The sequence below is a fragment of the Bacteroides intestinalis genome (assembly GCF_003464595.1).
GTDB classification, from domain to species: domain Bacteria; phylum Bacteroidota; class Bacteroidia; order Bacteroidales; family Bacteroidaceae; genus Bacteroides; species Bacteroides intestinalis_A.
Window position 1 is genome coordinate 1 of record NZ_QRZF01000028.1, and the last position, 57,671, is coordinate 57,671.

General features: G+C 39.7%; 55 protein-coding genes and 2 pseudogenes (1 of these 57 running past the window's edge). 41 read left to right on the forward strand and 16 right to left on the reverse strand.

Translation table 11 applies throughout. The annotated features are described in order from the left end of the window. Together DWW10_RS23585 and DWW10_RS23590 are read right to left on the reverse strand one after the other, a co-directional pair. The coding region (locus DWW10_RS23585; protein ID WP_310592504.1) for a BT4734/BF3469 family protein at positions 1-1,056 on the reverse strand (1,056 nt) is incomplete at its 3' end. A gap of 115 nt (positions 1,057-1,171) precedes the next feature. Further along, complete coding sequence (locus DWW10_RS23590; RefSeq protein WP_118487382.1) at positions 1,172-1,531, reverse strand: hypothetical protein; 360 nt, start codon at positions 1,529-1,531, stop codon at positions 1,172-1,174. A gap of 814 nt (positions 1,532-2,345) precedes the next feature. Between DWW10_RS23590 and DWW10_RS23595 the strand changes: the two genes are divergently transcribed. The 26 genes and pseudogenes from DWW10_RS23595 (at position 2,346) to proS (ending at position 26,375) form a co-directional block, all read left to right on the forward strand. Then, entirely contained in the window at positions 2,346-2,882 is a 537-nt protein-coding gene (locus tag DWW10_RS23595) for a UpxY family transcription antiterminator (protein WP_118422334.1), read from the forward strand. Positions 2,883-2,916: 34 nt separating this feature from the next. Further along, positions 2,917-3,405: a UpxZ family transcription anti-terminator antagonist gene (locus DWW10_RS23600; protein ID WP_118422333.1), complete on the forward strand. Its 489-nt coding sequence runs from the start codon at positions 2,917-2,919 to the stop codon at positions 3,403-3,405. A 103-nt stretch (positions 3,406-3,508) separates the two neighbouring features. After that, positions 3,509-3,726 (forward strand): annotated as a pseudogene (locus DWW10_RS26725) (hypothetical protein); the annotation flags it as partial. 211 nt (positions 3,727-3,937) lie between these two features. Further along, complete coding sequence (gene gmd / locus DWW10_RS23605) at positions 3,938-5,026, forward strand: GDP-mannose 4,6-dehydratase (RefSeq protein WP_118422332.1); 1,089 nt, start codon at positions 3,938-3,940, stop codon at positions 5,024-5,026. Between the two features lie 16 nt (positions 5,027-5,042). Continuing rightward, a complete protein-coding gene (locus DWW10_RS23610) occupies positions 5,043-5,984 on the forward strand; it encodes a GDP-L-fucose synthase family protein (RefSeq protein ID WP_118422331.1) in 942 nt (313 codons plus the stop codon). Positions 5,985-6,101: 117 nt separating this feature from the next. Next, positions 6,102-6,641: a dTDP-4-dehydrorhamnose 3,5-epimerase gene (gene rfbC / locus DWW10_RS23615; RefSeq protein ID WP_118422330.1), complete on the forward strand. Its 540-nt coding sequence runs from the start codon at positions 6,102-6,104 to the stop codon at positions 6,639-6,641. 37 nt (positions 6,642-6,678) lie between these two features. Further along, complete coding sequence (locus DWW10_RS23620; RefSeq protein ID WP_118422329.1) at positions 6,679-7,407, forward strand: 3-deoxy-manno-octulosonate cytidylyltransferase; 729 nt, start codon at positions 6,679-6,681, stop codon at positions 7,405-7,407. A 5-nt stretch (positions 7,408-7,412) separates the two neighbouring features. Further along, positions 7,413-9,017: an aldolase catalytic domain-containing protein gene (locus tag DWW10_RS23625; protein ID WP_259320530.1), complete on the forward strand. Its 1,605-nt coding sequence runs from the start codon at positions 7,413-7,415 to the stop codon at positions 9,015-9,017. Then, complete coding sequence (locus DWW10_RS23630) at positions 9,004-9,660, forward strand: HAD hydrolase-like protein (protein WP_118422328.1); 657 nt, start codon at positions 9,004-9,006, stop codon at positions 9,658-9,660. Before DWW10_RS23625 ends, DWW10_RS23630 begins: the two co-directional genes overlap by 14 nt. After that, the gene (locus DWW10_RS23635; RefSeq protein ID WP_118422327.1) at positions 9,661-10,974 is read left to right on the forward strand and encodes a lipopolysaccharide biosynthesis protein; all 1,314 of its coding nucleotides are present in this window, start codon (positions 9,661-9,663) and stop codon (positions 10,972-10,974) included. 2 nt (positions 10,975-10,976) lie between these two features. Further along, positions 10,977-12,224: a hypothetical protein gene (locus tag DWW10_RS23640; RefSeq protein ID WP_118422326.1), complete on the forward strand. Its 1,248-nt coding sequence runs from the start codon at positions 10,977-10,979 to the stop codon at positions 12,222-12,224. Positions 12,225-12,340: 116 nt separating this feature from the next. Continuing rightward, positions 12,341-12,820 carry an acyltransferase gene (locus tag DWW10_RS23645; RefSeq protein WP_259320531.1) on the forward strand — a complete coding sequence of 160 codons (480 nt, stop codon included), beginning with the start codon at positions 12,341-12,343 and terminating at the stop codon, positions 12,818-12,820. Next, positions 12,795-13,439 (forward strand): acyltransferase, encoded by a 645-nt coding sequence (locus DWW10_RS23650; protein WP_118422324.1) that lies wholly within the window; start codon positions 12,795-12,797, stop codon positions 13,437-13,439. Before DWW10_RS23645 ends, DWW10_RS23650 begins: the two co-directional genes overlap by 26 nt. Before the next feature lie 18 nt (positions 13,440-13,457). Further along, a complete protein-coding gene (locus DWW10_RS23655; RefSeq protein WP_118422323.1) occupies positions 13,458-14,312 on the forward strand; it encodes an NAD-dependent epimerase/dehydratase family protein in 855 nt (284 codons plus the stop codon). After that, positions 14,309-15,448 (forward strand): NAD-dependent epimerase/dehydratase family protein, encoded by a 1,140-nt coding sequence (locus DWW10_RS23660; RefSeq protein WP_118422322.1) that lies wholly within the window; start codon positions 14,309-14,311, stop codon positions 15,446-15,448. Before DWW10_RS23655 ends, DWW10_RS23660 begins: the two co-directional genes overlap by 4 nt. Beyond that, complete coding sequence (locus DWW10_RS23665; protein WP_118487384.1) at positions 15,445-16,491, forward strand: WaaS/CpsH family glycosyltransferase; 1,047 nt, start codon at positions 15,445-15,447, stop codon at positions 16,489-16,491. The genes DWW10_RS23660 and DWW10_RS23665 overlap by 4 nt, the downstream gene beginning before the upstream one ends. Continuing rightward, complete coding sequence (locus DWW10_RS23670) at positions 16,472-17,680, forward strand: hypothetical protein (RefSeq protein WP_118422319.1); 1,209 nt, start codon at positions 16,472-16,474, stop codon at positions 17,678-17,680. The genes DWW10_RS23665 and DWW10_RS23670 overlap by 20 nt, the downstream gene beginning before the upstream one ends. Next, complete coding sequence (locus tag DWW10_RS23675) at positions 17,667-18,527, forward strand: glycosyltransferase family 2 protein (protein WP_118422318.1); 861 nt, start codon at positions 17,667-17,669, stop codon at positions 18,525-18,527. Before DWW10_RS23670 ends, DWW10_RS23675 begins: the two co-directional genes overlap by 14 nt. Positions 18,528-18,851: 324 nt before the next feature. Next, complete coding sequence (locus DWW10_RS23680) at positions 18,852-19,118, forward strand: acyltransferase (protein WP_118422317.1); 267 nt, start codon at positions 18,852-18,854, stop codon at positions 19,116-19,118. Continuing rightward, positions 19,115-19,990 (forward strand): alpha-1,2-fucosyltransferase, encoded by an 876-nt coding sequence (locus DWW10_RS23685; protein ID WP_118422316.1) that lies wholly within the window; start codon positions 19,115-19,117, stop codon positions 19,988-19,990. The genes DWW10_RS23680 and DWW10_RS23685 overlap by 4 nt, the downstream gene beginning before the upstream one ends. A gap of 7 nt (positions 19,991-19,997) precedes the next feature. Further along, the gene (locus tag DWW10_RS23690) at positions 19,998-21,005 is read left to right on the forward strand and encodes a glycosyltransferase family 2 protein (protein WP_118422337.1); all 1,008 of its coding nucleotides are present in this window, start codon (positions 19,998-20,000) and stop codon (positions 21,003-21,005) included. A 62-nt stretch (positions 21,006-21,067) separates the two neighbouring features. Then, on the forward strand, positions 21,068-22,198 hold the full coding sequence (locus DWW10_RS23695) for a glycosyltransferase family 4 protein (protein WP_118422315.1): 1,131 nt from the start codon (positions 21,068-21,070) through the stop codon (positions 22,196-22,198). Positions 22,199-22,203: 5 nt separating this feature from the next. After that, positions 22,204-22,477, forward strand: a pseudogene (locus tag DWW10_RS23700) (GDP-mannose 4,6-dehydratase); the annotation flags it as partial. Positions 22,478-22,721: 244 nt separating this feature from the next. Continuing rightward, the gene (locus DWW10_RS23705; protein WP_118422314.1) at positions 22,722-23,741 is read left to right on the forward strand and encodes an NAD-dependent epimerase/dehydratase family protein; all 1,020 of its coding nucleotides are present in this window, start codon (positions 22,722-22,724) and stop codon (positions 23,739-23,741) included. A gap of 35 nt (positions 23,742-23,776) precedes the next feature. After that, positions 23,777-24,727: an MraY family glycosyltransferase gene (locus DWW10_RS23710; RefSeq protein WP_118422313.1), complete on the forward strand. Its 951-nt coding sequence runs from the start codon at positions 23,777-23,779 to the stop codon at positions 24,725-24,727. A gap of 154 nt (positions 24,728-24,881) precedes the next feature. Next, positions 24,882-26,375: a proline--tRNA ligase gene (proS, locus tag DWW10_RS23715; protein WP_022391338.1), complete on the forward strand. Its 1,494-nt coding sequence runs from the start codon at positions 24,882-24,884 to the stop codon at positions 26,373-26,375. Between the two features lie 252 nt (positions 26,376-26,627). Here the strand turns inward: proS and DWW10_RS23720 are convergent, their stop codons facing one another. Both DWW10_RS23720 and DWW10_RS23725 read right to left on the reverse strand, forming a co-directional pair. Next, positions 26,628-27,398 (reverse strand): hypothetical protein, encoded by a 771-nt coding sequence (locus tag DWW10_RS23720; protein ID WP_118422312.1) that lies wholly within the window; start codon positions 27,396-27,398, stop codon positions 26,628-26,630. Continuing rightward, positions 27,373-28,179, reverse strand: coding sequence for a metallophosphoesterase family protein (locus tag DWW10_RS23725; RefSeq protein ID WP_118422336.1), 807 nt, complete (start codon positions 28,177-28,179; stop codon positions 27,373-27,375). Before DWW10_RS23725 ends, DWW10_RS23720 begins: the two co-directional genes overlap by 26 nt. Positions 28,180-28,512: 333 nt before the next feature. Here DWW10_RS23725 and DWW10_RS23730 point away from each other — a divergent pair, with 333 nt between their 5' ends. Genes DWW10_RS23730 through DWW10_RS23740 form a run of 3 tightly spaced genes read left to right on the forward strand, consistent with a single transcriptional unit; the run spans position 28,513 to position 33,860 of the window. Further along, positions 28,513-29,196, forward strand: a complete 684-nt coding sequence (locus DWW10_RS23730; protein WP_118222145.1) for an ABC transporter ATP-binding protein — start codon at positions 28,513-28,515, stop codon at positions 29,194-29,196. A gap of 25 nt (positions 29,197-29,221) precedes the next feature. Beyond that, positions 29,222-31,531, forward strand: coding sequence for an ABC transporter permease (locus DWW10_RS23735; protein WP_118422311.1), 2,310 nt, complete (start codon positions 29,222-29,224; stop codon positions 31,529-31,531). A 28-nt stretch (positions 31,532-31,559) separates the two neighbouring features. Continuing rightward, complete coding sequence (locus DWW10_RS23740; RefSeq protein ID WP_022391562.1) at positions 31,560-33,860, forward strand: ABC transporter permease; 2,301 nt, start codon at positions 31,560-31,562, stop codon at positions 33,858-33,860. Here the strand turns inward: DWW10_RS23740 and DWW10_RS23745 are convergent. Continuing rightward, entirely contained in the window at positions 33,847-35,208 is a 1,362-nt protein-coding gene (locus DWW10_RS23745; protein WP_118422310.1) for an MATE family efflux transporter, read from the reverse strand. The two genes, DWW10_RS23740 and DWW10_RS23745, sit on opposite strands and share 14 nt — an antisense overlap. 174 nt (positions 35,209-35,382) lie before the next feature. Between DWW10_RS23745 and DWW10_RS23750 the strand changes: the two genes are divergently transcribed. The 3 genes from DWW10_RS23750 to DWW10_RS23760 all read left to right on the forward strand — a co-directional run bounded on the left by DWW10_RS23750 (position 35,383) and on the right by DWW10_RS23760 (position 38,005). Beyond that, on the forward strand, positions 35,383-36,030 hold the full coding sequence (locus tag DWW10_RS23750; protein ID WP_022391564.1) for an HAD family hydrolase: 648 nt from the start codon (positions 35,383-35,385) through the stop codon (positions 36,028-36,030). A gap of 129 nt (positions 36,031-36,159) precedes the next feature. Further along, the gene (gene panB, locus DWW10_RS23755; RefSeq protein WP_007662906.1) at positions 36,160-36,981 is read left to right on the forward strand and encodes a 3-methyl-2-oxobutanoate hydroxymethyltransferase; all 822 of its coding nucleotides are present in this window, start codon (positions 36,160-36,162) and stop codon (positions 36,979-36,981) included. Continuing rightward, complete coding sequence (locus tag DWW10_RS23760) at positions 36,962-38,005, forward strand: MFS transporter (RefSeq protein WP_022391565.1); 1,044 nt, start codon at positions 36,962-36,964, stop codon at positions 38,003-38,005. Before panB ends, DWW10_RS23760 begins: the two co-directional genes overlap by 20 nt. Positions 38,006-38,012: 7 nt before the next feature. Here DWW10_RS23760 and DWW10_RS23765 read toward each other — a convergent pair whose 3' ends face one another. Both DWW10_RS23765 and DWW10_RS23770 read right to left on the reverse strand, forming a co-directional pair. Continuing rightward, positions 38,013-38,372: a diacylglycerol kinase family protein gene (locus tag DWW10_RS23765; protein WP_022391566.1), complete on the reverse strand. Its 360-nt coding sequence runs from the start codon at positions 38,370-38,372 to the stop codon at positions 38,013-38,015. Between the two features lie 2 nt (positions 38,373-38,374). Then, positions 38,375-40,597 carry a RelA/SpoT family protein gene (locus tag DWW10_RS23770; RefSeq protein WP_118222151.1) on the reverse strand — a complete coding sequence of 741 codons (2,223 nt, stop codon included), beginning with the start codon at positions 40,595-40,597 and terminating at the stop codon, positions 38,375-38,377. A 104-nt stretch (positions 40,598-40,701) separates the two neighbouring features. On the opposite strand from DWW10_RS23770, the gene DWW10_RS23775 reads away from it, so the two are divergent. Continuing rightward, the gene (locus DWW10_RS23775) at positions 40,702-42,219 is read left to right on the forward strand and encodes a DUF4301 family protein (protein WP_118422309.1); all 1,518 of its coding nucleotides are present in this window, start codon (positions 40,702-40,704) and stop codon (positions 42,217-42,219) included. Between the two features lie 90 nt (positions 42,220-42,309). Here DWW10_RS23775 and DWW10_RS23780 read toward each other — a convergent pair whose 3' ends face one another. The 3 genes from DWW10_RS23780 to DWW10_RS23790 form a co-directional block, all read right to left on the reverse strand. Beyond that, positions 42,310-44,670 (reverse strand): TonB-dependent receptor, encoded by a 2,361-nt coding sequence (locus DWW10_RS23780; protein ID WP_259320532.1) that lies wholly within the window; start codon positions 44,668-44,670, stop codon positions 42,310-42,312. Between the two features lie 107 nt (positions 44,671-44,777). Next, positions 44,778-45,164 carry an RNA recognition motif domain-containing protein gene (locus DWW10_RS23785; protein ID WP_022391641.1) on the reverse strand — a complete coding sequence of 129 codons (387 nt, stop codon included), beginning with the start codon at positions 45,162-45,164 and terminating at the stop codon, positions 44,778-44,780. 22 nt (positions 45,165-45,186) lie between these two features. Beyond that, positions 45,187-45,636 carry a cold-shock protein gene (locus tag DWW10_RS23790; protein WP_007662897.1) on the reverse strand — a complete coding sequence of 150 codons (450 nt, stop codon included), beginning with the start codon at positions 45,634-45,636 and terminating at the stop codon, positions 45,187-45,189. Between the two features lie 332 nt (positions 45,637-45,968). On the opposite strand from DWW10_RS23790, the gene purT reads away from it, so the two are divergent. Then, the gene (gene purT / locus DWW10_RS23795; RefSeq protein ID WP_118222153.1) at positions 45,969-47,135 is read left to right on the forward strand and encodes a formate-dependent phosphoribosylglycinamide formyltransferase; all 1,167 of its coding nucleotides are present in this window, start codon (positions 45,969-45,971) and stop codon (positions 47,133-47,135) included. 65 nt (positions 47,136-47,200) lie between these two features. On the opposite strand, the gene DWW10_RS23800 is transcribed toward purT, so the two are convergent. From DWW10_RS23800 to ddlA, 5 genes are all read right to left on the reverse strand, one after another. Then, positions 47,201-47,701 carry a hypothetical protein gene (locus DWW10_RS23800; protein ID WP_118422308.1) on the reverse strand — a complete coding sequence of 167 codons (501 nt, stop codon included), beginning with the start codon at positions 47,699-47,701 and terminating at the stop codon, positions 47,201-47,203. A gap of 78 nt (positions 47,702-47,779) precedes the next feature. Beyond that, positions 47,780-48,481, reverse strand: a complete 702-nt coding sequence (rpiA, locus tag DWW10_RS23805) for a ribose 5-phosphate isomerase A (protein ID WP_118422307.1) — start codon at positions 48,479-48,481, stop codon at positions 47,780-47,782. Between the two features lie 12 nt (positions 48,482-48,493). Then, positions 48,494-48,664, reverse strand: a complete 171-nt coding sequence (locus DWW10_RS26165) for a hypothetical protein (RefSeq protein ID WP_007213977.1) — start codon at positions 48,662-48,664, stop codon at positions 48,494-48,496. Positions 48,665-48,744: 80 nt separating this feature from the next. Further along, complete coding sequence (locus DWW10_RS23810) at positions 48,745-49,230, reverse strand: PepSY-like domain-containing protein (protein WP_118422306.1); 486 nt, start codon at positions 49,228-49,230, stop codon at positions 48,745-48,747. An 80-nt stretch (positions 49,231-49,310) separates the two neighbouring features. Further along, a complete protein-coding gene (ddlA, locus tag DWW10_RS23815) occupies positions 49,311-50,396 on the reverse strand; it encodes a D-alanine--D-alanine ligase (protein WP_118422305.1) in 1,086 nt (361 codons plus the stop codon). Positions 50,397-50,579: 183 nt separating this feature from the next. Here ddlA and DWW10_RS23820 point away from each other — a divergent pair, with 183 nt between their 5' ends. Next, entirely contained in the window at positions 50,580-52,046 is a 1,467-nt protein-coding gene (locus DWW10_RS23820) for a RimK family protein (protein WP_118422304.1), read from the forward strand. 5 nt (positions 52,047-52,051) lie between these two features. Beyond that, entirely contained in the window at positions 52,052-52,513 is a 462-nt protein-coding gene (gene rimI / locus DWW10_RS23825) for a ribosomal protein S18-alanine N-acetyltransferase (protein ID WP_007213980.1), read from the forward strand. Positions 52,514-52,840: 327 nt separating this feature from the next. On the opposite strand, the gene DWW10_RS23830 is transcribed toward rimI, so the two are convergent. After that, positions 52,841-53,785, reverse strand: coding sequence for a Dyp-type peroxidase (locus DWW10_RS23830; RefSeq protein WP_118422303.1), 945 nt, complete (start codon positions 53,783-53,785; stop codon positions 52,841-52,843). 379 nt (positions 53,786-54,164) lie between these two features. Here DWW10_RS23830 and atpD point away from each other — a divergent pair, with 379 nt between their 5' ends. The 5 genes in view from atpD to atpE are tightly spaced (at most 50 nt apart) and all read left to right on the forward strand, a layout consistent with a single transcriptional unit that may run on beyond the window. Then, positions 54,165-55,685, forward strand: a complete 1,521-nt coding sequence (gene atpD, locus DWW10_RS23835; protein WP_118422302.1) for a F0F1 ATP synthase subunit beta — start codon at positions 54,165-54,167, stop codon at positions 55,683-55,685. A gap of 23 nt (positions 55,686-55,708) precedes the next feature. Continuing rightward, a complete protein-coding gene (gene atpC, locus DWW10_RS23840) occupies positions 55,709-55,954 on the forward strand; it encodes an ATP synthase F1 subunit epsilon (protein WP_007213983.1) in 246 nt (81 codons plus the stop codon). 50 nt (positions 55,955-56,004) lie between these two features. Then, positions 56,005-56,430, forward strand: coding sequence for a hypothetical protein (locus tag DWW10_RS23845; RefSeq protein WP_007218358.1), 426 nt, complete (start codon positions 56,005-56,007; stop codon positions 56,428-56,430). Continuing rightward, positions 56,414-57,565 carry a F0F1 ATP synthase subunit A gene (gene atpB, locus DWW10_RS23850; RefSeq protein WP_118422301.1) on the forward strand — a complete coding sequence of 384 codons (1,152 nt, stop codon included), beginning with the start codon at positions 56,414-56,416 and terminating at the stop codon, positions 57,563-57,565. Before DWW10_RS23845 ends, atpB begins: the two co-directional genes overlap by 17 nt. A gap of 27 nt (positions 57,566-57,592) precedes the next feature. Further along, positions 57,593-57,671, forward strand: partial view of an ATP synthase F0 subunit C gene (atpE, locus tag DWW10_RS23855; protein ID WP_007213986.1) — the 5' portion only. Its footprint extends 179 nt past the window's final position; only the first 79 of its 258 coding nucleotides appear in the window; it begins with the start codon at positions 57,593-57,595; its stop codon lies off the right edge, out of view.

Sequence of the window (57,671 nt, forward strand, 5' to 3'; positions counted from 1 at the left end):
GTATTCCAGCCTGTCCAGTATTACATTCCTTCGGATATCATAATGTGTCTTCAGGAAGTTGAGTACTTGGTTGATGATATCCGGCTTCTCTTCCTTGTGGCTGGCTGCTTCCTCCGTCTTGTCGGTATAGACGTACGCGTTGTGTATGGGCACAGCCACATCGAACCCTTCACCGCCGAAATTTTCCTGAGCCAACCGTATTGCCACGCCTTCTTCCAATGCCTTTGCATAACACTTGTTTCCCAGAGCGAATATGAAGCTGTCCCTGCTTCCCGGTTCGAATTTAGCAATCCTCTTTACTGCGAGCACCGCCTTGTTGAATTCCATCCTTTCCCACGGCTCGGCTTCCGCCTTATCACTTACCACCTTATCACTCTCACTCATCGCCTTCCCGCTCATCTTTCTCCCCGTCTGCGGTCTTTCAGGTGGCATAATACCGGTCAGCATCTCATCGACCTCTTTCATAAGTTCTTCATTCAGGTACGCCTTTTCATCGAAAGAAGTGAAGAATCCCCTTGATATATCCTTTCCGCTTCCGTCCACTTCCACACCCAGCAGCTTCTCATAGTATTCCTTGCAGGCATCATACATCATCCTGTGATATTTTTCCAACGCTGAGAAATCCTTTTCTCCGTTAGAGAATGTCTCCCTGAGAGTGGTGGCATATTCCGTCTGCAGGAACACGAATATTTTGAATCCATGTGCCTTTGGAGTGAGGAAGCTGCCCAACGTGTTAGGATCCTTGTTGATTTTCTCCCTTAAGTTTTCCAGCTTCTCTTCGGGCTGGTCGTCAATATCCAACAGGATAACGTGCGTGTATCTTGTGATACTGTAAGCTTGTCTTTTTTCGCTGTATCCTGCCGTGACGGTGTAGAATGGCAATTGCTTCTTCACATTGTTTGCCTCTTCCGTCTTTCCCTGGCTGACGAGCAGCCTTATCTTGAATACAAGTTTAGCGTGTACTCCCTTTGTGATGTTTTCAATTACTTTTCTCAGGGTTATCTCTCCCCGAACGTTGCTGAATCCGCTGTATGCGGTAACCGGAATATTTTCCATTTCTTTGTTAGTTGTTTTAGTCTGCCTTGTTGGCGGTGCGAAGTAGGGTATAATATCCGGAATGGCAAAAACGTCTTTTTCAACCGAAAAGGCGTTTTTGCACAATTTTGAATTCCTACTTCTTTTTCTTCTTCTTTTCCATTCCCTGTTTCTCTTCCCTGATTTTTTTCCTTAAGCTAATGATTTCGGTATTAATGCTTTCCATTGTCAGAAATCCTTCCTCATGCTTTCCTTTCTCGAACCTTGCCATGCGATACAGCTTCCTTGCCAGATGCTTTGTCCCTTTGATTCCCGCTTCTTTTTTATGATGGATAAGCATGTTTATCCAGGGAGTGAGGAACTCTATTCTTTCTTCCGCCCTGACTACGACCTGCTGGTCAACCGGTTCATTTTCAACCAACAGGATGTCGATCCTGTTTCCTTTTCTTTCGATCTCGATGCCACAGGCATCTTTACTTATGAGCTCAATGCTCAAGATTGTGTTTTTTTAGTCATAAAACTACAATTTTAGATGTTAGTAATTTATTTTAAATTTGCATTTGAAAGCAAAATTAACGGTTATTCTCGTAAAATCGGTCATACTGGTATAGAAAAATGAAACTTTTCTGTTCTGTGTGTGACACACAAAATGATGTAATAGGTGGTAGCCCCACCTACCTATTGATATAAAGTGTGTGTAACAAGGTTTAAAGAAAAAGTAGGGAAATACGCGCCTGTGCGTATGTGTGCGTGCGTACATTATTAAAAAAGAAATGCAACATTGAGAAGCTGTCAGAATAAGCTGCGATGATGATGAAATAGAGGATAAGAACAGAAGGAAACTGATTACTGTCAATAATGATTGTAGTAATTAGAGGGTGTTTTTTAATCGTTCGTTTAATGTTCACAAAGATAATGTCTTGAAATGAAACAACAAAATATTCTGATAAATAAAATTGATTAGGTCTTTTTCTTGTGTCATATATTACTAATCTATAATTAGTTATCCCTGAAATAAAATTGTGTTTTTACACTTGTCTTTTTGCTGAAAGAATCTTAGGTAGGATACAACCTAAAATGCCATCTTTAAAACGAACGATTAAAAGACAATATTTCTCTTTAAGATGTTCGTTTATAGCTTTTTACCTGTAAGAAACTTAAGGTAATGCACAGCTACGTAAAATCCATAGGCAAGAGGGGCGCAAGGCTTGCCGTATTCTACATAAAGCGTTCGCAAGTGATTGAAGTTCAAGCGTATGCAAGGACTTTAAAGCCCCGAAAGAACACCCTTTTCTGAAGAAAGCCACCGAATGGAAACGGAAAAAGAGACCGAAGTATGGTATGCTATGCGTGCCACCTATCGCAGGGAGCCTGATGCTATGCGTCTGCTTGAAAAGGAAAAGTTAGGCTGTTTCATCCCTATGCAATACAAGATCAGCATGAAGAAAGGGAAGAAAGTCCGTGTTCTGGTTCCCGTCGTTCACAATCTGCTTTTTGTTCATGCCTGTCCGGCTGATGTGAAGCGTGTCAAATCAAAAGTCACTTACTTGCAATATATCACCGATACCCGTAGCGGTCAGAAGATAATCATCCCCGACAATGAGATGCAACGTTTCATAGCTGTTGCCGGAACTTACAACGATCATCTTATGTACTTCCAACCTGATGAACTGAATTTGTCGAAAGGTACGAAAGTCCGTATTACCGGTGGTGACTTCGAGGGGCAGGAGGGAATTTTCCTGAAAGTGAAAGGTGCTCGTGACCGTCGTGTGGTCATAGCTATACAAGGTGTCATCGCCGTTGCTATGGCTACCATCCATCCTGACCTTATAGAAGTAATCGGTTAATCTTTAATTTTTAATTCTTAATTTTTAATTAATCATGTCTCTTTCCGAAGAAGCAATCACTCTTCAGCGTGCTGCGCACGACCTGATGTATTTGGGTATGGACGGGAGCCCCATCTATAGCGATGACTTGTCCCGTCGTAACGGTGAAGTTTATCGCTTGACCACAGCTTTGTATAACTCAGATGTCAAAGGTAGTACTACCGAAGAACAGGCTAATGTCTGCCTTGCACTATTGATGGGCTACAGTGCCTCGTTCATAGACCACGGTGAGAAGCAGAAGCATATCCAGGAAATCTTGGATCGTTGTTGGGATATTCTTGATGCTCTTCCTGCTTCGTTGCTGAAACTTCGTCTACTTACCGTCTGCTATGGCGAAGTGTTCGACGAGTCTTTGACAAACGAGGGGCGTGCTATCATCGCTGCTTGGGATTCCGCATCGCTTACTTCCGAACAGCAGGAAGCCATCGAAGAGTTTCAAAATGTGGTGGATAACCCCTATCCTTGGGAAGAAGTGGAAGACTAAACGTATCCATCTTCATCATTTAAAAAACTCTGTGGAACTCTGCCTTCTTTGTGGTGAAAATTAGTATACTTGCATATCTCTAAAAAAGATGGTAGAAATGGAATTTTATATCGTCGTCACCTTGCTGGGGCAGTTTGTAGATACTGAGATATGCAGTTCCAGCGGTCGTGCCAATGCGTTGGTGAAGATCAAAGACATCTCTTTGTATTTGAGTTTAAGCTGGATGGCAGACGTTTGATGAAGATAGGTGTGAATCTCAGTAAAGAGACGAAGAATATAGAATGGTTCTGGTGGAAAATAATTACAAGTTATTGTGGGTAAGAGGCCGTTCCGGCAGGAATTTAGATAGAATTTTTTTGATGAGATTGTTAAAGGCTGTAGGGATTATGAGAACTTATTGCCACTGACTATCGGAGTAAGTAATAACAAATACTAAAAAACAGTCCAATTTTTGACATGTTACCTATAGGGAAGCCGTCCAAAGACGGTTTTCCTATAGGTAACATGTCAAAATTGGTGATTAACTTTATGTATGAAAAGAGCATTGATTACAGGAATTACGGGACAAGATGGCTCGTATTTAGCAGAATTTCTTCTTGAGAAAAGTTATGAAGTACATGGCATTATTCGTCGTTCCTCAGTAGATTATCGTGAGCGAATTGCCCATCTTGAGGGAGTTTCAAATTTTCATCTGCATTATGCCGATTTGGGTGATTCCATGTCGATGGTACAGGCGGTAAATAAGGTTAGTCCTGATGAGATATATAATCTTGCAGCACAGAGTCATGTGCAGGTGAGTTTCGATTCACCCGAATTTACAGCTGATGTAGATGCTGTGGGGGTGTTGCGGGTACTTGAGGCGGTACGCCAGTGTGGACTTGAAAAGACTTGTCGCATCTACCAAGCCTCTACTTCCGAACTGTACGGTAAAGTGGAAGAAGTGCCTCAAAATGAAAAGACGCCCTTTCACCCATATTCACCTTATGCCGTAGCTAAACTTTATGGATTCTGGATTATTAAGGAATATCGTGAGGCTTACAACATGTTTTGCTGTTCGGGCATTCTTTTCAATCATGAATCAGAACGCCGTGGCGAAACCTTTGTAACTCGTAAAATTACTCTTGCTGCCGCACGCATTGCCCAAGGCAAACAAGATTGCCTGTATCTTGGCAATTTGGATTCTCTCCGTGATTGGGGATATGCCAAGGATTATGTAGAGTGCATGTGGCTTATCCTTCAGCATGATAAGCCCGAAGATTTTGTTATAGCAACAGGGGTACAACATACAGTCCGTGAGTTTGCTACCCTTGCTTTCCGTTATGCAGGTATTGAACTTCGGTGGGAAGGAGAAGGAATCGATGAAAAAGGTATTGACATCAAAACAGGTAAAGTACTGGTTACTGTTTCAGAAGACTTTTATCGTCCCACTGATGTGGTAAATCTTTGGGGGGATCCCACTAAAGCCAAAAACGAACTCGGTTGGAATCCTCAAACCACTTCTTTTGAACGGCTTGTTGAAATAATGGTAAAGCATGATATGCAGAAAGTTGCTGCCGATCACGTGGCTTCTGTCATGCGTACCAATCTTGCTGAATATTTGGAAAAAGGTCTGGTAAAGTAACTGATAGGATATTGTAATGGAGAAAGTGTCAAAAATATATGTAGCCGGACATCGTGGAATGGTTGGAAGTGCCATTGTGAGGGAACTCCAACGTCAAGGTTACACTAATATTATAACCCGTACACATAAGGAACTTGATTTGTGTCGACAAGATCAAGTGGAGGATTTCTTTAAACAGGAAAAGCCCGAATATGTATTTCTCGCTGCGGCGAAAGTAGGAGGAATTATAGCCAATCAGAATGCACTTGCCGATTTCATGTACGATAACATGATACTTGAGATGAATGTAATACATGCTGCGTGGCAGAATGGATGTAAGAAACTGGAATTTCTTGGTTCATCATGTATTTATCCTCGTATGGCTTCACAACCCATGGCGGAGAGTTGCCTGCTTACAAGTGAACTTGAAAAGACCAATGAGGCATATGCTCTTGCAAAAATCAGTGGACTGAAATATTGCGAGTTCTTGAATCGTCAGTATGGCACAGATTATATTAGTGTGATGCCAACTAATCTTTATGGTCCAAATGATAACTATCACCCAGAACACAGCCATGTACTTCCGGCTCTCATCCGGCGTTTTCATGAAGCTAAAGAGCTACGATTGAAAGAAGTGACTTGTTGGGGCGATGGGAGTCCATTAAGAGAATTCTTGTACGTTGATGATCTTGCCAATCTTTGTGTGTTTTTGATGAATAATTATAGTGGTAATGAAACGGTCAATGCAGGGACGGGTAAAGAATTGACAATTAAGTCACTTACGGAATTGGTCGCTAAAGTAGTCGGATATGAAGGGAGTGTAAAATGGGATGTGACTCGTCCCAACGGTACTCCTCGTAAACTGCTTGATGTCAGCAAAGCGACTAAACTTGGTTGGAAATATAAAACAGAACTTGAAGATGGTGTTCGTTTAGCATATAAAGATTTCATAGAGAATCCGATGAGGGCGGAAAGATAAAAGAATGGTTTAACAGAGGCTTTCTCTATATACAGCTTATGTTCAGAATAGGTATGATGCAAAATAGGGAACAGTTTGTTAAAAAAATAGCGGATTAAATATCTTTTTTAAATTAATATGGAAGTCATAAAAACAGCCATTGAAGGGGTTGTAATAATTGAACCGTATCTTTTTAAAGATGGGCGCGGCTACTTTTTTGAGTCTTTCAATCAGAATGAGTTTAAGAAAAAAGTATGTAATACGACTTTTGTACAAGATAATGAAAGTAAGTCTTGTTATGGTGTAATCCGTGGTTTGCATTATCAAAAGCCACCTTTTGCTCAAAATAAGTTGGTGCGTGTAGTAAAAGGTTCAGTTCTTGATGTTGCTGTAGATATAAGAAAAGGTTCCCCAACTTTTGGACAACATATTGCCGTGGAGCTTACGGAAGAAAATCATCGTCAGTTTTTTATCCCCAGAGGCTTTGCGCATGGTTTCAGTGTGTTGAGTAAGGAAGTCGTATTTCAATATAAGTGTGATAACTTTTATGCTCCACAATGTGAGGGAGCTATTGCTTGGGATGACCCTGATTTGGGGATTGATTGGAGAATGCCAGTAGATAAGATTCTTTTGAGTGAAAAAGATAAGATGCATCCTAGGTTAATAGAGGTTGAATGAAGATTTTAATATTTAATTAAATAAAACAGAAAAAAGAATGAAAATTGTTGCAGTTATCCCGGCACGTTATGGTTCGAGTCGGTTTCCAGGAAAACCTTTGGCTGATATCTGCGGGAAACCTATGATTTGGTGGGTTTACAATCAGGTCACTCAAATACAGGAATTTTCAGACGTTTTTATAGCTACGGATGATGAACGTATTGTTACAGTTTGTGAACAATACGGGCTTAAATCTGTAATCACAAGCTCTGATCATTCTACTCATGTGCATCGCATTCATGAAGTTAGTGATAAAATAGATGCAGATTATTATGTTGTCGTATGCGGTGATGAACCTCTTATTAGTCCGGATGTGATACGAACTGTTTTACCAAAAAGCGAAGTTGCTGACAATATTTATGTTGGAGGGCTTTGCCGATATTTTTCTGATCCCGCAGAAGTCATAGATCCAGCTAATATTAAGGTTGTAACAAATGATAAGAATGAATGTATTCTTCTATCTCGTGCCGTGGTTCCTTTTCCCTATAAAACTGTTTTATTTAGGTACAAGAAAGTTGTTGGTGTAGAATGTTATAACAAAAGGGCTTTGAACTTTTTTGTCTCAGCACCCAAAGGATTTTTAGAGTCAATAGAAGATGTTACATTACAAAGATTCCTAGAGAACAAGATTCATATAAAATATGAAATGGTAGATTCTGTATCTCTATCTGTTGATACTCGGAGAGACTTGGAAAAAGTTATAGAAATTATAAAGAATAGAAAATAATAACCATGGAGAAAAATGTTCAAGTGCTAGATTGCACTTTACGTGACGGTGGGTACGTAAATGATTGGAATTTTGGCCATAGTGTAATCACTGGCATTTACAAACGTCTGGAAGCTGCGGGTATGGATTTTATAGAAGTAGGTTTTTTGGACGATCGTAGAGATTTTGATATAAATCGCTCGATTATGCCTAATACAGAAGCTATAAATAAAATATTTTCTTCTGTTAAAAAAGGAAATGCGATGCCAGTAGCTATGATTGATTATGGAACATGTTCTTTGGAGAGTATAGGTCCATGTGATTCGACTTTTATAGATGGCATTCGTGTAATTTTCAAAAAGGAAAAAATAGCACAGGCCTTACCGTTTTGTAAAGCTATAAAGGATAAAGGATATAAGCTGTTTATACAAGCAATATCCATAACTTCTTATACAGATTCAGAGATGTTGGACTATGTTCAGAAAATTAATGAGATAAAGCCTTATGCTTTTTCAATTGTTGATACTTATGGATTATTGGATAATAAAAGTATGGCTCGATATTTTTATCTTATAGATCATAATCTTGATCCGGAAATAGTAATGGGTTATCATGAGCATAATAATTTTCAGCTTGGATTTAGTAATACAATCAAGTTCTTGGAGAAGGACACAACAAGGACATTAGTTGCCGATTCTACGGTATATGGAATGGGGAAAAGCGCTGGAAATTGTGCTACTGAGTTATTGGCTATGCATCTCAATGATTATTATAATGCAAATTACAATTTGAGCCAATTATTGGAAATAGTAGATAATGACTTGATGCCGATTTATCAGAGACGATATTGGGGATATAAATATGACTTTTATATATCCGCTATGCAAAACTGTCATCCTTTTTATGTTCAATATCTTTTGCAGAAAAGTACTTTGTCTATAAGCTCTATTAATGAAATCTTATCTCGGATACCCAAAGATAAAAAATTGTTGTATGATAAGGTCTGGATAGAACAAGCGTATGTCGATTATCAAAATATAACCATTGATGATACGACTGCTTATGAAATGTTGAAATATGATATGAAGAACAAGGAAAAGACTGAAATCGTAATTTTAGGACCTGGAATTTCTATGAAAGAGGAAAAAGAAAAGATTGAGTCTAAAATTGCTCAGTTAAATGCTATTGTTTTCTCAGTGAATTTTTATGATGATAGATATCCTATCGATTATACTTTCATTAGCAATGCTAAACGTTATTGTAAGTTTGTAGATATTATTGGCGATACTAAAATATTGGCTAAGTTGATATTGACTTCGAATGTGAATGTTATAGACTATGTCCCTGATTATGTTTTGAATTATGAATCTTTATTGTCTCATAGAAAGGAATGCATAGATAATTCTTTATTACTATTGTTCAATGTGATGTATAGAATTGGAGTTGATCATGTATGGCTTGCTGGATTTGATGGCTTTGTTAATAATGAGACAGACTATTTTGATAGAAATTATGAGTTTTCATCAATGAAAGATTTACATATTAACGAGTGGATGTCACAGGCTCTTTCGGAATTGAGTAAATCAATTAAAATAGATTTTATAACAAGGACTAAATATGTCATCGAATAATAAAATACAAGCTTTATTGTTTGACTTGGATGGAACTTTGCTTAATACCCAGGATGGGATTATCTGTAGTGTTAAATATACAATGCAAACTTTAAACTTACCTGAAATAGGTGATGACGAGCTATGTTCATTCGTAGGTCCTCCTATACAAGACTCTTTGAGAAATCATTTTGGATTATCAATGGAAGAGGCTCAAAGTGGTGCTGAAATATTTAGAAATTATTATCAGCATGAAGCTCTGTACCGGGCATATGTGTATGAAGGTGTTATGGATTTCTTGGATTATTTGAAGCATCATGATATAAAGATGGCTGTGGCAACCTATAAACGTGAAGATTATGCTATACAGATTTTGAATTATTTTGGCATTACTCAATTTTGTGATGTAATTCATGGAGCCGATAATGAAAATAAATTGACTAAAGCGGATATTGTAGAAATCTGTGTTTATGAATTGGGATGCGATAAAAAATCTGTGGCTTTAGTAGGTGATACGAATCATGATGCTATAGGTGCAATGAAAGCGGGAGTATCTTTTATTGCTGTTACATGGGGATTCGGGTACAAAAGGAATAATCCTCAAATAGAGTATCCATATATAGGTATTGCAAATGAAATGAGAGATATAGGTAAATTTATCTAGATGGTAGTAAATATAGGTTTTCGAATTGTTCGGAAAATATTATCATCTTCTGTTATTCGCAATTCATTTGTATATGTGTTTTGTGACGGCATCAACAAGGCTATTCCATTCTTGTTGTTGCCTTTCATTACACATTATCTTACGCCTGCCGATTATGGAGTGGTTACCAACTACAACGTACTGGTTCAAATAGTCTCTGTCTTTGGCTATTTGTGTACGGCAGGTGCACTTCCTGTAATGTTTGCCAAATTGGGTAAAGAAGAGATAAAGAAATATGTTTCTAATATGATATTGCTGAATACGCTGGCCAATATCATTTGTGTATGTTTCGCTCTTCCTTTGTATAAAGTCATAGAAGATGCATTGAACATATCTTTTGCTTATCAATTATCAGTCTTGGTCTTGGTATGGTTTGCAGGAATTACCAATGTTAATATGCTCCTGTGGCGATGTGAGGAAAGGCCTTTGTCTTTCGGTATTTATCAGATTTCCCAGTCCATTCTGAATGCACTGAGCACAGTTATGTTTGTGATTGTTTTTCTATTGGGATGGCAGGGACGGATTTATAGTATGATATTTACAACGGTTGCTTTTGGACTGATCAGCTTTTTTGTCCTTTATAGGCGTGGTTATTTGGGATGGAATATAGATAAGGCTTATTTGAAACAGACCTTGTTCTTTGCACTTCCTATTATTCCTCATGCGTTGTCTTTCTGGTTTAAAAGCGGGGTGGACAAAATCTATCTGACGAATATGTGTAGCCTTGCAGATAATGGTTACTATTCAGTTGCATTGACTTGGGGAGCTATAGTTACAATGTTCTTGGTTTCGTTTAACAATGCTTATGCACCTTCGCTTTATAAGAAATTGGCAGCCTTCGATTTGAATAAAGCTGGGACGATGAAAGAACAGGGTAGGCTGGTGAAGTTTATTTGGATTAGTTTGGTTGTCACGTTCATTTTTGTTGTAGGTTGCTATTTGTTGTCAGTGCTACTGATACAAGTTATGTATCCATCTTCTTATTTTGATTCTTTGTATTTTCTTCCTTGGGTAATGCTTGCTCAATTTTTTAACGGATGCTATCTGATGTTTGTATGCTTTGCTCATTATACTTTTAAAACAAAGGGATTAGGTACGATAACCTTTTCATTGAGTATCGCTCAAGTAGGATTGACTTATTTGCTCATATTGAAAATGGGTGCAATCGGCTCGGCTGTTTCGGCGGCTATTATCAGTGCTATAACGTTTGTGGCTGTTGCATGGTATGCGATGCGTGTATATAGGTTACCATGGTTTAATTTTAAAACAGTGTAGTTATGAATGATTTTGATAGATATAAATCGTTGAAGAATAAACTCAATTTTGTATATGACGGCATTTGTTTGAACAGAGTGTTGGCTCTATCTCTATGGGCTGTAGCCAATGGGAAATATGCCTTTTCGTGGAAGCGAATAGTTCTTGCATTTCTGGCTATTGATGTGAAGCGGCTGGAATTTGATCCTCAAAAGCATATGATACTTTCTACTTTTGGGCGTTATGCACGTAAGGATCATCTGGAGTTGTATAATACAGTTCTGGATAAGCTGGATGGAAAAGCATCCTATAATAAAACGTTGACTTTTGGCTGGAAGTTGTCCATTCATCCTGTGGTGATTTATAAGGTTGCGAAGTTTATTTTTTCCAACTTACATGATACTTCTTTATCGTTATGGGATAAATGTAAACTGATTATAGAGTGTATACATTATTGTAATATCATAGAAGAACTCAAATATATGGATTTTACTGGCGTACAGAAGTATCTTTGCCAGTGTAGTGTGCTTGACTTGGAGAATTTGTTGACGCAATTCTTTAAACTGAGGAATATTCCTACCTATTCACTTCAGGAAGGTGTGTATTTTATTTTTAAGAAAAATCCGCCTTTGGATTCTGTTCAATATGAAAATTTTGAAACGGATAATCTGTTGTGCTGGGGACAGTTTTCTATAGACGAAGATGTGTCTTATGGAATTTCACCTCGGAAATTGAGACTGGCAGGCTATCCCAAAAAAGTGGAATTGCATACAATGAAAAAGGATAATCCTTATAAAAAGTGTATGTTACTGTTGGCGAGAGATAGTTTTCGGAATACGAATATGGGGTTGCTGAATATTCTGTTGAATCATTCTTCCGATTATGAATTTTGTCTGAAATTGCATCCGTCTTGCGATTTTTCTTTTTACAGCTCTTTTGCATCTCAACATGGAATGACTATTATTTCAAAGGACAGGACCATTAATGATTGTTTGAATAACAACTTTTTTGACTTTGCAATAGCTGTCAATACTACGGCCTATTATGAGGCCTTGATGCGCGGACTTCCCTGTCTGCGTTTTTGCGATGACACTTTCGACTTAATGGCAGGTTATAAGGATGTATTCGGGACTGATGAGGAGTTCCGTGTAATAATGGAAACGGTTAAAAATCAGCCTTTACAAACTTATCAGGAGGAGGTAAACCGTGCTCTGGAGTATGCCATAGGTGTCAATATTGATAACTATAAAAATCTGCTGTGCGGAGAGTGATGAAAGTATTGTCTCTACCAAAGAGAGTCTGTCGGTTCTTTGAGAACCGTATATCTGCTTTTTTTTGGCGTTGTAGTATGCAGTCGTTTGGTCCAGAATCCATAATCGTCTCTCCTATGAGCATTGACGGTTCTGAAAATATAAGGATTGGAAGTCGGGTATTTGTGGCCTATAAAACATGGTTGGCGGCTGTTCCTCATACAGGAGAAACTACCTGTTTACTTGAACTTCAAGATGGTGTCACCATCGGGCATTTTAATCACATCTATGCAACAAAGAAGATAATTCTTGAAAGAAATGTATTGACGGCCGATAGAGTATATATCTCTGATAATCTTCATGGATATGAAGACATATCTATCCCTATTAAGGATCAACCTATTATTCAGCATGGAGAAGTGGTGATAGGCGAAGGCTCTTGGTTGGGAGAAAATGTATGTGTGTTGGGGGCTAAAATAGGAAAGCATTGTGTAATCGGTGCAAATAGTGTGGTGACGAAAGATATACCGGACTATTCAGTGGCTGTGGGTGCACCGGCTAAGGTTATAAAATACTTTGATTTCGATAGGAATGAATGGACTTGTAAGAGCACTTAAAAATGTAATAAATCCTATTATTGTATTTAATAGAATTTGCAGTTTATTTCTCCAAAACTATGATAGCTTTTCTTTTCATCGTTTTGGAAAGGGAACAGTGATATCGCGTCCTGTTATTAGAATTTCAGGCAAAAAGTATATTGATATTGGAGAAGCTTGTGCTATTGGTAAGAATGCAAGAATAGAGGCTGTTTGTAAATATAATGATAAATATTATACTCCTTCAATTGTAATAGGAAGCAATGTTTGCATTAATCAAAATTTTCATTGTACATGTGCTTCCTCAATAATTATAGGAAAAGGCACTTCTATCACGGCTAATTGTGGTGTTTTTGACATTATCCACCCATATACAGATATTGAATTGAATCCTCGTATAGCTGATATAGAAGCAATTCCTGTGACAATAGGCGAAAACTGCCTGATAGGAATGAATTCTGTTTTGCTTCCAGGTACCACATTGGGAGATCATTGTGTTGTTGGTGCAAATAGTACCTTGTCTTCAAGATACCCATCCTATACAGTTGTAGTAGGTTCACCTGCCCGTATAGTCAAGCGTTACTGTTTTGAAACAAAGGAATGGCGGAGAACTGATTCGGCAGGAAATTTCATAGACTAATCAATCTATAAAATAATAATGAAAAAAATACTTGTTACCGGTGCCAATGGCTATATTGGCCGGCATGTGGTAAAGACTTTGCTTGATGAGGGACATCAAGTGATAGCTTGTGATGTCAATTTCTTGGAAATAGACAACCGTGCCCGGCAGGTTAAAATGAATCTTTTACATACGGAGGCGGATTGTTTGTATGAGGAATTGGGGAGTCCTGATGTATGTCTGCATATGGCGTGGAGAGATGGCTTTATGCATAATTCCAAGAATCACATGCTGGATTTGTCTGCGCATTTCCGTTTCTTGACTTCGCTGATTGATGGTGGTTTGCGACAGCTTGCCGTGATGGGTACAATGCACGAAGTAGGTTATTGGGAAGGCCGAATAGATGAGACCACGCCTTGCAATCCTGTTTCTCAGTACGGCATTGCCAAAGATGCTTTGCGTCGCAGTATGATTCAGTATTGTACAGCAAATAAGTGTATGCTGCAATGGCTTAGAGGATATTACATCCTTGGCGATGACTTGAAAAACCACTCTATCTTTAGCAAGTTGTTGCAAGCGGCCGGTGAGAGTAAAAGGACTTTTCCCTTTACTACCGGTAAAACCAAATATGACTTTATTATGGTAGATGAATTGGCAAGCCAGATAGCGACGACAATTACGCAAACTCAAATAGCGGGTATCATCAACTGTTGTTCGGGTACTCCTATATCCTTTGCGGACAGAGTGGAACAATTCATTAAGGAATATCGATTGGATATAAAATTGGAATATGGAGCATTTCCTGACAGACCTTATGACTCACCGATAGTTTATGGCGATGCTACAAAAATACGAAGAATAATGAATTTGAAAGATAAATTGGGAATAGAATGAAAAGGATTTTGGTGACGGGTGGTGCCGGCTTTATTGGTTCAAACCTTTCTTTAAAACTGTTGTCCAAAGGGTATGAAGTTACGGTATTGGATAACCTCTCCAAGCAAATTCATGGTGAATGTCCTGATGTGACATCTCCTTTGTATAATTCTGTTAAGAATAGGGTGAATTTTATATTGGGTTCTGTAACTTCCAGAGAAGATTGGTTGCAGGCTTTGGACGGCGTGGAGTGCGTGGTGCACCTTGCTGCCGAAACCGGTACGGGACAGTCCATGTATGAAATTCAGAAATATGTAGATGTCAATATCGGTGGTACTGCATTGTTGCTTGATATTCTAACAAATACAAAGCATTCAGTCAAGAAAGTGATAGTGGCTGAAAGTCGTGCTATCTATGGAGAGGGACGTTATTATAGTGATGACCTGAACGAATATGTATATCCCGCTGAACGTTTGGATGAAGATATGCGCAAGGGAGATTTTGAAGTGAAATATCCCGGTTGTAGGAAGCCCCTGAGATTGGTAGGCACAACAGAGGAGTCGTTGGTACATCCTACATCCGTATATGGCATTACGAAACAAGTACAGGGGCAGTTGGTGCATCTTGTCTGTTCGTCTATTGGCATTGCTCCGGTATCTTATCGCTATCAGAATGTGTATGGTCCCGGTCAGTCATTGTCTAATCCTTATACTGGCATACTTTCCATATTTTCTACTCGCATAAAGAATGGCAATGGTATTAATATATTTGAAGACGGTAAGGAAACGCGTGACTTTGTTTACATAGCCGATGTAGTGGATGCTACTATCCTTGGCATTGAGAAAGAAGAGGCGAACGGACATGTATTTAATGTCGGTACCGGTGTAGCAATCGATGTGCTGACGGTAGCCAATACGTTAATAGAAAAATATGGTATAAAAGTTCCGGTTGCAATATCGGGTAATTATCGTCTTGGGGATATCAGACATAATTATGCCGATATTACTGCTGCCCGCACCATTTTGGGGTTTGAACCGAAATGGAACTTTAGTGATGGCATTGGTAAGTTTTGTAAGTGGGTGAATGAACAAGAGGTTCAGGAAGACAAGTATGAAGATTCCATTGAAGAAATGAAAAGGAAAGGGCTGTATAAATGAGAATTTTGGCATTATTGTCTTCTAGTTATGGTTTAGAAGATAACATAGTGAAAGAAATGGAAAGGAAAGGGCATGAGGTTGTTTATATTGAAGATAAAGTATATCCTTTTGATTCCTATTTTGTAAAGGCACATTATTATAGGTTTATACAAGCTCTCGTTCGTTATTTAAAAGTAAAATATTGGAGAAAAAAAATAAAAAGTAACAGAGAATTGTCTACTAAGTTTGATAAACTCATTTGTGTTAATGGTTATTCGGTTTGTCCTTATTTGTTTTTATACTTGAAATCTATAAATCCTTCTATAGAGACGGTCTTATTTACATGGGATAGTAATTGTCTATATACTTTTTATAGAAATTACAAATACTTCAATAGAATATATTCCTTTGATTTTCTGGACGTAGAAAAATATAATATTAAATACTTACCAATTTTTTGGATTAAGGATGATAATTGGGGTAATAATAGATTGAAGTATAAAATATCTTTTGTTGGATCTTTACATAATGATAGATTTGAAGTGCTAAATAGAATAGTAAATAAATTGCTTCCAATAACAAATAATTACTATATAAAATTGGTTGTAGACGCATCTTTGCCTAGATTTTCATTTTTACGATATGTAATTTATAAGCTTTTTAATGTAAAAAGAAACTTTATTACCCAGTATCGATTGGTTAAGAATATAGATAGTTCTACACTTGTTATGTTTGAAAGTGTGCCTATTGACGTTTTTAATGAAATATTGAGGGATAGTGAAATTATTTTGGATATTGAACAACCTTTTCAATCAGGCTTGACAAGCCGTATGATGATGGCTTTGGGTTTGGGAAAGAAGATTATTACAACAAATAAATATATAACAAAGACACCGTTATACTCTCCTGAATATATTTCTATAATTGATCGTATTGACCCTAAGATAGATGCTGAGTTTATAAATGAACCAATAGCTGAGAATACAACTTTTTCTCAAAAAATGGAAAGTTATGAACTAGAAAAATGGACGGATGTCTTGTTGTATGGTGAAGTTGGAAAATGATAAAAGTACTCTTGGTAAAAGAGAAATTATTTGCTTGCTACTATTTGGATTTTTTGCATTTTCTCCATTTAGTACGTATCTGCTTATGGATATTTTGCATTTTCCTTTTTCAGCTCCAGAATTGTTTTTAATCCCATTTTTGTTTTTGCTGAAAAAACGAGTTTTATTATTATCCATTAATATTTATGCTTTAACTCTGTTTTTATGGTGTTTGTTTCTTTTGTTGATTCTTAGTGTTTTATGGGGTGTCTTTCCTTTAAATAGTCTATTGGGAACTTTGAGAATATATTTATATATGTTTTTTTGTATGTCATGTTCTAATAAGAGCCAAGGGATTGCATTAGATAGCATAACATATATCTCTATAGGAACGATTGTAGGATGGATTGTTTGTTCTTATCTCACTATATCTTTGTATTTGAATGGGGATAGTGAAACAGTTGCGGTTTGCGGAAATATGTTGGGTATACCATTAGCTATACTAATACCTGCATTGAAGAAGCAGTATAGAATATTCCTAATAGTTCTTTTTTTGTGCCTTATATTATCTTTAATGTCAGGTATGAGGCGTCAAATACTAATTTTTTTAGAATCTATATTTTTGTTTTTTCTATTTACCCAATGGAAAGAAAAAAAGAAAATAATGGCAATAGTTGGTTGCCTTATTTTTATGATAACGGTTTGTTTTGGCGATATTGAGAGTTATATGAAAGAAGAAGTACCTGTTCTATATTATCGGGTTTTTGATAAAACGGAACAGTTTATTTCTGGAGATACTAATGATGCAGACTCGGGTAGAGCGGATAATTTTTACAATTTTATAACTGATATTGATGAATATGTTTTGCCTCATGGTTTTGTCAGTAGAGATACGCTAAATCATGAGGTTGGTAAGTTTATAGATTTTCCATTGTCTGAATTGTTTTATACTTTGGGATATGGGGCTATTGTGTTGCTTTTATGGTTGTTATTAATGTTTTATCGTGTATATAGGCTTTCAAGAAGATATAATATTATTAACCTTAAGGTTTATATGAGCATGGCTATTGTAATGTTCTCTTTGCTCTTTTTAGAAGGAACATTTTTATCTTCTTCTTATACTGTACCATTTACAGGCTACTGTTTGGGACAATTATATTATAATTCATGGAATATAAATTTAGAAAGAATATCAAATGAAAAAGTCTAAAGATCTTTCTATAGTTCTGGGTTCTAAAAATCGTAAAGGACTAATCAAAGCTACCATTGACAGTATCAGAAATAATGGTTTTGATGGTACATTGGAAATTATTGTTGTTGACGGAGGTTCCACCGATGGAACTTGTGACTGGTTGGCAAAACAGACAGATGTTTTTACAATCGTTCAGCCAAATTATTCCATTGTTGCAGAAGACGGTGTCAAGAAAAGGGCACACTCATGGGGAGAGTTTATGAATATTGGTTTCAAATATGCTCATTCAGATTACATTTGTATGGTTAGTGATGATTTGATTCTTGCTCCGGGATGTCTTCAGAAAGGATATGATGAGATTAAAAGCCGTATTGAAGATGGTGAAAAAATAGGAGGAGGTGCATTTTTCTTTAGAGAATATCCCCGGCATGATTACTATCGTGTAATTATGTTAGCAGAAAACAACGTGCACATTAATCATGGTATCTATTATAGACCGGCAATGGCGGATGTAAATTGGCTGGATGAGACAAATTATAGTTTCTACTGTGCCGATGGGGATTTTACTATGCGTTTGAATAGAGCTGGTTGGAAAACAATAGCTTTAAAAGAATGTTTTGCTGCACATTTAGTGCATGCTCCAAAGAGTAAAAAGAGCATACCTCAGTGGCAATTGAGGGATATGGAAACATATCATAAAATGTATCCGGGAAAAGTTACTGATTCTGTATTGAAGCACGAGCGACTCCCTAATATCAATACGAGGGAATTTTGGAAATATGCATTTAAGAATATTATTCTTGGATATATGTTAAAATATGTAGATAAGTATGAAAGGGTTGGGGGGATGTTAAAAAGATTGTAAATGGGCTAACCACTTACATAACCATAATCAGATTAAGGTCAAAAGGCGTTGTGATAAAAGAACATCCACGATTTTGTGGCTTATAGCATTATAACCTATATCCATCCTCGAAAGTTCAAATAGGTGCGAATTGCATTATTGTGAGCGGTGGTTACAAAAATGAAATAGGGAGGAATAGTCACAGCCTATTTACGGTATACGAGGATGCTATGCTGAAAATAGGTGACTTTGTGTCAATGAGTGATGTTTCTATATCTTGCCGAAAAAGTGTTATTATTGGCAATCATGTAACTATGGGTGGTGATGTATTGATTATTGACAGCAATGCGCACTGTCTTGATTGGTATAAAAGAAGACAGGAAAGAACTCAATATCAAGACTTCTATCACGCAGGGGAGATTATTCATAGATCCAATCATTATAGAGGATGATGCCTTTATCGGCACCAGAACCATTATCACAAAAGGAGTGACGATAGGAACACGATCAATAATAGTGGTTGGCAGTGTTGTTGTCTGCGATGTGCCACCTGATGAAATATGGGGTGGTAATCCCGCTAATTTCATAAAGAAATGTAAAATGAAACAATGAAAGAAGTTGTTGTATTGTTATATGGCGGCTTAGGGAATCAATTATTCCAGTATGTGTTTGGTGAATATATACGAGGAAAATATAAACTTGATGTAAGATATGACTTGTCGTCATTTGGGCTTTTGCCCACGTTCAGAGATTATCAACTTGATACCATCATTAGTCATATTCCCGTCTACCATACAAATAGATTCTTCTTTAGTCGACATACTTATATGATTAGGAAACTCCTGCAATATTGTTTTAGATTAAAACCAGGTGTAAAATATATTAATGAGTTGACAGACGATTTGGATGAATCAATATTTGAATCTTCCGGTTATAGTCTTATTTATTTGGACGGCTATTGGCAGGATAAGAGGTTTTTCACTTGGTGTTTTGAGAATCTTCCAGATTTAAAAATAAGTCCTCAATTAAATTTGCCTCAGGAATTAAGAAGTGATTATTCTTTTATAACAAATAACAATTGTATTTCAATGCATGTGAGAAGAGGGGACTATCTGCTCAAAAATAATGCGGCATTAATGGCTTCATGCACTAAGGAGTATTTCTCTAAAGGACTTCAACGGCTACAGTCTTGCACCGACAATCCAACTCTTGTGATTTTCTCGGATGATCCGGAATGGGTGAAATTAAATCTGCATTTTAGTGTCCCAATGAGAGTGATTGATAATAAAGATGTGGCTCCTTTTTGGTATATTTACTTAATGTCGTTATGCCGACATCAGATTATTTCAAATAGCACATTTAGCTGGTGGGGGACAGTGCTAAACTCTACCCCAGAACGGATTACTATTGCACCAAAGAAATGGTTTAATCATAAAGACAATCCCGAAATATATTTTGATAATTGGATTGTTCTGGACAATTGATAATCTTATGAATTCATTATATAAGCAGTTACCGCTATTTAGTATAGTGGTACCCATTTATGGCGTCGAGGCATATTTGCCTAAATGCTTAGACAGTATATTGTCCCAATCGTTCATTTATTTTGAAGCAATACTTGTAGATGATGGCTCTAAAGATAGTTGTCCCCAAATATGTGATGAATATGCAGCCAAGGACAATAGAATAAAAGTTGTTCATAAAGTAAATGGAGGTTTGGTTAGTGCCCGACAAACGGGTGTAGAGGTTGCGACAGGAAGATATGTTGTATGTGTGGATGGTGATGATTGGATTGGCCCGGAATATTTGAGATTGTTTGCAGACATTATATGTCAATATAAGGTTGACGTTATTGTTTGTGGACGCAAAAATGTAAAAGAGGAGGTGACAGAGGAACAAGTTAGTGGATGGAAGACCGGATTGTATAATCGGCAGCAAATGGAGAAAGAAATTTTTCCTTCATTGATTCAAACAAAACAGGCTAAATATTTTCCTCCTTCCCTTTGGGGAAAAGCTTTTAAAAAGTCCATTTACCAGCAGCAGCAGCTTGTGGACACTTTTGTTAATATGGGTGAAGATGGTGCTTGTACCATTCCTACTATTTATCATGCAGAATCATTGTATATATCAGATGCATGTGAGTACTTCTATAGAATCAATCAGAATTCAATGACAAATAATCGCAAACCTCTGTGTACGGATGGTCCTCGAATCATACACTATCATTTGTTGAAACAACTGGACATGGATAAATTCGATTTTCATGAGCAATTGTACAGAAAGACTGTTCATGAACTTTTCTCAGTTGTGAAATCTCAATTTTACAAGCAACAGCACTTTTGGAAAACCAGAAAAGAAATTATCACGCTTATACAGCAAGAACCCTATAATGAGTGTTTGGAAAAATGTGCTTTTGGTGAATCAATAGCTGCCACACTTATGACCTTTTGCCTGCGGAGGCATTTATTATTTCCTATATATTTATTTAGTAAGTTTTGATTTGCTATATGTATATATAAAACGACTGGTTGCATGAAACATAAAATACGGCAAATTGAATTGTGAATAAGAATATCCTTCATGTGGTGAACATTTATTTTGTTCTTCCATACTTCATTGGAGATCAGTTTAAGTATTTCAAGGAGAAAGGCTACAATATGAATGTGGTCTGTAGTCCCAGTGAATATTTGTCAGATTATGCCCAAAAACAGGGATTTGAGTATCTGGAATCTCCTGTTAATCGGAATATTAGCATTGGCCAGGATTTTGATTCTATCCGAAATATCTGCAAGTTTATCAAGAAGCAAAAAATTGATATTGTTGTAGGTCATACCCCCAAAGGAGGTTTACTTGCTATGATAGCCGGTTGGCTGATGCGGGTGCCTGTCAGGATTTATGTGCGTCACGGCTTGGTGTATGAGACCAGTAAAGGGTTGAAGCGTTTCATGTTGATGTCCGTGGATAGGTTGGCTTCTTTCTGCTCTACCAAAGTGGTGTGTGTGAGCCCTTCTGTTCTTCGTAAAAGTATTGAGGATCATTTGGGCCCCCCAAAGAAGCAAATGATTTGGCATAAGGGTACTTGCAATGGGATAGATACGTTGAATCACTTTAATCCTGCTGAGATTGTTCCGACAAGGCTTACAGATTTGAAAGCAAGGTATGGCATTGGGGAAGAAGACTTTGTAATTGGCTATTCCGGTCGTTTGGTCAAAGATAAAGGTATTATAGAATTAGTCCATGCGTTCGATAAATTGCAACAAGCTGATAATTGTAAGTTGTTGCTTGTAGGTATGTTTGAGGAGCGTGATGCATTACCTGAAGATATACAAGAACGTATTCTGAACGATTCTCGAATTATTTATACAGGCTTCATTAATGGTGGTATGGAGTACTTTTATTCAATGATGGATATATATGTGCTTGCCTCTTATCGTGAAGGTTTTCCTACCGGGGTATTGGAAGCTCAGGCGATGGAAAAGCCTGTCATTACGACGCGTGTCACTGGTTGCTGTGATTCTATTATTGATGGGAGAACGGGGTTTTTTGTCAATAACACCGCAGAAGATATTGCGGAAAAAATTGATAAAATTCGTTTGGATAAAGTTATTGATGGTTGTGAAGGGCGTAAGTGGGTGATAGAAAACTTTGATAGTCGGTTAGTTTGGAAAGAGATAGAGAAATTGTATGTCTAAGTTGGGTTCGCGAGCTTGCCACTTTGGCATTTTATGAGGTTGGTATTAAACTTCGCTGGGAAGGTGAAGGGGAATGAGAAAGGTTTTGGTCTAAAAACAGGTAATGTATTGGGCGAGGTTAATCCTAGATATTTTCGTTCTTGTGAAGTGGGACAATTATTGGGTGATCCGACAAAAGTACAGACTCTGCTGGGGTGGAATCTAACGAAAACCAGTTTTCCTGAATTAGTGAGAATAATGGTTGAATATGATATGAGCTTTGTGAAAAAGATCGGATGATTCCTAATAGTGAAGTATATGGATTGTTGGCTGATAGGCTGGGATGGAAGTAGTCTGGTCTGATTTAGCTATAAAATCTCTTTATGATATCCTATCATATGTACAGGATCTTTCTAAAAAACATGTTTACTTATGAGGATAGAATTGAAGTGATAATAATATGGGATGGCCGACAAGAATATTGTCGACCACAAGATTTTCTTATTAAACAATAAGTATTCATTTTTTTATTTCTGCAATTTTTATGAATATTCTTATTACGGGAATTCACGGTTTCGTGGGTTCCAATCTTGTTGTGTCTTTAAAGGATCATCATGTCCTTTATGGGCTTGATATTATTACACCAAAGAAAGAAGGAGTGATGAAAACTTTCTCTTGGAAAGATATCGAAACGACTACTTTTCCGATGCAGCAATTGCCACAGTTTGATGCTATCGTTCATTTGGCCGGTAAAGCCCATGATACGAAAAATCAATCGGCTGCACAGGTATATTTTGATATCAATACAGGATTGACCCAGAAGATTTTTGATTTCTTTTTGAAATCTAAAGCGAAGAAATTTGTATTATTTAGCTCTGTGAAGGCTGCTGCTGATAGTGTAGTGGGGAATGTGCTAAGGGAGGATGTGATACCGACACCGGTGGGACCTTACGGAGAGAGTAAGATTGCAGCGGAGAATTATATAAAGGAACATTTTATTTTATCTACCACCTGCCCCTACGGCTACTCCATCTCTGGAGAGGAAGAGAATGGAAAATACTCCGGTAAACAAGTGTATATATTGAGGCCTTGTATGATTCACGGTCCGGGTAATAAAGGTAATCTGAATTTACTCTATAATGTAGTGAAGAAAGGGATTCCCTGGCCTTTGGGAGATTTTGAGAATAAGCGGTCATTTACTTCTGTGGATAATCTTTGCTATGTAGTAGAAGGTTTATTGACTAAAGACGTAGCGAGTGGTATTTATCACATGGGTGATGATGAAGTTCTATCTACGAATGAACTGATAGCCCTTATGTGTAAAGCTATGGGTAAGAAGCCTCACATCTGGAAAATGAACAGGAAAATGATGGAGGTTTGCGCAGGATTGGGTACGCTGCTTCATCTACCTTTGAATACAGAGCGGTTGAGAAAACTGACTGAGAATTACGTGGTAAGTAATGAGAAAATAAAATCTGCCCTTGGTATTAACAGGATGCCTGTCCGTGCAGCGGATGGAATAATGAAAACGATTCGCAGTTTTACCACGGAAAGCACAGAGTAATACGGAGTTTCTAACCTACTTATAAATTGTAAATCGTGTATTATATCATTATATTAGTTCTGCTTTTTATAACAGAACTTTTTTATTTTAGAGTGGCTGATAAGTTTAATATCATTGATAAGCCCAATGAGCGTAGTTCTCATTCACGGATAACTTTGCGTGGCGGCGGAATTATCTTCTATTGTGGAGCTTTGGTTTATTTCCTGAGTAGTCATTGGGAGTATCCATGGTTTATGCTGGCATTGACTTTAATAACATTTATCAGTTTTGTAGATGATATTCGTTCTACTTCTCAAGGTTTGAGGTTGGTGTTTCACTTTACTGCTATGGCTTTAATATTTTACCAGTGGGGCTTGTTTTCGCTTTCTTGGTGGTGGGTTATCATAGCTTTGATTATTTGCACGGGCATCATCAATGCTTATAACTTTATGGATGGCATCAATGGTATCACTGGTGGTTATTCATTGGTTATCCTCGGTGCACTAACTTATATCAATTCTGAGATTACTACTTTTGTTGAACCGGCTTTGATTAATACCGTTCTTTGTTCAGTTTTGGTCTTTTGCTTTTTTAATTTCCGTAAGAAAGCTAAGTGTTTTGCGGGTGATGTCGGTTCGGTCAGTATCGCTTTTATTCTTCTTTTTCTGATAGGGAGACTCATTATTAAAACAGAAGATTTCAGCTGGATAATTTTATTGGCAGTTTATGGGGTAGATAGTGTTCTGACGATTATTCATCGCCTGATACTTCATGAGAATATTAGTTTGCCTCATCGGAAACACATGTACCAATTGATGGCGAATGAATTAAAAATGCCACATGTGAGGGTTTCGCTTGTTTATATGGCAGTGCAGGCTATTGTAATTGTGGGATATATAATGTGTTTGGATTATGGTTATTGGTATCTGTTCGGTACGATTCTGCTGTTAAGCCTCTTTTATATCTGTTTTATGAATAAATATTTTGGATTGCATCAATCATCATAGAAAATCAATAAATGAAAGCCGCCATCCCGAAATCATCCGGATAGCGGCTTTTTTAAAATAGTGCGTTTATCAAACGCACTATTCACGCAATTTTTTGTACTTTTGCCGACTGTTTAATAGACACATCCGAAAAAACTTTAAAAAACGAAATAAAATGGCAGTAGAATTAAAAGACCTGACCAAACGCAGCGAGAATTATTCGCAGTGGTATAATGAGTTGGTGGTGAAGGCCGATCTGGCAGAACAATCGGCTGTGCGTGGCTGTATGGTGATCAAACCTTACGGATACGCTATCTGGGAGAAAATGCAGCGTCAGCTGGATGATATGTTTAAGGAAACAGGACACGTGAATGCCTATTTCCCTTTGCTGATTCCGAAGTCTTTCCTTAGCCGTGAAGCGGAACATGTGGAAGGTTTTGCCAAGGAGTGTGCAGTAGTAACACACCATCGTCTGAAAAATGCTCCTGACGGTAGCGGAGTAATCGTAGACCCGGAAGCTAAACTGGAAGAAGAACTGATTATCCGTCCAACTTCTGAAACCATCATCTGGAATACTTATAAGAACTGGATTAATTCTTATCGCGATCTGCCTATTTTGTGTAATCAATGGGCGAACGTGATGCGTTGGGAAATGCGTACCCGCCTCTTCCTGCGTACTGCAGAATTCCTGTGGCAGGAGGGACATACAGCACACGCCACTCGTGAAGAAGCTGAAGAAGAAGCAGTACGTATGCTGAACGTATATGCCGAATTTGCCGAAAAATATATGGCTGTTCCTGTAGTGAAAGGTGTGAAATCTGCCAATGAACGTTTTGCCGGTGCATTGGATACTTACACTATCGAAGCCATGATGCAGGACGGAAAAGCTCTGCAAAGTGGTACGTCTCACTTCCTTGGACAGAATTTTGCCAAGGCATTTGATGTGCAGTTCGTGAACAAGGAAAATAAAATGGAATATGTTTGGGCTACTTCATGGGGGGTATCTACCCGTTTGATGGGAGCACTGATCATGACTCACTCTGATGATAACGGACTTGTACTGCCTCCTCATTTGGCTCCGATACAGGTGGTTATCGTGCCTATCTATAAGAATGCAGAGATGCTGCAGAAGATTGATGAGAAGGTAGCCGGTATCGTTGCTAAACTGAAATCTATGGGTATTTCGGTGAAATATGATAATGCCGATAACAAACGTCCGGGCTTCAAGTTTGCAGACTATGAATTGAAAGGTGTACCTGTACGTCTTGTGATGGGTGGTCGTGATCTGGAAAACAATACAATGGAAGTAATGCGCCGCGATACGCTGGAAAAAGAAACCCGTTCTTGCGATGGTATCGAGGAATACGTAAAAGATCTGTTGGAAGAAATTCAAGCAAATGTTTACCAGAAGGCTCTCAACTATCGTAACTCTCACATCACGAAAGTAGATAGTTACGACGAATTCAAGGAAAAGATTGAAGAAGGTGGCTTTATCCTTGCTCACTGGGATGGTACTACCGAAACTGAAGAGAAGATCAAGGAAGATACAAAGGCTACTATCCGCTGTATTCCTTTCGAAACTTTCCTGGATGATGATAAAGAACCGGGTATCTGTATGGTGACCGGTAAACCGTCGGCTTGCCGCGCTTTGTTTGCCCGTTCATATTAATAAGATATCATTAAGATAATAGGAGAGGGCTGCACTTCCGTATAGGAGGATGCAGTCCTTTTTGCTTTTTACAGGATTGTCATACTCTGTACATGCTTCCGTAATATCAAACCTCTATCTTTGCAGCGTAATAAAAAAGCAAGGAATTAGATATGAAACTGAATAGAAATGATTATCGTATGTATTCTATTCCATAAATTCTCTTGAGGTCATGCCTGCGTGATGCAGACATGACTTTGTGTTTATAGAAGGTTAGAACAACTGTGTTTTCAGGCCGAATGATAAACTGAGGTAATCTTTCGGTTTCAGATATTTGTTAAGGAATGCACTTACCACATACAGGTCGCATGTACTTATCTCATAGAAGAAAGTGACAGCTCTTGCTCCCAGGCGCCAGCGTGGAGGTATGTTGTAAGTCAACCGTTGACCTAGGAAAATATGGATACGTATTTTGGATGAGAAACCATAGTAACCTTTCGGATAACGGTCGGGTTCATGTGCCCAGAATTCACCTCCGAATACGGTATTTAGATACATACCGCAAGCAAGAGGTTCAACTGCAAAATCTTGTCCAAGTGAGATGCTCCAAGGCATATAGTTCTGTTTCAGGGTCATGGTGATTTTGGTACGTTTGGAATCATATTTAGGCAGGATACCAAAGAGGATATCCGTTTCCCACTGATTTCGTTTACCATAATCCCATCCGGTACCCAGTGACAGCAATCCCATATTACCGGCAAATTGCAGTTTGGTATGAGTCGGTATCAGACTTTCCCAATGTTTCCGGTAACGATGGACACGCTTATCATAACGGCTGGAACGTTTCTCACTAATATCGGCGCTATCTATTTTAGTTTTCTCTTTTTCTAACCATACCGTATCATATTTCACAATGATAATAGTATCCCTGAACACTTGGCCCGGCTCTGTATTTATTGTTTCCACTTCCTGTGCATGGCCGGTTGACGAATAGACAAGAAGGAAGCATATTAATGCTTTAATAATAGACCACTTCGCGCTCATATCCGTCGGGAGTTACAGTGAATATATAATAGCTACGGTTTTTCATGCAATCACTCATGTAGTACATCACGCCATCATCAAAAAGATCCTCTTCGAATACATGATGTTCGTGAGCTGCCGTACAGAATAATAAACCGGGAAATCTTTTAATGCTATATTGGAAGACCTGAGCTACGTTATTATTGAACTCAAAACAGAATGGACGTATATGCATGGAGAAGATGGTACGGTCGTACTCTTCGTGGCGGTCTTCCAACTGAGCATTGATGAAGTCAAAGTCAGGAATAGGACGGGAGTAATCGAACTCGAGAGCATTGGTATTCAGACAAACGAATTTGATGCGACCGGCAATAAATGAGAAATTGGGCTCACCGAAAATGGCGCGATAAGTTTCTTCACCTGTACCGAGACAGTCATGGTTACCTATGAGACCAACATAAGGAACTTTCAGTTTATTCATGATATCACGTTGCCACAGGAACTCGTCTGTGACACCAAAATCACTGAAATCTCCGCCATGGATGACAAAATCAATGTCATCTCGTTTATTGAGGTGATTGACAAAATCCTGAGTTTCATCATACCAACGTTGTGAATCGCCCATGGTAACAAAACGGATTGTCGTCTTGTCCTTACAATTGGCTTCTATTTTTGCTATATTGCGATTGTTTATATCCGTCGGACCACTGATACGCACATCATAAGGATGGTAGTCTATCATGTCGCAACTGCCCATAAACAGACCTATGAGCGGGATGAATGAGAGTTTAGATAGTTTCATGTGAATGATATTAATAGTATATATAACCTCTATATTGAAAACTGGATGCAAAGATAGAGTTTTCTTTTTGATTAATGATTGTCTTATATTCCTTTTTTCTGTCCTTTCATGCTACACTGATTATCCGGTGCTTGTCTATTTTTTAGACGGAGGTGTCTAATTATTAGACACTTGATGGCTGGGCTTGGAAAGCTAATTTCTTGATAATAAACGGATTTTAAGTTTTGGCACGCTTTCTGCATTTATATAGTTAAAGTATTGCGTGTATTAATCTTAATATGCTAAAGAGTAGATTAAAAGAAATAACTAATAACTCATAATTTAAAGAACATCATGATTGAAATTAATGACATCAGTAAAGTATTCCGTACATCGGAAGTGGAAACAGTAGCATTGAACCACGTGAACCTCGAAGTGAAAGAGGGGGAGTTTGCAGCTATTATGGGACCGTCAGGTTGCGGAAAATCAACCCTGTTGAATATTCTGGGATTACTGGATAATCCGACGGAAGGATCATATAAACTTCTGGGACAGGAAGTAGGAAACCTGAAAGAAAAAGAGCGTACACGCGTTCGTAAAGGTAAACTGGGTTTTGTCTTTCAAAGTTTCAATCTGATAGACGAACTGAATGTATATGAAAATGTGGAATTGCCTTTGACTTATCTTGGTATCAAAGCTTCCGAACGTCGCCGGATGGTGGAAGAAATACTGAAACGAATGAATATCAGTCATCGTGCCAAACACTTTCCACAACAGCTTTCCGGTGGTCAGCAGCAGCGTGTAGCCATTGCCCGCGCCGTGGTTACTAATCCTAAGCTGATACTTGCCGATGAGCCGACCGGTAACCTGGATTCTAAGAACGGTGCAGAAGTAATGAACCTGCTGACGGAGTTGAACCGGGAAGGAACTACCATTATCATGGTGACACACTCCCAGCACGATGCTTCTTTCGCCCATCGTACGATTCATTTGTTCGATGGCAGTATAGTGGCAAGTGTTGCAGCACAGGAAATGTAAGTTTACGATTATTACAGATTAGATCATGAAACAATTATATTATGTCATAAGGACCTTACTACGTGGGCGCGGCTCGAATATTATCAAAGTTATTTCCCTTGGATTGGGATTGACGATGAGTATTTTGCTGTTTTCCCGTGTGGCTTTTGAACAAAGTTACGATACCTTCTACAAAGACTATGACAATTTATATCAGATATTCTCTATTTTTTCAGCTGATGGTGAACAGTTTGAGCCTCAAAAGCAAAACTGTGGCCCCGTGGCAGGTGCCATATTGGAAAACTTCCCGAAAGAAGTGGAAGCAGCTACCAGTATCGCCTATTTTCTCGGTGGTCCGTTGTATAATGGCAGTGTTCGTTTCGATGACGAGATCCTGTTGGCAGACTCACTCTTTTTCCGAACTATGGGTATTGAGGTACTGAGCGGAAATCCGGAGAATGAACTGGTACAACCGGATGTTATTTTTCTGAGCGACCGCTTGGCACAGAAAATCTTCGGCGGCGAAAACCCTATTGGAAAAGTGCTGAGCTACAATAAAGAAATAACATTTACAGTGAAGGGGACTTATGCTGCTTTACCAGAAAACACTACGATGCGTCCCGAGGGAGTTGTATCTATGCCCACAGCCTGGAGTCGCAGTTGGGGTAACTATTCCTGGCGTGGGGGAGACAGTTACTACGAATATATCCGTTTCCGTCCGGGAGCTGATAAAGAGATTATCAATGCCCGACTGGATGACATGATACAGAAATATCGTCCGGAAGAGGATAAGAAAGCTTATGGCTATACAGCTTTTGTCAAACCCATCCGTGATGTATATCGAAACGAAGACCAGGTGAAACGGATGGATAGCATTATGAGTATCCTGGCTTTTGCAATTCTTTTTATTGCAGCACTAAACTATGTATTGATATCCATCTCCTCGCTTACTTACCGCGCAAAAGCGGTGGGAGTACATAAGTGTAGTGGTGCAAGCGGAGGTACTGTATTCTCAATGTTTCTTCTGGAGACAGGTATTATCATTGTACTGGCTCTGGTGTTAATGGGACTGATATTGCTTAATTTTCAGGAGTTTATAGAAGATACTACCGCAGCTAAACTGAGTGTACTTTTTGCACCCGATCGTATTTGGGTACCGCTCGCTGTAGTGTTGGTTCTTTTTGTTGTGGGGGGAGTATTGCCAGGCAGATTATTTGCGCGGATACCGGTGTCGCAGGTTTTTCGTCGCTATACGGAAGGTAAGAAGGGGTGGAAACGTCCATTACTTTTTATCCAATTCGCAGGTGTGGCCTTTATCTGTGGACTGATGTATGTGGTGATGGCGCAGTACAATTATGTGAAAGATAAAGATATGGGATATAATCCGCAGCGTGTAGCGGTGGGGAATGCTTATTTTGGTAGTGAGGAGGAGAGTGGACCGGCATTGCAGTTTTTCCGTGGTTTACCTTATGTCGAAGAAGTTTCTTCTGCGGTCAGTACCCCTATCTGGAGCTATAGTGGCTCAATGATTGAAGGTGAAAGTGGACAGTCCCTCTTCTCGACACGCTACAGTTTTGCTCTTGAAGACTACTTTAAAATGATGGGTATGACGATGAAGGAAGGTCGTGCTCCACGTGCAGCAGATGAAATAGTAGTGAATGAGGCTTTTGCGGAGAGAATGCGTTGGGGAGACAAGGCTTTGAATCACCCGTTACGTACAGAAGGCAAAAATTTTAAAGTAGTAGGTATATTGAAAGATTTTCATATCGGTTCCTATTACCAGCCACAGGATGTCATAATGTTCGGATATACCCGTACTTTCGGTAATACTGTCCATGTGCGTCTCAAAGAACCTTTTGCTGAGAATTTACGGCGTCTGAACAAAGACGTAAACGAAGCTTATCCGGACAAAACGATTGACTTTGCCGGATTGGAACAACGAATATTGGAACGGTATAATCCGGTTCGTGTCTTTAGCAATGCTACAATATTGGCGGCGGTAACCATGTTCTTCGTCATGCTGATGGGCTTGATCGGTTATACTACGGATGAAGTGCGCCGTCGTTCCAAAGAAATTGCTATTCGTAAAGTGAATGGAGCGGAATCTTCGGGGATATTGGAGTTACTTTCGAAGGATGTCCTTTATGTAGCGGGACCGGCTGTCATTATCGGTATTATTGCCTCGGCATACGTCAACGAGATGTGGATGGATCAGTTTGCTGCACAGGTGCCTCTTTCGTGGCCGGTATATGTGCTGATAGCATTGGTTATCCTGTTATTTATTGTTGCTTGCGTCATCTGGAAGTCATGGCGGATAGCGAATGAAAATCCGGTGAAGAGTATTAAGAGCGAATAAATTATTATAATAGATAAAAGTTATCATTATGAGACACCTTTATTATACCCTGCAAAATTTGCTTCGCGGACGCGGATCAAATATCATTAAAGTTATTTCTTTGTCATTAGGGCTACTGATGTCTGTTTTCCTTTTTGCACGTATTGCTTTCGAGTTGAGTTTTGATAATTTCTATCATGAACCGGAGAATCTTTACATAGTCAAGACCGGTTGGATGAATAAGGGAGTGTTGAGTGGTGGAGAGGGATATAATACCATCCAAACCATTCCTGCTACCATTGCAGAGGAATTTCCTGATGAGGTACAGAGTGCTACTACCAGCTGTTCTCTTTTTGGTAAGGAGTATCGCTTGGGAGAACATAAGTTCATGTTGCCTACAGTGATGGCAGATACTCTTTACTTTGCCACCCTCGGTATCGAAGTACTGAAGGGAAATCCACAGGAATTGGCAAATCCGGATGCAATATTCTTGTCTCATACATCGGCACGCACTATTTTCGGCAGTGAGTCACCATTAGGGAAGACATTGAATTACTCAATTGGTGGTACTACGGTACCTATGCTCGTAAAAGGTGTCTATGCTGATGTGCCACTGAATACAGAATTATATACCCGTCCTGAAGCTATTGTCTCTTTTCCCAGCATCGAACGGCATACCCGTTGGTCTTTAGGCTGGAACAGTGGCGGCAATTACGACGGATACGTACGTTTACGAAATCCTGCTAATGCTAATAAATTGAATAAGCATCTTTCAGTTGCTATTGCCCGTCATATTCCGGAAGAGAGCGGATTGGAACTGAAAGTTACTGTGGATCCTATGCGTAGTCTGCACCTTGCCAAGCCGACGGTACGGAAAATGATCTGGATCATGGCATTGCTCGGAGTAGTGCTACTTTTCACAACAACACTAAATTATGTATTAATATCGATAGCTTCACTGACGCAACGTGCAAAATCCATTGGTGTACACAAGTGCAGTGGAGCATCCGAACGCAGCATTTTCTCCATGTTTCTGATGGAGACAGCGGTAGTGATTCTACTGGCACTATTATTGATAGGAGTGTTGGTGTATGTTTTCCATGAAAAAATGGAAGAACTGGCATCTATTCCGTTGAGTGTTCTCTTTGCCTGGCAGAACTTGTGGGCACCTTTGTCTGTAGTTGCTCTCTTATTTCTGTTGGGAGGATGTTTGCCTGGTATTTTGTTTTCGCGTATACCGGTGACGCAAGTGTTCCATCGCTATACTTCCGGACGTCGTGGTTGGAAGCGGGTACTATTATTCATACAGTTTGGAGGTGCGGCATTTATACTGGGCATGATGCTGGTGGTATTTATACAATATAATTATGCAACCGGACGTGATCGTGGTTTCCGTCCTGAACGCGTTGCATACGTTTACCAACGATTAGAAAATCCGGATAACTTGCGTAGTGTTCTTTTAGGATTACCCTATGTAGAGTCTGTGGCTTCTGCCAGTGCATCGTTACTGGGTTTTTATGCTCCTCACATGGTGACTGATAATCAAGGAAACCGGCTTTTTTCTCCTCGCTTTTCTATATTCGATACGGATTATCTGGACTTTATCGGCTTACGACTTAAAGCAGGTAAAAACTTATCGGGTAGTGGACAATTGCTTGTAAACCGCACTTTTGTAGAAAAGATGAAATGGGAGGGTACCGGTATAGGTGAACACGTAAATGATCTGGGTACAGTAGTAGGCATTTTGGATTCGTTCAGTTTTCCTCTTGCACCGGATGATAGCGATCCGGTTATGATAGCTTGGACGGAAGGCATAGAAAGCACTCTACATGTGCGCCTGAAGAAGCCTTTTGACGATAATCTTATCCGGCTGAATGAAGAGATGCAGCATGTGTATCCGCAGAATGAGTTACTGTTTCGTTCAATGGAAAAAGAGATGCGAAGTTATTCGGAATCCGTTCGCATATTCCGTGATGTCACTTTATTGGCATCTGTTACAATCTTGTTTATCATTCTTATGGGGCTCATTGGTTATGTAAATGATGAAATTCGTTTGCGCTCCAAGGAAATAGCTATTCGTAAGGTGAATGGGGCAGAAGTGAGCGGTGTGCTGCGCCTACTGACGCGTGATGTCTTGTGGTTGGCAATTCCGGCTGTAACGATTGGTACAATCGGAGCATTCAAAGCCGGTGAAGTTTGGATCAGTCAGTTTAGGGATACTATTTCCTTGCCTGTAATGGGGTATATGGGTGTTGCTGTGACTCTGCTTATGTTTATTATCATGTGTGTCATAATTAAGGCATGGCACATTGCTAATGAGAATCCGGTGAAGAGTATTAAGAGTGAGTAACTGTTTCCTGTGTTCGGGTAACCTTTCGTATATATATACACAGTACTGTGAGTGCTGTCAGGAAAGCAAAGAAATCGGCAACGGGCATACTGGTCCAGATTCCATCCAGTCCCATGAAACGGGGAAAGAAGATCAGACCGGGAAGCAGATATAAAAGTTGCCGGGTGAGCGAAAGGAATATACTGATTTTAGCTTTTCCTATACTTTGGAAGAAATTACCGATTACAATCTGTGCGCCCACCAATGGGAACATCAGCACGCAGATGCGGACACCGCGAGAAGCAATGTCAATCAGTTCCTGATCGTTTGTGAAGATAGCGGATACTGCATGTGGGAAAAGTTCGCAAATAAGGAAGCCACTGCTCGTGATACACACACCGGTCAGGATGCTCAGTTTCAACGTTTGCTTCACACGGTCGTGTTTCTGTGCTCCGAAGTTATATCCAACAATTGGTTGCATACCCATAGTCAGACCTAATACAATCATTATATAGAGTGTAAGCAGGCGATTGATGATACCGTAAGCTCCGATGGCCATATCGCCTCCGTGACGTTGTAATGTGTTGTTGATGATAATCACAATGACACAGGCACATACATTCATCAGGAAAGGAGACATACCGATTGAAAAGATGCTACTGATGATGCGCTTTCTCAATTTCCAGAAGTCCGGACGAAAACGAACGAAACTATCCTTATCAAGGAAATGCTTCACCACCCATACCATACCGATGAACTGTGAAATAACGGTTGCCGTAGCTGCTCCACGAATTCCCCAGTCAAAATGGAAAATGAAGATAGGAGCAAGGATGATGTTACAGACCACTGTTACCATGGAAGTCAACATCGCCTTTTTAGGATATCCTGTGGCACGCATAATATTGTTTAGCCCGATCATTGTATAAGTAATTGGGGTTCCTGCCAGGATAATCTGCATGAAGTCACGTGCATAAGGTAATGTTTCGGAACTGGCACCGAAGAATCTCAATATATCATCCAGAAACAGAAAAGCAAGTCCACCGAATACTACTGCATTAATCAGACAAAACATCAGCGTATTTCCCAATACCTCAGTTGCTCCGTCTAAATCTTTTTGCCCCAGACGGATGGATGAAATGGTAGAACCGCCTGCTGATACCAGCGTACAGAATGCTACCACGAGGTTCATCAAAGGGAATGTAATAGCTAATCCGGCAATACCCATTGCACCTACACCATGACCTATGAAAATGCTGTCGATAATGTTGTACAGAGAAGTTATTGTCATGCCGATAATAGCGGGTATGGAATACTGTAACAGCAGTTTTCCGATGCTCTCGGTACCTAATATGTGAGGGTTATTATCCATAACTATTTATCTAAAGAAAGTGATGAGTCCGCGTTCGTCCGCTCTGGTCCATGTCGTCCGCGTATCTGGTATTCGCAGCAAAGTTACTCATTTATTTGCTCGGTTCAAGGATTATTCTGACCTTTGTATCGTAATAGATAAGGTATTAACATTATAAGGTAAAAGAAAGTTTATATGGCTGAAACTAAAAACATCGCCGTTCTCTTCGATTTCGACGGTGTCGTTGTCGACACAGAGACGCAGTACAGCGTTTTTTGGCATAAAATGGGAGTAGATTACTTAGGTATGGAAGATCTGGAAAGTCGTGTAAAGGGGCAGACCCTGATGTATATCTACGATACCTTCTTTCCCGGTATGACAAAAGAGAGAGAGGAAATCACTGTAGGTCTCGACCGCTTCGAACAGGATATGTCATACGATTTTGTTCCCGGGGTGGAGGAATTTATTGCCGATCTTCACCGTAATGGTGTGAAAATGGCTGTAGTTACCAGCTCCAATGATAAGAAAATGGAAGCTGTATACCGTGCTAAACCTGAAATTAAAAGTATGTTCGACCGTATTCTCACAGCAGAAATGTTCACTGCCTCTAAACCTGCACCCGATTGTTTTCTGCTTGGTATGGAAGTATTTGACACTACTCCGGAAACGACTTATGTTTTTGAGGATTCTTTTAATGGTCTGAAAGCCGGAATGGCTTCCGGTGCTACAGTTATTGGTCTGGCTACCACTAATTCACGAGAAGAAATTACCCCGTTGTGCCACTATGTTCTGGATGATTTCCAGGGATTCACTTACGATAAATTAACAGAATTGCACAAGTAAAGGGAAAAAGGATTACCTTTGCGGCGATAAATAAAAGTACGAACTACAATTTACGATATATGATTTGCAACGTGTATCTGTACACAGTCAAAATTGTACATTGTAAATGATTAAATTGTAAATGAAATTATGGCTGGATATATTTCAGATGACACTCGTAAAGTGACCACTCATCGCCTTGTTGAAATGAAGCAAAGAGGCGAAAAAATTTCTATGTTGACATCCTATGATTACACTATGGCACAGATTGTGGATGGTGCAGGTATGGATGTAATTCTTGTGGGTGATTCTGCCAGTAATGTAATGGCTGGTAATGTGACGACACTTCCGATCACCCTTGATCAGATGATCTATCATGCTAAGTCCGTAGTTCGTGGAGTAAAACGTGCTATGGTTGTAGTGGATATGCCTTTCGGCTCTTACCAGGGCAATGAGATGGAAGGGCTTGCTTCTGCCATCCGCATTATGAAAGAGAGTCATGCAGATGCTTTGAAACTGGAAGGTGGCGAAGAAATAATAGGTACTGTAAAGCGCATTCTGAGTGCAGGTATTCCTATTATGGGACATCTGGGACTGATGCCGCAATCTATCAATAAGTATGGTACTTACACTGTTCGTGCCAAGGATGATACCGAAGCTGAGAAATTGGTACGTGATGCCCATCTGCTGGAAGAGGCAGGATGCTTTGCCATTGTGTTAGAGAAAATCCCGGCGGAATTGGCAGAACGTGTGGCAAGTGAACTTACTATTCCTATTATCGGCATTGGTGCCGGTGGTGGAGTAGACGGACAGGTGCTGGTAATTCAGGATATGCTGGGTATGAATAATGGTTTCCGTCCCCGTTTCTTACGTCGTTATGCCGATTTGCATACGATAATGACTGACGCTATAAGCCGTTATATATCTGATGTGAAGAACTTAGACTTCCCGAATGAGAAAGAGCAATATTGATAATCTTTGGTCGCTGGGATTTATGCGGATATGCATGGCTAATTTCCTGCTTTTTGCATCCCTATATATGCTATTCCCGGTACTGCCTGCGGTGATGGTGTCACGCTTAGGCATTTCTACTGTACAGGTGGGTAGTATGTTTTTGGTGTTTGCGGTGGGTATGTTCCTTGTAGGACCATTTCATGCATATCTGGGAGATGCGTATAAGCGAAAGCACGTGCTTGTCTACTCCACATTTATAATGTTAGCAGCGACGGTGGGTTATCTATTTGCTGATACTTTAACGAAATTGCTGTTACTTGCCGTTGTGCAGGGAGGAGCTTTCGGATTAGCAGCCACAGCGGGAATTACAGTTGCTATTGATATTACAAATTCTCCGCGCCGTAGCGCAGGGAATATGACATATGCTTTGGCGGCTCGTCTGGGTATGTTGGTAGGAGTGGGAGTAGGAATATGGATGTTCCAGCTCAAAGGCTTCAGCATGGTAGTGTATCTTTCCGCATTGTGCGGTATATTTAGTATACTGTTTGCATTGCGGGTGTATGTTGCTTTCCGTGCACCTATAGGTATAGGACGTTGTAATATCGACCGTTTTTTACTGTCACGGGCTTGGTTGCCTGCCCTCAATGTAGTGCTGATAGCTTTTGTGTCGGGGATAGTAATACCTATAATAAAGGATGGGGATTACAGTGCGACTTTCTTCCTGGTTGTTTTGGTGATACTTACAGTACCTCTTACGAAGATATTCGTCAAGCTTTCGCAGCATTGCCAGCGTGGAACAGCAAATACAACTTGCCATTTGGCTATGGAAACGGGAATTTTAATAGGTATTGCAGTTTGCTGCTTCCTGTCAAACAACATAGAACTGTATTCTATGTTTGAAGACGGTTCAAGCATTGAAAAACCACACTTTTATGTAGATTTTCAATTGATCTATAAAATTATAGGTGTGGGAATCATTGTAGCACTACTATTTTATTTCCTGCTGACGCGTCCCTATTATAAGAGAAGGCGAGTGAGATAAACCCGTGTCAAAACAAATATGGGATAAAAATAATCCCTCCAATGATTGCCGCCGCAACAGCGCATACCAGCACTGCACCGGCGGCAATATCTTTTACTTGTCCTGCAATGGGATGACGCTCCGGGGATACCAGATCCACCAATCTTTCAATTGCCGTATTGAAGAGCTCCGCAGCTACGACCACACCAATACAAAGGATAATAATCATCCATTCCGTACGTGTAATGTCGAAAAGGAAACCTGCACCTATCACGATTATTGTAGTAATCAGGTGAAAACTAAGATTCTGTTCTTTCCCAATACATTGCCGGATGCCTTTCCAGGCGTATCCAAAGCTTCGGATTTGTTTCTTAAAATCGTATTTCATATTCAATTTCTTGAAACTTGTTTCACTCCTTTTACTGTTCTCAACTTCTTTATAAGTGTTTCCAAACGTCCTGTATCGCCTACCATAATTGTCATAGTGCCGGAGAATAGTCCGTCATGAGAGTCTATGCCGATGGAGCGTAGAGAAATATCATTTTCTTTAGATATGATTGAGGTGATGTTAGTTACAATGCCAATATCATCATGGCCTACTACACGAAGCGTTATAGGATATTGTGTACCTTGCGATTTACCTGCCCAACGTGCTTTTACAATACGGTATCCGAATCGTTCTCGTAGTTGAGTGGCATTGGGACAATCGCTGCGATGTATCTTAATGCCACCGGTCACACTCACAAAGCCAAATACATCATCTCCATAAATCGGGTTACAACAGCGTGCTAACTTGAAGTCCAATCCTTTCAGATCCTGATCGATTACCAGTACATCTTCTTTTGATCGGGTGATTTCATCGTTCTGCGTTTGCTGCAGGTTATATCCCTCAGCACTACGGTATATAATGTCGTCATGCGTATCATTTTCCCGTCTCTGTTGCTCCAGGTATTTGTCGATGATTTCGTTTACATCCAACGTTTCATCGGCAATGTTTTGATAGAAATCAGTCACAGTTTTGAAACCGAGGCGTTTAATGAGGCGCATCATGACAGCTTCATCATACTCTATTTTCCGGTTTTTGAATTTTCTTTCAATAGTTTCTTTAGCAAAGGCATGCTGCCGGGCAACCATCTCTTTCAAAGCTTGGCGTATCTTGGTACGTGCTTTGGAGGTAGTCACGATGTTCAGCCAGTCCTGCTTCGGTGTCTGGGTATTCGAAGTCATAATCTCCACCTGGTCACCACTGTTCAGTACCTGACGAAGTTGCGCATTCTTGCCATTAACTTTTGCACCGATACACTTGCATCCCAATTTACTATGGATATGAAAAGCAAAATCCAGCACTGTGGCACCTTTACCTAACTTAAACAGATCACCTTTCGGGGTGAACACGAAGACTTCATCCTCATACAAATCCAGTTTGAACTGGTCCATAGCTTCCAATCCATTGCTATCTGAATTTTCCAAAGCCTCACGTACCGTAGTCAGCCATTCATCCAATCCTGTTTCACCCTTCACACCTTTATAGCGCCAGTGGGCGGCCAAGCCTCGTTCGGCAATATCGTCCATGCGTTCAGTACGTATCTGTACTTCTACCCATTTACCTTCAGGGCCCATCACGGTGATGTGCAATGATTCGTAACCATTACTTTTGGGCACGGATAACCAGTCGCGCAGACGTTTGGGATTGGGTTGATACATATCTGTTACAATGGAATATGCTTGCCAGCATTCTTGCTTCTCCTTGTCTACAGGTGAGTCCAGAATAATACGGATGGCAAACAGGTCATACACTCCTTCGAAAGGGCATTTCTGCTTCTTCATTTTTTGATAGATGGAGTGGATAGACTTTGTACGTCCTTTGATGTGGAAATGTAGTCCGGCGTCCTCTAATTTTTTCTGCATCGGGGTGATAAAAGCTGCGATATACTTATCGCGGGATGCTTTTGTTTCGTTCAGTTTATCTTTAATATGGTAATAGACCTCTTTTTCCGTATATTTCAGGGAGAGGTCTTCCAATTCCGATTTTAGCTTATATAAGCCTAATTTATGAGCGAGGGGAGCATAGAGATATGCAGCCTCGTTGGCCACTTGCCGGCGGGCTTCGTCGTTCTTGCTATCTTTAATCTGCCGCATGATATTCACACGGTCAGCAATCATTATCAGGATTACGCGCATATCTTCCGCAAAGGAGAGCAACAGATTGCGAAAGTTTTCCGATTCGATAGTCGGGCTTTTGGAATAAAGTTCATTCACGCGTATCAGTCCACGGATAATGCCGGCCACATCTTCACCGAAAGCAGCCTGCACCTCTTCGGGAGTACAAGCTCCGTTTCTCACACTTTCGTGCAACATAATGCCCAGAATCGACGCCCGCTTCATTCCGATTTCTTCGGCAACGATAACGGCAGTCTGCATATCCTTAACCAGTGGATTCAATCCGAAAGTGTCGCGTTGAACCCGGTTATCCTTTATAGAGTTGATAAGATGTGTTTTCAGTTTTCTGCAGTCGCCCTTCTGTAATGTCTCACCGGTCAACTGTAATAATTTTCGGTAGAGAGAGAAGAGCAATTTCTTCTCTTCAGTAGTGAAAAATTCATCTCTTTCCATAATCGTCCATTTTTGTGGTGTAAAGGTAGTTTTTTTCTTCTTTTTCTTGATAGGGCTTGCAGTTTTTTTGTATTTTTGGCAATCAATTAATAAAAATAGATAATATGATAACACCGCAAGACAAAGAGTTGCTTACGCAAAAAGGTATCTCAGAAGAACAGATAGCCGAACAACTGGCTTGTTTCGAGAAAGGTTTTCCATATTTGAAGCTGGCTGCTGCCGCTTCTCTGGAAAAAGGAATTCTGGCTCCTGCAGCAGATGAGCAAAAGCTCTATCTCGATGCATGGGACGCTTATACCCGGACAGATAAGGTGGTAGTGAAGTTTGTTCCTGCATCAGGTGCAGCGAGCCGTATGTTCAAGAATTTGTTCGAATTTCTCGGAGCTGATTATGATACCCCCGAAACTAAATTTGAAAAGACATTCTTTGAACAGATTGAAAAATTCGCTTTCTATGATGATTTGAATGCTGCCTGTGAGAAGATGTCTGGAAAAGATATTCCTGCGTTGGTGTCTGAAGGAAACTATAAAGCCGTAGTTGCTGCACTGCTTGAAGCTGCAGGATTGAATTACGGTGCATTGCCGAAAGGTCTGCTGAAATTCCACAGATATGAAGACGGTAACCGTACACCGCTGGAAGAACATCTTGTAGAGGGTGCGCTCTATGCAGCTAATAAGAATGGTAAAGTAAATGTGCATTTTACAGTTTCTCCCGAACACCGCCGTTTGTTTGAAGCATTGGTAGCAGATAAAGCGGCTGTTTATGCAAAGAAATACGGAGTAGATTATAATGTAACTTTCTCTGAGCAGAAACCGAGTACGGATACGATTGCTGCTGATATGGATAATCAACCTTTCCGTGATAATGGTAAGTTGCTGTTCCGTCCGGGTGGCCATGGTGCATTGATCGAAAATCTGAATGACCTGGATGCAGATGTGATCTTTATTAAGAATATTGATAATGTGGTGCCCGATAAGCTGAAAGGTGATACTGTGCTCTACAAAAAGTTGATTGCCGGAGTATTGGTTGCTTTGCAACAAAAGGCATTTGCTTATCTGGAACTTTTGGACAGTGGCAGATATACTCATGAACAGGTGATTGAAATACTGCAATTCCTGCAAAAGAAACTCTTCTGTAAGAACCCTGAAACCAAGAATCTGGAAGATGCCGAACTTGTACTTTATCTGAAAGAGAAGTTGAACCGTCCGATGCGTGTATGCGGTATGGTGAAGAATGTAGGCGAACCGGGTGGTGGCCCGTTCTTGGCATATAACAGTGACGGAACTATTTCTTTGCAAATTCTAGAAAGCTCCCAAATTGATATGGATGATTCGGAGAAGAAAGAAATGTTTGAGAAAGGAACGCACTTTAATCCTGTAGATCTGGTTTGTGCCGTACGTGATTATAAAGGTCATAAATTTGACCTTGCAAATTTCGTAGATAAAGCTACCGGTTTTATTTCTTACAAATCGAAGAATGGTAAGGATCTTAAAGCCCTGGAACTTCCCGGTTTGTGGAACGGTGCAATGAGTGACTGGAATACAGTATTTGTAGAGGTGCCTCTAAGTACATTCAATCCGGTGAAGACGGTGAATGATTTGCTGAGAGATCAACATCAATAAATGATACTTGCGGCTGCGTAGGTCAACACTTGCTGCTGTGTAAGCTTACACTTGTACAAGTGAAAGGTAACGCAGCCGCAAGTGTTTTTATTAGAATTCCACCGTAAGTCCAATTGACGGTAAAACTGTTCCACTTTCCTGCTTTAAATATTTCATTTTATATCTTTGTTCTCCAATGGGAGCAGAAGGATTTTCGATAACTCCTGTACTCATAATCACATCCTGCTGTTTCAGTTTGCTTCCTGTTATATTCTGTATATCAATGTAAAAGCCTACCATGCAACGATGGAAATAGAAAGACTTATCTATACGAACATCGAATTGGGCAAAGTTGGGAAGGCGTTCTGTATTATACTTTGAATAATCATAATATGGACGTCCTTGCGCATTCCATGCTTCAACCAATGAAGACTTATCTTCATCATAAGGAGTATAAGGAGCACCACCGATATAACTGAGTTTACCTCCAATGCTCCAACGGCGAGGCAGATTGTAGGTGCCACTGACATTGAGGATAAAACGATTATCCCACGCAGAGGAGATATCACGGAATTTACTACGAAATAATGTGAGTGAAGATACAAAATTAAATTGTCCCGGTGCTTGCCAACGCAACATGGTTTCTATGCCATAAGCTCGTCCGCGCTCTGTAGGAATCAGTACTTCATTACCTACAGTACCATAATCATCTCCTTTACATGCCAATGGAATATTATCCCGTACGGAAAGGGGCATGCGTCCATATCGTTTGAAGAATCCTTCCGCCGAAATCATCAATCTGTCTTCCAAATGCCAGTCAAGCCCAAGACTGGTTTCCATAACCTGCATGTATTTAAGGTTCTTATTTATATAGATGCCGTCATTGTCTTTAAATCCTAAAGCTGTATATGGGGGGAGTTGATAATACAATCCTGCACTTCCACTTAATGCCCATTGCTTGGTAAGATCATAGGATAATGAAAAACGGGGAGAAAGTTGCTTCCATAACTCCTTCATTTCCTGATTGTAATTATTGCCATCTATCCGGATACCTGCTGAAGCGGAGAACCGTTTATTCGTGCTGATATAGTCTGTGGAGAAGAAGCCGCCCCAACTGAATATGTTCAAATCCGTGTGGTAAATAGAACTGGAACTGAGTATTCGTTGTTTGGTACGGTTGGTATAATTAGAATAATTCACTTCGGCACCTTCTTTCAAAGTCCATTGCCCCAGTCTTGTTCGATTTTCGAAACGAAGGGTAGTCTTTTGCTCTACAGATCGCAGACGGAGGGTTAGATTATCTTCCGAAGAATCATCGTTATTCAGATATTTCACATTACGGTTATTCAGATAATTATGACTTAGCGTGAGTGTTTGTACGTGTTTTCCTGCATAATGGCGATAAGATGCTCCTACAGTGAATGTTTCCTGATGAATGGTAGGAAGATAACTTAATATATATTCCGCATCTTCTCCTTTCTCGTCCGTATTCAGTTTCATTTTATCAATTCCTACCAGACCCAGTACAGTCAGTTCATCATGGGCTGATAATTTTGTCTTTAGTTTGAATTGCCCGTCAATGAAATTAGGCAGGAAAGGTAGGCCCAATGCCTTGAATAATAATTGAAGATACGATTGTCGGATAGAGAACAGGTACGTCGTTTTATCGCTCAGGTGTCCGTTACCACTGAAGGATACTTCGGAAGCTCCCAAGGTCGCTTTATAAGTCTGTTTATCCGGATTACCATCTCTTAAACGGAAATCTAATACAGAACTCATTGCTCCGGAACGATCCGCAGGAAATGCTCCGGTATAGAAACTGATTTCCCGTATCAAATCTGCATTAACGATGCTAACTGGACCACCTGATGCTCCCTGTGTAGCAAAGTGATTGATATTTGGGATCTCTATTCCATCCATATAGAAACGGTTTTCAGAGGGTGATCCACCCCGTACAATCAAATCGTTTCTGTATCCGATAGGTGAGAATGATACACCTGGATATGCCCGCACAATTCGCGAAATATCCCGGTTTCCTCCCGGACTTTTTTCTATCTCTTGTAACCCAATAATACGCATACTTACCGGACTCTCCACGGTTTTCCTAAAAGGGGAGGGGGTTACCACAATTGCAGCCAGCATATTTTCATCTTCTTCCATCTCAATCTCAATGAAAGGTGTAGAGGCAGAAACCAAATACTCGGAAGTTACAGCACTTTTATATCCTATCAGCGTTGCTTCGAAACGATAAATTCCAGGTGGTATTTGTTCTATATGGAACATACCCAGTGAATCTGTGGATGCTCCTTTACCAGGGATACCTGTAACCACTATGTTGGCATATGCCACCAGTTGCCGAGATTGTTTATCAATGACTTTTCCGCGCACGGAGTAGTTGACTGTAGCAGCGTAGATACACACATTGCACAGTAGCAGTGAAAGTGTCAGTATAATATGTTTGCTTGTTACCATATATGCAAATATAGATATTATTGATATATAATAGATGGAACAGGGGCATAAAAAAAACTGTCCGGAAATTATTCCGAACAGTTCTCATTTGTTGTTTAGCTGTAAGATTAATATCTTCCACCGCGGTCGCCGCCATAGCCACCACCACGATTGCCACCGCCGTAACCACCGCCACGGTTGCCACCGCCGTAACCGCCACCACGGTTACCGCCGCCGTAACCACCACTACGGTTGCCGCCTGCAGGTCTTTCTGTTCTAGGGCGAGCTACGCTTACTGCGATATTCTTGCCTTCAAATTCTGTTTCGTTAAGAGTGTCAATAGCCTTCTGACCTTCTTCATCATTCGGCATTTCTACGAAGCCGAAACCGCGTGAACGTCCCGTCTCTCTGTCGTTAATAATGTAGGCTGAAGTTACTTCGCCATACTGTGAAAATAATTCCTGTAAGCTGTCACTGTTTGTGTTCCAGCTTAAGTTTGCAACATAAATGTTCATTTCTTTTTGTAAGTTAAAATTGTTATTTATTAATGATTGAGATCCGCACGGCGTTCATACCTCGCGTACCGCGTTCAATTTCAAATGTAACGTTGTCTCCTTCCGTTATACCTTCAGGAGCAGAAGTAATATGGAAAAAATATTTTTCACCACTTCCTAAATCTTTTATAAAACCATAACCTCTGGATACATTAAAATGTTCAATGCGTCCGTTTAAAGGCAGAATTTCTTCTGCTTCGCCTTTTTTAGGAATTGATATTTCTATTTCAGAAGCATCTATTTCTTCTTTAGGCTTTACACCTTCGGGTGTAGAATGAAGAATACCGTTTTCGTCTACGTATGCCAGCATCTCTTCGAAACTACGGCTACCGCTGCTCAAGCGTTCTTCTTTTCTTTTCTGTTTTTCTTCTCGCTTACTCTGTTTCGCTTTTTCTCTGTCTCTTTTACTTGATGTTACTCTTTTTACTGCCATTCTAAAATTATTATATATTATGCAGTTTAAAAACACTGCACTTAGTTTTTCTGACTAATGGTAGCATGCAATCATTTTGAGATTAGCATACAACAATTAAATCGTATAATGAACAAAGGAGCTGATTATGAGGTCAAATTTGGAATGGAATAATTTGCGGAATTCCGCAAAGGCAAACATGCACAAAGAAGATTTCAGAATAAACCCTATTGTTTATGGTACAAAGATACAGATAAAAATGAGCTATCCATTCGTTTTTTCAATTATTTAAAGCAGTAGCTACTTATTTTTTTATGTACATTTGTGCTTCTTAATATAAACACATAGCAAAAATGAAGAAGATTTTATTGTTAGGTTCCGGTGAACTGGGTAAGGAGTTCGTTATTTCTGCCCAACGTAAAGGCCAATATATCATTGCCTGCGACTCGTATGCCGGAGCGCCGGCCATGCAAGTGGCTGATGAATGTGAGGTGTTCAGTATGCTTGACGGCGATGCTTTGGAACGTGTAGTACGCAAACACCAGCCGGATATTATTGTACCGGAAATTGAGGCCATTCGTACAGAACGTCTTTATGATTTTGAAAAAGAAGGTATTCAGGTAGTACCCAGTGCACGTGCTGTGAATTTTACTATGAATCGCAAGGCTATACGTGATCTTGCTGCTCAGGAATTGGGCTTGAAAACAGCTAAATATTTTTATGCCAAATCTTTCGATGAGTTAAAGGCTGCTTCTGAGAAAATAGGTTTTCCTTGTGTGGTGAAACCATTGATGTCTTCTTCAGGAAAAGGACAGTCTCTTGTGAAGAGTGCGGATGAACTGGAACATGCTTGGGAATATGGTTGCAACGGTAGTCGTGGTGATATAAAGGAACTTATTATTGAAGAATTTATAAAGTTTGATAGCGAAATAACTCTGCTTACTGTAACGCAAAAGAATGGTCCTACATTATTTTGTCCTCCTATCGGTCATGTACAAAAGGGGGGAGACTATCGCGAAAGTTTCCAGCCTGCTCACATTGATCCTGCTCACTTGAAAGAAGCACAGAAAATGGCTGAAAAAGTAACACGTGCTCTGACGGGTGCCGGTCTTTGGGGAGTTGAATTTTTCTTGAGTCATGAAAATGGAGTGTATTTCTCGGAACTTTCTCCGCGTCCACATGATACGGGTATGGTGACTTTAGCCGGTACACAAAATCTGAATGAGTTTGAACTTCATTTGCGTGCAGTACTCGGCCTGCCCATTCCAAATATAAAGCAGGAAAGAATAGGAGCCAGTGCTGTTATTCTCTCAACAATTGCCAGCCAGAAACGTCCGAATTATCGGGGTATTGAGGAGGTGACAAAAGAAGAGGATACCTATATTCGCATTTTTGGTAAACCGACAACACGTGTTAACCGTCGTATGGGAGTAGTATTGTGTTATGCACCGCTGAATTCAGATTTGGATGCATTACGGGACAAAGCAAAACGTATTGCTGAAAAAGTAGAAGTATATTAAGATTTACTTTATATAAGAAAAACAGTTGCCATGGAAAATTTGGCAACTGTTTTTTACTTTAATATTTAGATATATATTCCATATAATATATCGTATGGTTTTCCACCAAAAGGTGTCTTTTCCAATTCTGCCATAATTTGGGTCAGTTTTTCTTCCATGTCTCCTCGATGTTCTGCCGGATCAAAATCATAGTAATCTCTTAATCCTACCGGAGTTCCACTCTCGTCAAAAAATACAGTTGCACAACCTAAGGCATAATCAAATTCATCGTTGTTGTAGAAGGATATGCATTTAGAGTAGTATTGCTTACCGTTGATTTTCACAGTGGTAGCGCCCTGTAGTTTACCACCGGCTTTCTCTTGCTCCTTAACAGCTTCTTCGGCGATCCTTTTAAACACATCATCGCTTACAATAAGGGTTTCTCCGCCTTTTAGCAAGTAATGCATCAAGCATTCTTTTTCAAATTCGCTATTAAGTTTTTCTGCGATGGGCTTTAGTATCTCTGTGAGTCTTTTCTCGAATATTTTCCACAAGCTCTTAAAAAAATCATCTTTATTCTTTTCCATCTTTGTGAATATTTATATGATTAGATTTCACAAATCTCGTAAAAAAGAATGATTTCATCAAATAAATGTGGATGTTTTTTATTTCGCGACTACTATTTCAACATCATATCCGATAAAAAGTCCGCTTTCAATTACTCCGGTAATCGCTTTTAAATTTTCTTCCAAAGAAGGATCAATGTAACTGAAGCGGGTATCAAGAATAAAATTACCATTTTCAGTCAAAATAGGCCCGTCTTTTCTACTGGCAAGACGCAGTGTTATTTCGGAAGCTCCTAATCGCTGCATCTCACTCTCTACAAGAGTCAATGCGCTTGGAAAGACTTCTACAGGTATTGGAAAGCGGCTCCCCAAATGATCAACCAGTTTTGTGTCATCAACAATAATGAAATTCTTACCACTACTTTTTATCAGAAGTTTTTCTTTGAACATGGCTCCACCACGTCCTTTTATCAGACTCCGTTCCGGATCTACTTCATCAGCACCATCAAAAGCCCAATCCGGACGTTTATTCCAAAGAGTGGTTTGTGGTATACCCAGTTGTATGCAGGTCATGGAAATTTCAGCAGAGGCAGGGATAACCTCTATGTACAGAGATTCTTTGCGAATACGTTCCGCCAATGCAAATAATGTAAGGTAGACAGTAGAGCCGGAACCAGCCCCAATCACATCACCTTCTTTCGCCATTGCAGCAATTTCCTGTGCTACGATTTCTTTGCCCTCACGATTAATGATCGCATTCGACCATTGCAAATGATTTATCAGTTGATTATCCCATTTCATTGTCAGAGGTTGCTAATCGTTATTATCTTCTTCGTCGTCAGTCAGGTTGTTCAGTTCTACTTCAAGTTCAACCAACTCTTGTTCCCAAATTTTTCTGATGTTTGCCGGCGTATTTTGGGGAGCTTCCTTAATACGTTTTTGAGCTAATGATACTTCATGCTCCAGCTGTGAACGTCTACTCATAAGTCTTGCTATTTATAGTTGTTTTTATAGATAACATTCTGTTTTGTTCAATTGTTCTTATATTTGGTAAGAATTTTGTATTACCCGAATAACTCGGGATAGATTTCTCCATCACCACCGGATACATCGAGGCTCTGTAGTAGTTTACCGTCAGGAGCATAGAAAAGCTGAATTTCTCTGTCAGAGTTATACTCTTCTATATCGATGATTACTACAGTAGGCATTTTGGGGAAGGTAATTATCTTTATATATCTGATTTGTATAGGAGGGGTCTCTGTCTGCATAAATGCTTTAGCTACGGGAGCAGGGACATCTTCCAGGCTTTCGACGTTTGTCTCCGTCATTATCCATTGGGCATTGTTTCCGAACCAGGCGTTCATTTCGTGGCTATCTGAAACGAATCCGGCAATGTGGTAATCACTTTTATGCATCCATTCCACGGTCGTCACTTTAGGATACATCTTTTTGAAAGTTTCCTGTACTTTTTCCGGAGTATTTTCTGCGCATACGGAAGCAGATATCAGCAACAACAAGCCTGCCAATAAACTGAAATTAAACTTTTTCATAATCAAGGTCTGTTTTTAGTTGCTATTAGAAACAACCCTGGGAGGCTTTTGTTTGTTGCTGACAAAGACGTTTTAGAAGATCATATTTTTATGGATAACTTCGAATCACGCTCATGCCTTTGCAGAGACAAGGATATTAATTCGGTTATCAGGTCTTTATATGGAATGCCTGTTTGTTCCCAAAGTTTAGGATACATACTGATTTCCGTAAAGCCTGGTAAGGTATTGACTTCATTCAATACAAATCTATTATCTTCAGTCAGGAAGAAATCAACTCGTGCCATACCTTCACAGCAAATGGTCTTAAATGCTTTTACTGCACATTCTCTGATCTGTCCGGACATTTCGGCGTTTATTTCAGCCGGAATTTGCAATTTTGCTCCGGTTGAACTTATATATTTAGCATCATAAGAATAAAAATCTTTGGTTGCTACAATTTCTCCCACTACGGATGCCCGTACATGTTCATTACCTAATACGGCACATTCGATTTCTTTTCCTATAATGGCTTCTTCTACCAGAATTTTATTATCATATTGGAATGCAGTAGATAATGCTATTGTAAATTCATCTTCATTCGTAACTTTGCTTACACCTACGGATGAACCCGCATTGGCAGGTTTTACGAAAAGAGGAAGTCCCAATACGGACACAATCTCACTATATAAAAATTCGGAAGGATTGTATTTATATAATGTATAAGAGTCGGCAACAGGAATATTGGCAGCTTTCAGTAAGCACTTTGTTACATCCTTATCCATTGCTATGGCAGAACCTAATACATCCGGACCAACGAAGGGGATGTTTATTGATTTTAGAAAGCCCTGCAAAGTTCCGTCTTCTCCGAATGTTCCGTGTACAATGGGAAACGCTACATCAATATTCTCTATAACCATATTTGTACCTTTACTTATAATCTCAATCTTTTCAGAAGAATGAGTCATATAAACACTGGTGGCGTCTGCAAAATAATCATCTTTTGCCAGATTGATATTCTGCATCTTATACTCTGGGTTATAAAACCAATTTCCTGCTCTGTCAATGCCTATTAATAAGGGGTTAAACTTGCTTCTATCTATTGCATTGAATATATTAGTAGCTGATTTCAAAGAAACTTCATGTTCGGCAGATTGTCCACCGAAAATGATTGCGATAGTTGTATTCATAGGTGTTATTTACTCTAAATTTGAAGCGCAAATTTAAGAGAATATGCAGAATAATTTTAGATTTCCTCCTATTATTTTTGAGCAAAAACAGAGTTGTTTTCATCTCTTGAAAATAATTATTGAGTCTGCGATATTTTGTATCATTTAATTCACTACTTTCGGGCACTTTTTTAAAAAGACGAAATGAACAATGTATTGATCCTTGTAGACAGCTTGGATGATTGGAAGCCATATTCCAAAACAAACAGCATTTTAACAGTATCTGACTACCTGAAGTATAAATCACCGGGAAAGGATCGTAAATTAGTAATCAACCTGAGTAATGATTATAGCTATAACTCCGAAGGCTATTATTGCTCGTTATTAGCCCAAACGAGGGGGCATAAAGTTATTCCCGGAGTAGATATAATTAATAAGGTGGAAGCAGGTGCAGGTATCCGTATGGATAGCAATCTTCAAAAGCTTTGTTATCAATGGATTCAGAAAAATGAAATAACCGATGATCTTTGGTCTCTGAATGTATACTTTGGCACTTGCAAAGAGAAAGGATTGGAGCGTATAGCCCGTTTTATTTTTGAGAATTATCCGGCTCCTTTATTGCGGGTTACATTAAATACGCGACATAAGAATCAGATAGAAAATATTCAGTTTTTACCTTTGGGGTCATTGAATAATGAGGAAGAGGATTATTTCGCTAATGCTCTGGATTTGTTTAACAGAAAAGTGTGGCGCAATCCTCAGGCTTCGAAATCGGCAAGATACAACCTGGCTATACTGTATGATCCGGATGAGAAATTTCCGCCAAGCGATAAAAAGGCACTTCACAAACTACTTGAACTGGCTAAGAAGATGGATATTCATGCCGAATTGCTAACTGAAGAAGATGCCACACGACTGATGGAGTTTGATGCCTTATTTATTCGTACCACTACTTCGTTAAACCATTACACGTTCCGGCTTTCACAATTGGCCACACAAAATGGGTTGGCTGTTATAGATGATCCTCAATCTATTATCCGCTGTACCAATAAGGTTTATCTGAAAGAATTGTTTGAGAAGGAAAAGATTCCGGCACCGCTTTCCATGTTACTATTCAAATCGAATGTCAACTCTTATGAGGAGATTACGGAACAACTTGGTAGTCCTTTTATCCTGAAAATCCCAGATGGCTCTTTCTCTATCGGTATGAAGAAAGTCAATAATGAGATCGAGTTGGATGAAGCGTTGAAAGTATTGTTTGATAAGTCATCTATACTGCTGGCTCAGGAGTTCGCTCCAACAGATTTTGACTGGCGTATCGGCATTTTGAATGGAGAGCCTCTCTATGCGTGTAAGTATTATATGGCTAAGGGACATTGGCAAATCTATTGCCATTATTCTTCCGGACGGAGCCGTTGCGGACTGGTGGAGACTATTCCTATTTATCAAGTGCCACGTAAGGTATTGGATACAGCGCTGCGCGCGGCCTCTTTTATTGGGAAAGGCCTGTATGGAGTAGATTTGAAAATGGTAAATGACCGTGCTATTGTTATTGAGATAAATGATAATCCCAGCATTGACCATGGGTTAGAAGATGCCATTCTGGGAGACGAACTCTACTATCGGTTGCTGAATAACTTTTGGCGTATGTTGGATGTAAAACGTTTCTAATTCGTATGGAACAGCGATTTATACTTCGTTTGGCTGAAATTGATGATATTCCGTCAATTATGGAGATAGAACAAATTTGTTTTGATAAAGATAGTTTTTCAAAACGTCAGTTTGTTTATCTTATTTCTCAAGCAAAAGGATACTTTTGTGTAGCAGAATATCAGCAAAGGGTGGGGGGCTATTTTAGTGTGTTGATAAATCAACGTGCTTGTAGTCTACGTATCTATTCGATAGCTGTTCATCCTGATTTTCGTGGCAAGAAAGTGGGGCAATTACTAATAGATCAGATAGCTGTTATTGCCCAAAAACAAGGCTTAAAGAGAATTACTTTGGAGGTGAATGTTTCTAATTCCCCGGCTATTCATTTATATGAAAAAAATGGTTTTAAATGTACTTCCATAAAAGAGAACTATTATCATAACGGGACTTCTGCATATTATATGCAGAGGCCCACTATAGTTGAATAGATATTCTTCTCTGGAAATCCGGTATCAGAAACAGGAATTAATAAACAAACAGAGAGGCTGATTGCCCCTCTGCTTTACAATATTCTTAATTCCTGTTTAAAAATATAGTGTAATACTCTCTTTTCTTTGTCAAATTGTTAACAAGATCGATAGAATTATTAAACCTTGTTGTAAAATGTCCTGTAAAGGCTCTGAAATTTGGAGAAATCAAGAAAAGCCGTATCTTTGCAATGTGTTTTTCATAGTATTAGATTTAAGGTTAACAAAAGATTGGCTGTCTGGGATAGATAGCCTTTTTTTATGTTTGCCCAGCATGGGGGCGAACTGCTAATCTTCTCCAAGTAGATCGTAAGACGGTGCAAAGAACAGGGTCCCGGTAACCGCAGTACTAAAATCAAGCAAGCGGTCGGTGTTGCCTACAGGATTCCCGATAAACATACTTTCCAACATCTGGCGCGTAGTACTGAATGTACTTGCATATCCAATGAAATAAGTACCGTATTCTCCTTTTGAAGTATTGGCAAATGGCATATTGGCACGTACTATTTTTAAATCATCTCCAATATTTGTTACAGCATTATGTGCATTTGCAGGCTTTTCTTCATCCGACAATTCCACATCATTGAACTTTCTTCGTCCTATCACCTTTTCCTGCTCTTCTACCGGAAGCGCATTCCAGGCATTCATATCGTGAATATACTTCTGTACAAATACATAACTTCCACCCGCAAAATCCGGATCTTCTTCACCAACTACGGCAAAATGATAAGGATTCTCGTCTACGGCTGGAGATTCTGTTCCATCTACGAAGCCAATGATTGCTTTACCATCCATATATCTGAAACCGTGAGTTTCATCAATAGCTTCGACAGCCCCCTTCAGTTTTTCGTCGATGATAGAAGCAAATTCGTAACATAGCCCCATTTGCCGTGCCCGGATATGAAACAGTATATCACCGGGAGTGGATACAGCTGTATATTTACTTCCCCTTATTTCTTTGAAAGTTTCCAATTCTTTGGGTTTCCCCCTGCCAGGGAAAATACGATCCCATACATTAGCACTGAAACTTATCGTGCTACTGAACTGTGCATCGGGAAAGCGATTACGCATACTACGTATTAACGCTGAGAAATTGGCACATACATCTTTTACTTTGTCGACGGCATCAGGAGATTGATTTAATCCGTAAACGATGAAAATGGCATTTTCACCTTGTCTTTCGGTTACATCCTGTGGGGTGTTTCCTGCGAATGGATTTTGATGTGAATTCATACTTTTTCCTTTCATTAAATTTATACTTCAAAATATAACTTACCAAATGATGTTTTGTTCATACAAAAATAGTGGAATTCCTTCTTTGCATCTGTTGATGAATGTTTAAGCAACGTTAAATGGATGTCGCTTTTTTGTTCTGATTGTAGTAATAATAGTTCAAAAGGGTATAATTTATAGAAAAAACGTTTTCATAGAGTACAACCTGAAAGTTTTTGTGTTTACATTTGCAAAGTTGCTTATGTAACTATTCCGTAAAAATTAAGATTTGAAGCTTTGAACAAAAACTATTCAATAGGTGTTAAGCTCATAGCAGCGGAATGACAAGAACGCGACTTGTAGAGTTTAGAAAAAGAGAAATTATATAAAAAGATTGCTTATGTCACAAATTATCGGACATATCTCTCAGGTCATCGGACCGGTAGTAGACGTCTATTTTGAAGGTACGGATGCCGAACTGATGCTTCCAAGTATCCACGACGCACTGGAGATAAAAAGATCAAACGGAAAAACATTAATCGTAGAAGTGCAGCAACACATTGGCGAAAATACAGTGAGAACTGTAGCAATGGATAGTACGGACGGTTTACAAAGAGGTATGAAAGTGTATCCCACAGGCGGTCCTATTACCATGCCGGTGGGCGACCAGATTAAAGGTCGGTTGATGAATGTAGTGGGTGATTCCATTGATGGTATGAAAGAGTTAGACCGTGCCGGTGCTTATCCCATCCACCGTGATCCTCCTAAGTTTGAAGATTTGACTACCGTACAAGAGGTGCTCTATACAGGTATCAAGGTTATCGACTTGCTGGAACCTTACAGTAAGGGTGGTAAGATCGGTTTGTTCGGTGGTGCTGGTGTAGGTAAAACAGTGCTTATCCAGGAACTCATTAATAACATTGCTAAGAAACAACATGGTTTTTCTGTGTTTGCGGGAGTAGGAGAGCGTACCCGTGAAGGTAACGACTTGCTGCGTGAAATGATTGAATCCGGTGTTATTCGTTATGGTGAAGAGTTCAAGAAAAGTATGGAAGAAGGAAACTGGGATTTATCTAAGGTAGATTACAGTGAAGTGGAGAAATCACAGGTATCCTTGATATTCGGCCAGATGAACGAACCTCCCGGTGCGCGTCAATCAGTAGCATTGTCCGGGCTGACGGTGGCGGAAGCTTTCCGTGACCAAGGTGCTGAAACTGGTGGTTCACGTGATATCTTGTTTTTTATCGATAATATTTTCCGTTTCACACAAGCAGGTTCCGAAGTGTCCGCTTTGTTGGGACGTATGCCTTCGGCTGTAGGTTACCAACCGACGCTGGCTACTGAAATGGGTGCTATGCAGGAGCGTATTACTTCTACCCGAAATGGATCTATAACCTCTGTACAGGCTGTATATGTGCCTGCCGATGACTTGACTGACCCGGCACCTGCTACTACATTTACGCACCTGGATGCCACGACGGTATTGAGCCGTAAAATTACTGAGTTAGGTATTTATCCTGCCGTTGATCCGCTGGAATCTACTTCACGTATCCTCGACCCGCATGTTGTGGGAGAAGAGCATTATGAAGTGGCGCAACGGGTGAAACAAATTCTGCAACGTAACAAGGAATTACAGGATATTATTTCTATCCTTGGTATGGAAGAACTTTCGGATGCCGACCGTACATTGGTGAATCGTGCACGTCGCGTGCAACGTTTCTTATCTCAGCCTTTTGCCGTTGCTGAACAATTTACAGGTGTACCGGGAACGATGGTGCCCATAGAAGACACTATCAAAGGCTTTAAGATGATTCTGGATGGTGAGGTGGACTATCTACCCGAACCTGCTTTCTTGAATGTCGGTACGATTGAAGAAGCGATAGAGAAAGGACAGAAATTGCTGGATCAGGTAAATAATTAAAAAATAAAAGAAGGAAAGAGGCTATGAAGAAGTTGTATTTGAACATAGTGTCTCCTGAAAAGGAAATTTATAATGGAGAAGTGGAAAGTGTAACGCTACCTGGTACGATAGGAACGTTTACCATCCTTCCGCAACATGCACCCATTGTGTCTTCGCTTCGTGAAGGTAAGGTGATGTATGTACCGACAGAAGGAGAAGAACAGACTCTTGACATAGAGGGTGGTTTCATTGAGTTAAGTGGTGGAGTGGTTTCTGCCTGCGTAGACTGACAATAGTCTTTTCATCCTTAATTCTTTCATTCTTAATTTTAAATAATACTATGAGTATCAGCTTGACAAAGCGCAATTTTTTATATCAGATCACCCTGTTGACATTAATAGCAGGATGGGTAGGCGCAGGGATTTTACATTATTTATTGCCTGGACATTATTTTGGAGGATATCCTTTCATTCCGGTATATTTCTTCTTGTTCGGGCTTTTTGAAATATCTATGTTTGATGCTTGCCGTAAGCATGCCCCGCAAAAGATGTTGCTGCTTTACATGGCGATGAAGGTGATGAAGATGTTGCTCTCTGTGATACTCTTGGTGGTGTACTGCTTTGCAGTGCGGGAAGAAGCTAAGTTATTCCTGCTGACATTCATCCTTTACTATATAGTCTATCTGATATATGAGACTTGGTTCTTTTTTACTTATGAAGTAGGAAAGAAACAGAAAAAAGAAAAGAAAAATGAAACAAATGCATAATCTATTGACCGGAATATTCCTGATGCTGGGAATGCTGCTTACTACCTTGCCTGTTATGGCACAGGGGATTGAAGCGGAACTTGACAGCGTAGCCAAACGGGATGATGTCACTTCTACCGAACAGAAAGAAAACACGGTGGATGTGAAAGAGATCGTCTTCGGGCACATTGGCGATGCTTACGAGTGGCATATTACCACATGGGGAAAAACGCACGTCACTATCCCATTACCTATTATTGTATATAGCTCGCAGACTGGTTGGCACACTTTCCTCTCTTCACGATTGGAAGAAAATGGAGGATCCTATGAAGGATTCTTTATAGCTCCGGCAGGTAGCAGGTACGAAGGTAAGTTGGTTGAGCATGATGCAGCCGGAAACGAAATACGTCCCTGGGATATTTCTATTACAAAAGTGACACTGTCACTGTTGATTAACAGCGTATTGCTACTTGTCATTATTCTGGCCGTTGCCCAGTGGTATCGCAAACATCCGCAAGGTAGTGCGGCTCCGGGCGGCTTCATCGGATTTATGGAGATGTTTATAATGATGGTGAACGACGATATCATTAAGAGTTGTGTAGGGCCGAAGTATCGGAAGTTTGCTCCTTACCTGCTGACAGCGTTCTTCTTCATCTTTATAAATAATATCATGGGGTTGATTCCCATTTTCCCGGGTGGAGCTAATGTGACGGGTAATATTGCTATTACGATGGTTCTGGCACTTTTTACATTTGTTGCCGTCAACCTGTTCGGAACGAAAACCTATTGGAAAGATATTTTTTGGCCGGATGTGCCTTGGTGGCTGAAGGTTCCTGTACCGATGATGCCATTTATTGAATTCTTCGGTATCTTCACCAAACCATTTGCCTTAATGATTCGTCTTTTTGCCAATATGTTGGCTGGACACATGGCAATGTTGGTGTTAACATGTCTGATCTTTATTTCCGCCAGTATGGGACCTGCGCTTAACGGTACGCTTACCGTGGCCTCTGTGCTGTTCAACATCTTTATGAATGCGTTGGAGTTACTGGTAGCATTTATCCAGGCATATGTATTCACTATGTTGTCTGCCGTATTTATCGGATTGGCTCAGGAAGAACATAAAGAAGTTAAAGTGAAAGAAAACAACAATTAATAATAAACCATTTAAAAATTAAGAATTATGTTACTATCTGTATTATTGCAAGCTACTGCAGCTGCAGCCGGAATTAGTAAATTAGGTGCAGCAATTGGCGCCGGAC

Bases quoted from the DNA above. Each gene is read 5' to 3' on its own strand.
- DWW10_RS23705 (WP_118422314.1), top strand. From the start codon at position 22,722: ATGAATATTCTTATTACGGGAATTCACGGTTTCGTGGGTTCCAATCTT.
- DWW10_RS23665 (WP_118487384.1), top strand. From the start codon at position 15,445: ATGAGAATTTTGGCATTATTGTCTTCTAGTTATGGTTTAGAAGATAAC.
- DWW10_RS23745 (WP_118422310.1), bottom strand. From the start codon at position 35,208: ATGGATAATAACCCTCACATATTAGGTACCGAGAGCATCGGAAAACTG.
- DWW10_RS23645 (WP_259320531.1), top strand. From the start codon at position 12,341: ATGAGCATTGACGGTTCTGAAAATATAAGGATTGGAAGTCGGGTATTT.
- DWW10_RS23660 (WP_118422322.1), top strand. From the start codon at position 14,309: ATGAAAAGGATTTTGGTGACGGGTGGTGCCGGCTTTATTGGTTCAAAC.
- DWW10_RS23595 (WP_118422334.1), top strand. From the start codon at position 2,346: ATGGAAACGGAAAAAGAGACCGAAGTATGGTATGCTATGCGTGCCACC.
- DWW10_RS23810 (WP_118422306.1), bottom strand. From the start codon at position 49,230: ATGAAAAAGTTTAATTTCAGTTTATTGGCAGGCTTGTTGTTGCTGATA.
- DWW10_RS23640 (WP_118422326.1), top strand. From the start codon at position 10,977: ATGAATGATTTTGATAGATATAAATCGTTGAAGAATAAACTCAATTTT.
- DWW10_RS23845 (WP_007218358.1), top strand. From the start codon at position 56,005: ATGAGTATCAGCTTGACAAAGCGCAATTTTTTATATCAGATCACCCTG.
- DWW10_RS23670 (WP_118422319.1), top strand. From the start codon at position 16,472: ATGGTGAAGTTGGAAAATGATAAAAGTACTCTTGGTAAAAGAGAAATT.
- rimI (WP_007213980.1), top strand. From the start codon at position 52,052: ATGGAACAGCGATTTATACTTCGTTTGGCTGAAATTGATGATATTCCG.
- DWW10_RS23720 (WP_118422312.1), bottom strand. From the start codon at position 27,398: ATGAGCGCGAAGTGGTCTATTATTAAAGCATTAATATGCTTCCTTCTT.
- DWW10_RS23725 (WP_118422336.1), bottom strand. From the start codon at position 28,179: ATGAAACTATCTAAACTCTCATTCATCCCGCTCATAGGTCTGTTTATG.
- DWW10_RS23690 (WP_118422337.1), top strand. From the start codon at position 19,998: ATGAATTCATTATATAAGCAGTTACCGCTATTTAGTATAGTGGTACCC.
- DWW10_RS23735 (WP_118422311.1), top strand. From the start codon at position 29,222: ATGAAACAATTATATTATGTCATAAGGACCTTACTACGTGGGCGCGGC.
- atpB (WP_118422301.1), top strand. From the start codon at position 56,414: ATGAAACAAATGCATAATCTATTGACCGGAATATTCCTGATGCTGGGA.
- DWW10_RS23650 (WP_118422324.1), top strand. From the start codon at position 12,795: ATGAATGGACTTGTAAGAGCACTTAAAAATGTAATAAATCCTATTATT.
- DWW10_RS23775 (WP_118422309.1), top strand. From the start codon at position 40,702: ATGATAACACCGCAAGACAAAGAGTTGCTTACGCAAAAAGGTATCTCA.
- DWW10_RS23740 (WP_022391562.1), top strand. From the start codon at position 31,560: ATGAGACACCTTTATTATACCCTGCAAAATTTGCTTCGCGGACGCGGA.
- DWW10_RS23770 (WP_118222151.1), bottom strand. From the start codon at position 40,597: ATGGAAAGAGATGAATTTTTCACTACTGAAGAGAAGAAATTGCTCTTC.
- DWW10_RS23785 (WP_022391641.1), bottom strand. From the start codon at position 45,164: ATGAACATTTATGTTGCAAACTTAAGCTGGAACACAAACAGTGACAGC.
- DWW10_RS23610 (WP_118422331.1), top strand. From the start codon at position 5,043: ATGGAGAAAGTGTCAAAAATATATGTAGCCGGACATCGTGGAATGGTT.
- DWW10_RS23800 (WP_118422308.1), bottom strand. From the start codon at position 47,701: ATGGAAAAGAATAAAGATGATTTTTTTAAGAGCTTGTGGAAAATATTC.
- ddlA (WP_118422305.1), bottom strand. From the start codon at position 50,396: ATGAATACAACTATCGCAATCATTTTCGGTGGACAATCTGCCGAACAT.
- rpiA (WP_118422307.1), bottom strand. From the start codon at position 48,481: ATGAAATGGGATAATCAACTGATAAATCATTTGCAATGGTCGAATGCG.
- DWW10_RS23680 (WP_118422317.1), top strand. From the start codon at position 18,852: ATGCGCACTGTCTTGATTGGTATAAAAGAAGACAGGAAAGAACTCAAT.
- DWW10_RS23820 (WP_118422304.1), top strand. From the start codon at position 50,580: ATGAACAATGTATTGATCCTTGTAGACAGCTTGGATGATTGGAAGCCA.
- DWW10_RS23675 (WP_118422318.1), top strand. From the start codon at position 17,667: ATGAAAAAGTCTAAAGATCTTTCTATAGTTCTGGGTTCTAAAAATCGT.
- DWW10_RS23750 (WP_022391564.1), top strand. From the start codon at position 35,383: ATGGCTGAAACTAAAAACATCGCCGTTCTCTTCGATTTCGACGGTGTC.
- DWW10_RS23830 (WP_118422303.1), bottom strand. From the start codon at position 53,785: ATGAATTCACATCAAAATCCATTCGCAGGAAACACCCCACAGGATGTA.
- panB (WP_007662906.1), top strand. From the start codon at position 36,160: ATGGCTGGATATATTTCAGATGACACTCGTAAAGTGACCACTCATCGC.
- atpC (WP_007213983.1), top strand. From the start codon at position 55,709: ATGAAGAAGTTGTATTTGAACATAGTGTCTCCTGAAAAGGAAATTTAT.
- DWW10_RS23655 (WP_118422323.1), top strand. From the start codon at position 13,458: ATGAAAAAAATACTTGTTACCGGTGCCAATGGCTATATTGGCCGGCAT.
- DWW10_RS23620 (WP_118422329.1), top strand. From the start codon at position 6,679: ATGAAAATTGTTGCAGTTATCCCGGCACGTTATGGTTCGAGTCGGTTT.
- DWW10_RS23685 (WP_118422316.1), top strand. From the start codon at position 19,115: ATGAAAGAAGTTGTTGTATTGTTATATGGCGGCTTAGGGAATCAATTA.
- DWW10_RS23790 (WP_007662897.1), bottom strand. From the start codon at position 45,636: ATGGCAGTAAAAAGAGTAACATCAAGTAAAAGAGACAGAGAAAAAGCG.
- DWW10_RS26165 (WP_007213977.1), bottom strand. From the start codon at position 48,664: ATGAGTAGACGTTCACAGCTGGAGCATGAAGTATCATTAGCTCAAAAA.
- purT (WP_118222153.1), top strand. From the start codon at position 45,969: ATGAAGAAGATTTTATTGTTAGGTTCCGGTGAACTGGGTAAGGAGTTC.
- DWW10_RS23765 (WP_022391566.1), bottom strand. From the start codon at position 38,372: ATGAAATACGATTTTAAGAAACAAATCCGAAGCTTTGGATACGCCTGG.
- proS (WP_022391338.1), top strand. From the start codon at position 24,882: ATGGCAGTAGAATTAAAAGACCTGACCAAACGCAGCGAGAATTATTCG.
- gmd (WP_118422332.1), top strand. From the start codon at position 3,938: ATGAAAAGAGCATTGATTACAGGAATTACGGGACAAGATGGCTCGTAT.
- DWW10_RS23635 (WP_118422327.1), top strand. From the start codon at position 9,661: ATGGTAGTAAATATAGGTTTTCGAATTGTTCGGAAAATATTATCATCT.
- DWW10_RS23630 (WP_118422328.1), top strand. From the start codon at position 9,004: ATGTCATCGAATAATAAAATACAAGCTTTATTGTTTGACTTGGATGGA.
- DWW10_RS23625 (WP_259320530.1), top strand. From the start codon at position 7,413: ATGGAGAAAAATGTTCAAGTGCTAGATTGCACTTTACGTGACGGTGGG.
- DWW10_RS23600 (WP_118422333.1), top strand. From the start codon at position 2,917: ATGTCTCTTTCCGAAGAAGCAATCACTCTTCAGCGTGCTGCGCACGAC.
- DWW10_RS23760 (WP_022391565.1), top strand. From the start codon at position 36,962: ATGAGAAAGAGCAATATTGATAATCTTTGGTCGCTGGGATTTATGCGG.
- rfbC (WP_118422330.1), top strand. From the start codon at position 6,102: ATGGAAGTCATAAAAACAGCCATTGAAGGGGTTGTAATAATTGAACCG.
- DWW10_RS23780 (WP_259320532.1), bottom strand. From the start codon at position 44,670: ATGGTAACAAGCAAACATATTATACTGACACTTTCACTGCTACTGTGC.
- atpD (WP_118422302.1), top strand. From the start codon at position 54,165: ATGTCACAAATTATCGGACATATCTCTCAGGTCATCGGACCGGTAGTA.
- DWW10_RS23730 (WP_118222145.1), top strand. From the start codon at position 28,513: ATGATTGAAATTAATGACATCAGTAAAGTATTCCGTACATCGGAAGTG.